The sequence below is a fragment of the Nocardioides flavescens genome, from assembly GCF_009823805.1.
In the GTDB taxonomy this organism is placed as follows: Bacteria; Actinomycetota; Actinomycetes; order Propionibacteriales; family Nocardioidaceae; genus Nocardioides; species Nocardioides flavescens.
In genome coordinates this window covers 227,710-284,304 of record NZ_WUEK01000005.1, presented here as the reverse complement: position 1 = coordinate 284,304, position 56,595 = coordinate 227,710, and the positions used below count along the sequence as shown (strand labels likewise).

Here is a 56,595-nt window from a genome sequence, read left to right as displayed (position 1 = left end):
GGTGGACGAGGTGCGGCTGGGGCTGCTGCGTGCGGCCGGCATGGACGTCGCGCTGCCGCTGGAGGCACTGCGCGAGGTCGTCCCCCACCCCGAGGAGCTGGCCGCACTGCCGGTGCGCGCCCCGGGTCTGCTGGGCGCGATGGCGCTGAGGAACGCCATACTGCCCGTCGTCGACCTGGGCACAGTCGCCCACGTCGAGGGCGCGGAGGCCGGCACGGGCCGCGTGGTCGTCGTCGTGGTCCACGAGGGACGGCTCGTCGGCGTCGTCGTCGACGAGGTGCGCGGGGTGGCGAGCGTGGAGCGCGACTCCCTCCAGTCCGTCGCGGCCGCGGGGGCCCCGCTGCTGTTCTCACACCTCGTCCAGGTCGGCGAGGACGCCGTGTGCGTGAGCGTCCTGGACCCCGCGGCCCTCACCGGCCTGCCGGGCGTGCCGAGCGTCGAGGAACGCCGTGCCGCGGTGTCCGCCGCCGACACCGCCGACGGCACCGGGCCAGGCGTCGAGGAGGGCCGGCCCTCGCTCACCGTCGTGCGCTGCGGCGGTCAGCTCCTGGCCCTGCCGATCGCCGAGGTCCGCACGACCGTGCCGCTGACGAGCGTGACCCCCTCGGTGCTGACGGGCGGCGCCTGCCTCGGCACGACGGTCCACGGCGGACGCGAGCTGGCGGTGCTCGACCCGATGACGCTGCTGGGCCTCGAGCCCCTGTCCTCCGACCTCGTGGCGGCCGGTGTCGTCGTGCCGGCAGGCGCCGGCGACGTCGTGCTCGCCGTCACCAGGCTCGAGCTGCTGCAGCACTCCCCCGGCCCCACGATGCCCGTCCCGCCGCAGGCGACCCGCCGCAGCGACCTCGTCGACGGCGTGCAGCAGCTCGGGGACGACACGTGCCTGGTCCTGCGGGCCGAGGGCCTGCGCGCCGACCCCGACGTGGCGGCGTACGCCGCGCTCGGGTGCGCGGTGGCCGAGGCGACGCACGAGTCCGTCGACGACGACGTCGCCGCCACGGGCCCCACCTGCCTGACCTACGCGGTCGGCGGGGTCCTCGTCGCGACGCCGCTCGACCAGGTCGTCGAGATCCTGCCGTCGCCCGCCGAGCTCACCCGCACCCACGTCGCCGACGTCAGCGGCCTCGTGGTCCACCGCGGCCAGACCGTGACCGTCGTCCCGCTCGGCCCGCTCCTCGGCCGCACCACGACCGAGCCGGGAGCCGGGTGCCTGCTGCTGGTCGAGGTCGACGGACGCCACGTCGGGTTCGCGGTCGACCGGCTCCAGGACATCCGGCCGCGCACCTGGGCGGACCCCGAGGCGCCGACCGGGCCGGACCGGGCCGCCCCGCGCCGCCTGCTCGAGACCTCGCCCCTCGTGCGGGTGGCCGGCGTCGACCGGCTCCTGCCCGAGCTCGACCTGCACCGGGTGGCGCGCGCCCTACTCGACGGCAGCACCGTCGAGGCGCCCGTGCTCGCGCTCGAGGAGGCCGTCGCATGAGCACGATCGCCGCGGAGCAGCTGCGACTGCGCAGCCACGACTACCGCGCTCCCAGCGCTGCCGACGTACGACGCCTCCTCGCGGCCACCGGCGACGAGGTCGACAGTCCGTGGCGGGCGGCCTGCGAGCAGCTGGAGCTCGACGACTCCCCCGACACCCTCACCCTCGCCGATCTCGAGCGGGTGGCGACCACCGTCGGGCGCGGCGGCGGTGTGGTGGGCCTGCTCGCCCGGTCGACCGCGATCCGGATCGCGACCTACCGCGAGCTGGCCGCGCGCGCAGAGCAGGCCGCCGCACCGCCGTGGGACTGGGCCCGGCGAGCCCTCGACGAGCTGCTCCGCACCCGAGTGCCCAGCCGACGGAGGCTGCAGGAGATCGCCGACCTCGACCCCTTCAGCCCCGAGATCCGGCCCGACCTCGACCAGGTCGCGGCCCGCGCCGCCCAGCGCACCGGCGCGGCGACCGGCGCGGTCAACATCCTCCTGGAGGGCGCGCAGGGCACGGTCGGACAGCACGGGATGCCACAGTGGATCCTGCGCGCGGGTGGCACACCGGCGGAGTGGAGCTTCTGCTCCACGATCCGGCGGACCCGGGAGCCGCACGTGGTCCCCGACGCCCACGCCGACGTCCTGCACCGGGTCAACCCCCTGGTCTTCCACGAGGGCACGGCGAGCTACGCGGGCGTGCCCCTGGTGACCCCGCGCGGCGAGGTCGTCGGGACCTGCTGCGTGGTCGACACTCAGGCGCGGGAGTTCACCGACGCCGACCTCGCCGCCCTCGCCGAGGAGGCCGCGACGGTCGTCGAGACGCTCGAGGAGCGCCGGTCCGCCCGGGCGCGACGGGGCGAGCTGTCGGGCTGAAGGCCGCCGCTGAGGTCAGTGGTCGAGCAGACTCAGCAGGTAGGTGCCGTAGCCGCTCTTGACCAGCGGCTCGGCGAGCTCGCGCAGGCGGGCGTCGTCGACGAAGCCCATCCGCCAGGCGACCTCCTCCGGGCAGCCGATCTTGAGGCCCTGGCGGTGCTCGATGGCCCGCACGTAGTTGCCGGCCTCGTTGAGGTCGTCGACCGTGCCGGTGTCGAGCCAGGCGGCCCCGCGGGGCAGCACCTCGACCTGGAGGCGCCCCTCCTCGAGGTAGATCCGGTTCAGGTCGGTGATCTCCAGCTCGCCGCGCGGCGAGGGCTTCAACGACGCGGCCTTCTCGACGACGTCGGGGGCGTAGAAGTAGAGGCCGGGCACCGCGAAGTCGCTCTTCGGCTCGGCCGGCTTCTCCTCGAGCGAGAGCGCCTTGCCGGACTCGTCGAACTCCACGACGCCGTACGCCGTGGGATCGGCCACGCGGTAGCCGAACACCGCAGCGCCGTCGAGGTCGTCGAAGCGGTTGAGCCGGGAGCCGAGGCCGGCGCCGTAGAAGATGTTGTCGCCCAGCACGAGGCCGACGTGGTCGTCGCCCACGTGGTCGGCGCCGATGACGAAGGCCTGGGCGAGGCCGTCGGGCGAGGGCTGCACGGCGTAGGAGATCGAGATGCCGAACTGCGAGCCGTCCCCCAGGAGGCGGCGGAACTGCTCGGCCTCGTGCGGGGTGGTGATGACCAGCACGTCCTGGATGCCGGCGAGCATCAGCGTGGTGAGCGGGTAGTAGATCATCGGCTTGTCGTAGACCGGCATGAGCTGCTTGCTCACCGCGAGGGTGATGGGGTGCAGCCGGGAGCCGGTGCCTCCGGCCAGGATGATTCCGCGCATGGCTCGCGACCCTAACGAGGATCACAGCGCCTGGAAAACCGGAGAGGCCGGCGAGATGGCCTAGGGTCGGGGCCCGTGGACCGCATTCTCGTGACCGGCGGCGCCGGCTTCATCGGCTCGAACTTCGTGCACCACGTGGTGCGCAACACCGAGGCCCGGGTGACCGTCCTCGACAAGCTGACCTACGCCGCCAGCGAGGCCTCGCTGGCCGAGCTCCCCTCCGACCGGGTCGAGCTCGTGGTCGGCGACATCGCCGACGCCGAGGTCGTCGACCGGCTCTTCGCCGACCACGACGCGGTGGTCCACTTCGCGGCCGAGTCGCACAACGACAACTCGCTGCACGACCCCTCGCCGTTCGTCCAGACCAACATCATCGGCACGTTCACGCTGCTCGAGGCGGCGCGCAAGCACGACACCCGTCTGCACCACGTCTCGACCGACGAGGTCTACGGCGACCTCGAGCTGGACGACCCGAAGCGGTTCACCGAGGACACGCCGTACAACCCCTCCTCGCCGTACTCCGCCTCCAAGGCCGGCTCCGACCACCTCGTCCGCGCCTGGGTGCGCAGCTTCGGGGTGCGGGCGACGATCTCGAACTGCTCCAACAACTACGGCCCGTGGCAGCACGTCGAGAAGTTCATCCCCCGGATGATCACCAACCTCATCGACGGCGTCCCGCCGAAGGTCTACGGCGACGGCCTCAACGTCCGCGACTGGATCCACGCCGACGACCACTCCTCGGCGGTCCTGGCGATCCTGCGCGACGGGCAGTACGGCGAGACCTACCTCATCGGCGCCGACGGCGAGCGCAACAACCTCCAGGTGGTGAAGGCCCTGCTCGCGGCGTTCGGGCGCAGCGAGGACGACATCGAGTTCGTCACCGACCGCGCCGGTCACGACCGCCGCTACGCCATCGAGTCCGGCAAGCTGCGCTCGCAGCTCGGCTGGTCGCCGCGCTTCGAGGACTTCGAGGCCGGTCTCGCCGACACCGTCGAGTGGTACCGCAGCCACGAGGAGTGGTGGCGCCCGGCCAAGCAGGCCACCGAGGCGTTCTACGCGTCCAAGGGCCAGTGACCCACCACCCGATGGTTGAGGAGGTCGCGCAGCGACCGTCTCGAAACCCCTCTCGCGAAGGCTGGAACTGACATGGCTGACCTCGCCGTCGAGACGACCGCGATTCCCGGGCTGCTCATCGTCCGGATGCCGGTCCACGAGGACGCCCGCGGCTGGTTCAAGGAGAACTGGCAGCGCGAGAAGATGACCGCGCTCGGCCTGCCCGACTTCGGCCCGGTCCAGCACAACATCTCCTACAACGCCCACCGCGGCGCGACCCGCGGCGTGCACACCGAGCCGTGGGACAAGTTCGTCTCCGTCGTCACCGGCCGAATCTTCGGCGCCTGGGTCGACATGCGCGAGGGCGACACCTTCGGCGCGACCGTGACGGTCGAGGCCGACCCGAGCGTGGCGGTCTTCGTGCCGCGCGGCGTCGGCAACTCCTACCAGGCGCTCGAGGACGGCACGACGTACTCCTACCTGGTCAACGACCACTGGCGCGCGGGCACGACCTACCCCGCGCTCAACCTCGCCGACCCGACGGTCGCCATCGCGTGGCCGATCCCGCTCGACGAGGCCGAGATCTCGGAGAAGGACAAGACGACGCCCTACCTCGACGACGTCGTGCCGATGGCCCCCCGCCGCACGCTCATCGTCGGCGCGCACGGCCAGCTGGGCCAGGCCCTGCAGGCGGAGTTCCCGGGCGCCGACCTGGTCGACCTCCGCGCCGGCGAGGGCGTCTCGGTCCTCGACGTCAGCGACGCAGCCCAGGTGGCCGCGTGGCCGTGGCGCGAGTACGACCTGGTGCTCAACGCCGCGGCCTACACCGCGGTCGACGCCGCGGAGACCGCCGACGGCCGTCGTACGGCCTGGGCGGCCAACGCCTCGGCCCCCGCGACGCTGGCCCGGCTCGCGGCCGAGCACCGGTTCACGCTGGTGCACTACTCCAGCGAGTACGTCTTCGACGGCACCCTCGACCCGCACACCGAGGACGAGCCGCTCTCGCCCCTCGGCGTCTACGCCCAGTCCAAGGCGGCCGGCGACATCGCCGTGGCCGCCGCGCCGCGCCACTTCGTGCTGCGCACCTCGTGGGTGATCGGCGAGGGCAAGAACTTCGTGCGCACGATGCAGCAGCTCGCCGCCAACGGTGTCAGCCCCACGGTCGTCGACGACCAGGTCGGCCGGCTCACCTTCACCGGGGAGCTCGCGCGGGCGACCCGTCACCTCCTCACCTCCGCCGCGGCGTACGGCACCTACAACGTGAGCAACGGCGGTGATCCGACGTCGTTCGCCGACGTGGCCAAGGCCGTCTTCGAGCTCTCGGGCCGCTCGGCCGACGACGTCTCGGCGACGACGACCGAGGAGTACTTCGCCGGCAAGGACCTCGCCCCGCGCCCGTTGCGCAGTGTCATGGACCTGTCGAAGATCCGGGCCACCGGCTTCGAGCCGGAGGACGCCCGCACCGCCCTCGAGCGGTACGTCGCTGCCTCGAGCTGAGGGGTCTCTCGGGTCGTGGTTTCGAGACGGCCGTAGCCGGCCTCCTCAACCACCGTTCGCGATGGTTGAGGAAGGCCGCTAGGCCTGTCTGGAACCACCATCGTCAGACGCTCAGGAACCAGCCCGGTCGTAGTCGTCCTCGAGGCGGACGATGTCGTCCTCACCGGTGTAGGCGCCGCGCTGGACCTCGATGATCACGAGGGTCTCGTCCTCGGCGTTGCAGATGCGGTGGGCCTGGCCGATCTCGATGTCGCAGGACTCGCCGGGGCCGAGCAGGACGGTCTCGCCGTCGATGACGCAGGTCGCCTTGCCGGAGACCACGAACCAGTGCTCGGCGCGGTGTTCGTGGGTCTGGTAGGACAGCCGCTGGTGAGGGGTCACCACGATCCGCTTGACCTTGAACCCGGGCGCCTCGTCGAGCACGTGCCACGAGCCCCAGGGGCGATCGTCAGACTCCAGAACCATTCCCGACCTTCCCCCGTGCGACGCTGTAGCGAGCACCCTACGGGAGCCGCGCGCGGAGGCGCCCCTCAGCGACGTGTGAGGTTGGCCAAAGCCGGACGCACGTCGGCGAGGTAGACGAAGGCCGCGATGGTGAAGGCGATCGACAGGAAGCCCAGCGGCGAGCCGAGCAGGTGCAAGGCGAGCCCGAGCCCGAGGATCGCGCACCACGCGACCTTGGTGAGCTTGCCCGCGGCCTCGTAGGAGGGGCCGGAGAACATCAGCGCGCTGACGAAGGCGAACAGCTTCACCGCGAGCAGCACGAAGAACACGACCGTCGAGATCGTGCCCTCGACCTGGAAGACGTTCACCGCGCCACCCTAGCGGGGCCGGACGCACGAGAGCCCCGCAACCCGGGGGCTGCGGGGCTCTCGACGGTGCGACGTACGGCGGATCAGCTGGCCGACGAGCCGGTGGTCGTCTTCTTCGCCGGGGCCTTCTTGGCGGCCGACTTCTTGGCCGGGGCCTTCTTGGCGGTCGCGGGGCGCGAGGTGGACTTCTTCGCGGGGGTCTTCTTCGCGGTGACGCGCTCGCCGGTGGTCTTGGAGACGTTGCCCGGGTCGACGTTCGACGAGGTCTCCTTGAGCAGGCGGTTGACGACGACCTCGCCGCGCTTCGCGAGCTCGGTGTAGGTGCCGGTCGCGGTCTCGACGTTCTCGGTCACGAACTTCTGGGCCTCGGCCTGGAGCTCGGCGACGCGCTTCTCGACGGCCTCGCGGCGGGCGCGGGCCTCCTTGGTGAGCTCCTCGACGCGAGAGGCGACGACACTGGTCGCCTGGTCGCGCAGGGCCTTGGGCTCGAAGTCGAAGTCCTTGACCGACTTCTGCACCGTGGAGAAGCGCTCCTGCGCCTCCTTCTGAGCGGTGGCGATGCGCTCCTCGAAGCGCTTCTGGGCGTCGTCGAGCGCGGTGCGCACGGCCTCGATCGCGAGGTCGACGGCGCCGACGCCGGCGTGGAGCCCGCGCTGCGCCTCGGCGCGCAGGTCGTTGATGTCGAAGGTGGTGCTGGCCATGGTGGCCTCCTCAGTGAGTGTTCTCGGTGGTGTCCGCGTCGGGAGTGTCGGCCGCGTCCGCGCCGTTGATGGCGACGAACGAGGTGTAGACGTCGAGCAGGGTCTGCTTCTGGCGCTCGCTCAGCTGGGTGTCGCCGAGGATCGCGAGCTCGACCGAGCCCCCGACCCCGTCGGTGGGGTGGACGATGCCGGCCCGCACGTACAGCGACTCCGCGGAGATCCGCATCGCCTTGGCGATCTGCTGGAGCACCTCGGCCGACGGCTTGCGCAGGCCGCGCTCGATCTGGCTCAGGTAGGGGTTGGAGATCCCTGCCTGCGTGGCCAGCTGTCGGAGCGACAACCGCGCGAGCAGCCGCTGCTCCTTCAGGTAGTCACCGAGCGCGTCGGCGGTCTTGCCGACCTGTTCCCCCACGCGCTCGCCGACGGTTCCCTTGGCCATGTCTCCATGGTGCTAGCTGCTGCTAGCACAAGCAAGCAGATTGGGCGTGGGTCCAGTCACACCGCGCGCACACCGCGCGCTGCCCAGGGTCAGAACGCTGCGCGTACCTCGCCGACGGGGTGCCCGCCGCCCATCAGGGGCGCACGTCCCGTCGCCTCGAGAGCGGCGACATCGACGCCCGGCAGTCGCGTGACGCCGGATCGGCGCAGCGCCTCCGCCATCACGACGGGGCGCGCGCGCACCCCGCCGTCGTCGATCTTGAGGGCGAAGGCCTGCCCGTCGGGCAGGGCGACGGCATAGCACGCCTCGGCCCCGGCCTTGCCGACCGCACCGGGGATCGCGGTCAGCAGCGCGAGCTCGTCGCGCGTCGTGCCGGAGACGTATGCCGGGTGCGCGCGCACGGCCTCGGCCACGCGCCGCTCGGGTCCGTCGGTGGCGACGGCGAGGGCGCGGAAGCCCCGCGCCAGGCCGGTGAGCGAGGTCGAGAGCAGCGGTGCGCCGCACCCGTCGACGGCGGTGACCGCGACGGGCTCGCCGGTCAGGTCGGCGAAGGTCGCGGCGATGCCCTGCTGGAGCGGGTGGTCCGCGGCCAGGTAGGTCGCGGTGTCCCACCCGTTGGTGGCGCAGGTGAGCAGCATCGCGGCGTGCTTGCCCGAGCAGTTCATCGCGATCGACGACGGTTCCTCACCTGCGCGCAGGGCGGCGGTGCGGGTCGCCTCGTCGAGCGGGAGGTCGGGCGGGGTCTGCAGGGTCGACTCGTCGAGGCCGGCGAGCCCGAGGATGCGGCGCACGCCGTCGAGGTGGAACGCCTCGCCGCTGTGGGAGGCGCTCGCGAGCGCCAGCAGCTCGGGCGGCAGGTCGAGACCCATCCGCACCATGGCGACCGCCTGCAGCGGCTTGTTGCAGGAGCGCGGGAGGACCGGTGAGGTCACGTCGCCGACCGACCACTCGACCACACCGTCGCGGTCCAGTGCGACCACCGAGCCGTGGTGGTGGCCCTCGACGAACCCGGAGCGGACGACCTCGGCGACGACGACAGGTGCAGGCACCCGAGGAAGGCTACGAGGTGCGCGAGGCGTGGCGCCGTTCGCCCTCGAGCTCGGCCACCGTGGGGGCACCGAACATCGGCAACCCCTGGCTGCGGCGCAGCAGCCCCCACACGATCGGGACGAGGACGAGCGTGGCCACGCCGACGCCCGCGATCAGCATGGGGTGCGTCTCGTCGGTCCCGAGCGGCGCCCAGCCCGCCTTGTCCAGCAGCGCGACACCCGACATGGTCAGCACCACCACGATGCCGCGGCGGATGTAGGACTGCGGCACGCGCGGGGCGATCTTGCTGCCGATGAGCGTGCCCGGCACGGAGCCGATCACGAGCGGGATGAGCAGGCTCCAGTCGATGCCGTTGAGCGCGATGTTGGAGATGGCCGCAGCGAGCACGAGGGGGACCGCCTGGACCAGGTCGGTGCCGACCAGCCGCACCGCGCTCAGGCCGGGGTAGAGCATGAGGAGCGCGACCATGATGACCGAGCCGCTGCCGACGCTGGTGACACCGACGAGCAGGCCGCCGAGGGCGCCCACCAGCAGGGTCGGCACGGGACGGATCGCCGGGTCGGCGTCACCCTCGCCGCGGCCGCTGCGGACGCGGCGGAGGTTGAGGTAGAGCCGCAGGGCGTACGTCGCCGCGGCGAGCAGGAGTGCGAAGCCGATCGCCATGAGCAGCACGAAGTGCAGCTGGTCCTCGTCGTCGGTCAGCCACGCCACCAGGTGCGGGCCGAGCAGCGCCATCGGGACCGAGCCGATGATCAGCCACTTGGCGAGCTGGAGGTTGGGCGAGCCCTCCCGGGCGTGCACGATCGCGCCGCCGGTCTTGTAGATGGCGGCCGCCGTGAGGTCGGCGGTCACGATGACCGCCGGGTTGCCGACGCCGAGGAAGATCAGGGCGGGGGTCATCAGTGCCCCGCCGCCCATCCCGGTGAGCCCGACGACGACGCCGACGACGAACCCCGCCACCAGGATCGACAGCGCGGTGGTGGTGAGCAGATCCATGGGCCGGGGCTCCTGTCACAACGGGTGCGTCAGGGCAGGCGGCACCGCACGCGGTGTCCAGGGCGGGCCGTCGCGCACCCTGCGACGGCACTCCCTCCGAGAGACCTTAAGGCGTCGCCGGTCAGCGCGGCGCGGCGTCCACCCGCAGGTCGAGGTAGCCCGCGTCGCGCAGGCCGTCGAGGACGTCGCCGAGTGCGTCGTCGATCGACCTGCCCGTCGTGTCGACGCGCACGTCGGCGTCCTCGGGCTCCTCGTACGGCGAGGAGATGCCGGTGAACTCCGGGATCTCGCCGCGCCGCGCCTTGGCGTAGAGGCCCTTGCGGTCTCGGCGCTCGCACTCCTCGGGCGGGGTCGCGACGTGGACGAGGAAGAACGCGCCGCCGGCGTCCTCCACCATCTCGCGCACCTGCCGCCGCGTCTCGTCGTACGGCGCGATCGGGCTGACGACCGCGACGCCGCCGTGGCGCGCGATCTCGGCGGCGACCCAGCCGATGCGGCGGATGTTGGTCTCGCGGTCCTCGCGGGAGAAGGTCAGCCCGGCCGAGAGGTTGCGCCGCACGACGTCGCCGTCGAGGCTGGTGACGGTCCGCTCGCCCTGCTCGAGCAGGAGGTCGACCAGCGCTCGGGCGAGGGTCGACTTGCCGCTCCCGGACAGACCGGTGAAGAAGATGACGAGCCCCTGCCCGGCGGGCTCCGGGCGGTCGCGGTCGACGACCGACTGCACGTCGGCCGGCAGCTCGTCGTCGTCGGACCCTTCCCGCAGGGCGTGGACCGGGTCGTCGCCGGCGTAGGCCTCGACGACGGCCTCGCCGAGCGCGTGGTCGGCCGCCGCGTCGCCGTGGGCGGCGAGCGGGACGGTGACGACGACCGCGTCAGTCAGCGCCGCGGCTGCGGCGCGGGTGGCCCGCACCAGGGCGACCGGCGAGAGCCAGGAGGTGCCCGTGCCGACGAAGGTCAGCAGCGTGACCGGTCCGAGACCGGCCAGCTCCTCGAGCTGGGCCCGCGTGAGCGGATCGCCGACCGGCACGACGGTACGGCCGGAGTGCTGCTCGCGGTAGGCCGTCGGCGTGAGCCGCAGCGAGCGGAACGGTCCGAACTGCGCGTGGGTCAGCGGCTCGACGGTGCCCTCGGGCCACGCGACCCGGGCGAGGGGCAGACCCTCGGGGTCGACGAGCTCGACCGCACCCGCCTCGCGGGCAGCCGCGTCGACGCCGTCCGGCAGGTGCAGCGCGAGGACACTGCCCGGCTCGTTGAAGGCGCGCACGTCGGGCAGCGCGCCGCTCGTCAGAAGCTCGAGGTCGTCGAGCTCGACCGGGGTGGGGCAGTGCTGGGGGGCGTTCGTCGACACGGGCTCATCGTGTCAGGCGCGCTCCGAGGATCAGGGGCGGCCCAGCGCGCGGTAGGTCCAGCCGGCGGCGCGCCAGGTGGCGGGGTCGAGGCAGTTGCGGCCGTCGACGATGCGCGGCGCGGCGACCTGGTCCGCGAGCGCGGTCGGGTCGAGTGCGACGTACTCAGGCCACTCGGTGAGCACGAGGATCACCTCGGCGCCGCGGACGGCGTCCTCGACGGTCTCGGCGTAGGCGAGGTCGGGCCACTTCTTGCGAGCGTTGTCGATGGCCTGCGGGTCGGTGACGGTGACCTGCGCCCCCTGCAGCTGCATCTGCGCGGCGACGCTCAGCGCCGGTGAGTCGCGGATGTCGTCGCTGTCGGGCTTGAACGCCGCACCGAGGACGGCGACCTTCCGGCTCACGATCGAGCCGCCGCACACCTCGCGGGCCAGGTCGACCATGCGGACCCGGCGGCGCATGTTGATCGCGTCGACCTCGCGCAGGAAGGTCAGCGCCTGGTCGACACCGAGCTCGCCCGCACGAGCCATGAAGGCCCGGATGTCCTTGGGCAGGCAGCCGCCGCCGAAGCCGACGCCGGCGTTGAGGAAGCGTCGCCCGATGCGGGCGTCGTGACCGATGGCGTCGGCGAGCATCGTGACGTCGGCGCCGGTGGCCTCGCACAGCTCGGCCATCGCGTTGATGAAGGAGATCTTCGTGGCGAGGAACGAATTGGCAGCGACCTTGACCAGCTGGGCGGTGGCCAGGTCGGTCTCGATCTTGGGCGTGCCCTCGGCCAGGGTCGCGGCGTACACCTCGTCGAGGACCGTCGCCGCCTCGGCACCGGCGTCGCCCGCGCGGAACCCGTAGACGAGGCGGTCGGGGTGGAGCGTGTCCTTGACGGCGAACCCCTCGCGCAGGAACTCCGGGTTCCAGATGAGCTGGGCCTCGGGCACCGACTCGGCGATGCGGTCCGCGATCTCCTCGGCGGTACCGACCGGCACGGTCGACTTGCCGACGACGACGTCGCCGGGCTTGAGCAGTCCGAGGACCGTGTCGGTCGCGGCGCGGACGTAGGCGAGGTCGGCGGCGTTCTCGCCGCGCTTCTGCGGCGTGCCGACGCAGATGAAGTGGACGGTGGCGTCGGCGGCACGGGAGGCGTCGGTGGTGAACTCGAGGCGCCCGCTCTCCAGGGCCTCGGTGAGCAGCTCGGGCAGCCCCGGCTCGTGGAACGGCGCCTTGCCGGCCGCCAGGGAGGCGATGTGGGCCTCGACGACATCGACGCCGACCACCTCGTGGCCGAGCTTCGCCATGCACGCGGCGTGCACCGCTCCGAGGTAGCCACAACCGAACACTGAGATCTTCACGCGGCGGAGTCTAGGTGCGATCCGCTCGATCGCGAGTCGCGCGGATGAACGGCGGATGACGAGCGCCACCGCTGGTCTGAATCTGCAGTTCGTCAGCCGAGTTTGGACAGCATTTCGACGGTCCCCAGCGCGGCGGATACGCTGTCGGCTGCTCTCGTGCTGCAGCCTGTCTGCAGCCCGCCCCCGCAGAAGAGGTCTCCCGCAGCACATGACCGAAACGCACGCCGACTACCGGCTGAGCCAGCTCGACCAGCTCGAGGCCGAGTCCATCCACATCTTCCGCGAGGTCGCGGCAGAGTTCGAGAAGCCCGTCCTGATGTTCTCGGGCGGCAAGGACTCCATCGTGATGATGCGCCTCGCCGAGAAGGCCTTCTACCCGGCGAAGATCCCGTTCCCGGTCCTGCAGGTCGACACGGGCTACGACTTCCCCGAGGTCCTCGCCTGCCGCGACAACTGGGTCGACCGCCTCGGCGTCCGCCTGATCGTGGCCAGCGTCGAGGAGGCGATCGCGAACGGCGTCGTCGTCGACGACGGCAAGACCTCGCGCAACCGCCTGCAGATCGGCACCCTGCTCAACGCCCTCGAGGACGGCGGCTTCACCGCCGCCTTCGGTGGCGGACGCCGCGACGAGGAGAAGGCCCGCGCCAAGGAGCGCGTCTACTCCCACCGCGACGAGTTCGGCCAGTGGGACCCGAAGAACCAGCGCCCCGAGCTCTGGAGCCTCTACAACGGCCGCCTCCACGAGGGCGAGCACATGCGGATCTTCCCGATCAGCAACTGGACCGAGCTCGACATCTGGGACTACATCGGTCGCGAGGGCATCGAGATCCCCTCCATCTACTTCTCCCACCAGCGCCGGGTGTTCCTGCGCGACGGGATGCTGCTCTCGGAGAGCGAGTTCAACCCCACCCGCGGCAACGAGACGGTCGAGGAGCGCACGGTGCGCTTCCGCACCGTCGGTGACCTCACGCTCACCGGCTGCGTGGAGTCCGAAGCCGACACCATCGAGAAGATCATCGACGAGATCGCCGTGGCCACGGTCACCGAACGCGGCGCGACCCGGGGAGATGACCGCTTCAGCGAAGCGGCCATGGAGGACCGGAAGAAGGAGGGCTACTTCTGATGTCCGACACCACTCCCGAGGACTACGCCGCCCAGGCTGCCGAGCAGGACGGGGCGACCACCGGTCTCGCCGGCCGCGAGGCCGACCTGCTCCGCTTCGCCACCGCCGGATCCGTCGACGACGGCAAGTCGACCCTCATCGGTCGGCTGCTGCTCGACTCCAAGTCGATCTTCGCCGACCAGCTCGAGGCGGTCGAGGCGACCAGCGTCTCCAAGGGCTACGACTACACCGACCTCGCGCTGTTGACCGACGGTCTGCGCTCCGAGCGCGAGCAGGGCATCACGATCGACGTGGCGTACCGCTACTTCGCGACGCCCAACCGCAAGTTCATCATCGCGGACACCCCGGGCCACGTGCAGTACACCCGCAACATGGTCACCGGCGCCTCCACCGCCGACCTCGGCCTGGTGCTGGTCGACGCTCGTCAGGGTCTCACCGAGCAGTCGCGCCGCCACGCAGTCATCCTCAGCCTGCTGCGGGTGCCGCACCTCGTGCTGGCCGTGAACAAGATGGACCTCGTCGACTTCGACCAGTCGGTCTACGAGAAGATCCACGCCGAGTTCACGCAGTTCGCGACCAAGCTCAACATCCCGGACCTCGAGGTCATCCCGATCTCGGCGCTCAACGGCGACAACGTCGTGACGCGTTCGGAGAAGATGAGCTGGTACAGCGGCCCGACGCTGATGCACCACCTCGAGCACGTCCATGTCGCCTCCGACCGTGACCTCATGGACGTGCGCTTACCGGTGCAGTACGTCGTGCGCCCCAAGTCCGACGAACACCACGACTACCGCGGCTACGCCGGCATGGTGGCCGGCGGCGTCCTCAAGCCCGGTGACGAGGTCGTCGTGCTCCCCTCGGGCATGACCAGCAAGATCGCCGGCATCGACCTCTTCGACCGCGAGGTCACCGAGGCGTTCCCGCCCATGTCGGTCACGGTGCGTCTCGAGGACGACGTCGACGTCTCGCGCGGCGACATGATCGCCCGGGTCAACAACGCACCGCAGCCCAGCCAGGACATCGACGCGATGGTCTGCTGGATGACCAACACCCCGCTGCGCCCGCGGCAGAAGCTGGCCATCAAGCACACCACCCGCACCGCGCGGGCCCTGGTCAAGGGCATCCAGTACCGCCTGGACGTCAACACGCTCCACCGCGACCAGGAGACCCAGGAGCTCGGCCTCAACGAGATCGGCCGCATCCAGCTGCGCACCACCCAGCCGCTGCTCTGCGACCCGTACTCGAAGAACCGCACCACCGGCTCGTTCATCCTCATCGACGAGGCCACCGGCGTCACCGTCGGCGCCGGGATGATCAACTCCGCCGGCTGAACCCGACACACTCAGAGCAGCCCCGCACCGTCTTGGTGCGGGGCTGCTGTCATCGATAGGCAAGTTCTGGAGCTCGAGGTGGTTGCGCCAGTCAACGTTCGATGAGACGGTCGAATGGTCTACGTCCACGGGGGAACGTGATGAACATCAATACTGTGCCCATCGGGGGGCGCAACCAGGGGCTCGATGTCATTCGTGGGATCGCGGTCGGGCTCGTCATGGTCCGACACGCGCTCGGCGACATGTTCAGCGCAGCGGGGATCGTCGGCGTCACCATATTCTTCGCGCTCAGCGGCTACCTGATCACAGGTTTGCTGATTCGCGACGTGGAGGATGTCGAGCGTCCTCGGTGGAAGCGCTTCTACGTCCACCGGTTCTTGAGGTTGGTCCCGGCGCTCGTCCTCCTGGTCCTGGTGTACGCCCTCGTCGAAGCGGCGTGGAACCCGCTCGGCCAGCGATCGGAGCTGCCGCTCACGGTGATCGTGGCCCTGACCTACACCTCCGACCTCAATCTCCCCGTGGAGATGGGCGCCCTCACGCACTTGTGGACGCTGGCCGTTGAGGAGCAGTTCTATCTCGTGTGGCCGGCTCTGATCTTCCTCGCCGTGCGGCGCCGGATCACGCCCGGCCGGCTGGCCGTCACCACCGCCGTCGTACTCACGACCGTGTGCTGGGTCTCGCTGATCGCCGTTGGGCGCCCCGAGGCGATCTACACGCTGCCCACCACCTGGGCGTCCAGCATGGCGGTCGGCGCGGCCGCCTACTGCTACCGCAGCCGGCTCGACGCGTTGCTGCGCACCGGACTACGACCCTGGGGTGCGGCCGTGGGCCTCGCCGCGCTCGTCGCGATGGCCCTCGCGCCGGTGGGCAAGGACTCGGCGCTCACCTACCTGCTCTACCCCACGCTCGTGTCCGTCTGCACCGTGCTGATGATCTGGGAAGCGCGGCGCTGGCCCACGGCTCCGAAGGTGGCCGTACCGCTACTGGGGCTCGGAACCATCTCCTACGCGGCGTACCTGTGGAACTGGCCTCTGGTCTCGTGGATCGGAGCCTCCTCCGGAATCCACGGGCGAGAGTTGCTAGTCGTCAGTGCCGTCGCAACGGTGCTAGTGGCAACGGTCAGCTGGTTCACGGTAGAAGCTCTCGGCAGGCACCTTCGGACTCGGTTCGACGCGTCGCAGTTCGCGACTGGACACGCTGACGACGTCTTCAGCAGCGAGGATGCGGCACCCGTTCGGGATCGTGCGCGCGAGACAGCTCTACGTTGAGCACATCCATGCCCATGAACCTCTGGTCGCGACGCAGCGTCCGCGGCCGGACCGCAATTCCCCTTCATCTCAGCCACGACCAACGGTTTCTGAGACCGCTAGGTTGAGTCGCGCCAGTCGTGGTTCGTGCCCCGCTCGATCAGCCCTCCGGACAGGCGCACCGCCTGAGCGGCACTGCCCATATGCGGCCCGATCTTCGGGAACTCCGGCTCGAACCGTTCGAGGGTCCGATTCGCCCTGTCATTGTCCGGGTGTGGAGCGGCAGTCCTCGAAACCCGGTCATCGGCTCCTGGCCGCATCCGTCCACGTCCACGTGCGCCCAATTTGTGTGTGAGAGGCGCAGGTCCTAGTCGGCTTCAACCACGCTTTCGGCCTCGACTGAGCCGCAGATCAACCGCACCGGAGCGACCCCTGGGCAGGTCCCGCTCCTGCAGTCCAACGGCACCCTTGCGTTCGGCATCATCTCGTCGGCTGGCGTGCCGACGCTCCTGCCATCCGGGGACGCAACCGGGGCCACCGACCTCGCCAACATCAACGCCGCCCTGAGCGGCGCGCTCCTGCGCCGAGTCGCGCTGACCAGCGATTACGTCGTGAACAACACGGTCCAGATGACGTCCCGCTCGCAGCTGTTCATGCGCGACGCCGAGATCCAGCTCGCGCCGTTCTTGAACTGCGTCCTCATCCGCAACGCCAACCAGGACGCCACCGGCGACGAGAGTACTTCAGCATCATCGGCTCCGGCCGGGCCCGCCTCCGCTCCGTCATCGGCGCAGTCATCACTACCGCTGCCGCGGCCGGCGCGACCTCCCTGGTGCTGAGCGAGCCCTCCCCGCCGTTTCGTACCGCGTCGGGGTCCACGCCACCAACGAGCCTGTCACGGTCACCGCCTGCACCCAGACCGCGCCATACACCGCCACCCTGGCCGCTCCCCTCGCGAGCGCCTACTCCGCTGGCAAGGGGATCTCTAACCAGATCCGAGCGGGCGGCGGCGCGGGCGACATCCGCACCGGCATGGGGCTCTTCTTCGTCAACGCCCGCAACTGCCTGATCCAGGGCGTTCAGATCGGCCCCACCGCAGCCTTCTCTGCGATCCAGCAGGCCTGCGTGAACATGACCTGGCGCGACATCCACCTCGCGCAGAACGACTGCCACACCAACCAGGACGGGATCGACGTCGGCCCAGGGTGCCGCAACATCGTGATCGACGGGATCACCGGCCACACCGGTGACGACCTGTGCTCGGTCTACGCGCAGAACACCAGTCCGCCGATCCACGCCTACGCAAGGCGCTGCCGAACGCTTCCGACCGCGACATCGTCGGGGTCTACCTCTCCAACGTCAACGTGAACATCGGCATCACGCCCATGCGTCTCCAAGCCGGCGACGGGTCGAAGCTCTCCGTGGTCCGAGCGAGCAACATCAACAATCAGGCTGGCAGCGCTTGGCCGATCATCGAGTTCGGAGCCACTGGCTACGTGACCGCGGCCCCCTCCGCTGGCGACCTCTCCGACGTCGTCCTCGACGGCTACACCGGCGATGCGAAGTACGTCTTCGCGGTCGATACCCCCGGCCTGAAGAGCATCGTCGGGCGCAACATCAAGATCGGTGACTGGGCCGCGCTCGTCGAGTTCATCAACGCCAACGGGGCCAAGCCGGCGGCGTCGATATCGTGCTCGAGAACGTCACCACCGACAACACAGTCAACGGCGGCACCCTCTGCTCGCTGCCCTCGGGGACCTTCGCGAGCATCACCTTCCGCAACGTCACGTTGCGACGGGCAGCCGCGTTCCTCAACAACACCGGAGCCGCCATCACCGGCATGCTGGTCGAGAACGTCAGGGCCATGGTCATGAGCGGCCCAGCTCTCCGGTCGACAACCTCGGAGACCGGTCAGGTGTCCGACGCACGCGTGGACCTGTTCTCGGCCGGCGTGCAGCACTACACCGGCGCCGCCAGCAAGCTCCGCTTCGGCGGCGACGTGCCCGAGGTCATCGCCGGCGACGTCAACCCGCTGCCGACCCGCGGCTCCGAGCACGTCGCCAAGAGCGTCGACCTCACCGGCGGCAGCGCCACCACCTCGGGCAAGTACATCGGGGATGGGACGGCGTGGAACCGGATCGTTGCTTTCGCGAACGCCTGAGCTGTTGTTCAGTCCATCGGCAGGTCACGCACGAAACGAGCCGGCGTCCCCATCACGAGCGTGTTGGGGGCGACGTCTCGGGTCACCACCGAACCGGCAGCGACGACGGCCCCGGCGCCGATCGTGACCCCTGGCATCACCATCGAACCAGCAGCGATCCAGGCACCGCGGCCAACGGTGATGGGCTTGCGGATCGTGTCCTGGGCTCGACGGTTGCGGTCGCCGATCTCGTGGGTGCCGGTGATGAGGCGCACGAACTGACCGATGGAGACGTTCTCCTCGAGATGCACCGCAGGGGTGACATTAACCCCCTCGTTGAGGAAGCAGGCGTCATCGATCTGCAGTGGGCCGACGAGCACGCAGCCACCGCCGACCCTGGTCCTCGCGCCGATCGCGACGCCGTGCCGCTCGAGACGCACGGTGTGGTGCAGACGTGCACTGGCGTCGACCTGATGGCCGCGGCGGCTGGGCCGACGAAGCCGTTGGCTGACCTCCTGGGTGAGCGACATGGGCAGAACCCTCTCACCCAACATGCCTCACCCATAGGTACCGAGCTGGACGGTTGGTGGCTAGAGCAGCGCCCGGTTACAGTGCCGCCCGTCAATCCAGACACGACGGGGGTCCTGCTGTGAGTTCGACCGATGCTGCACGCACGGGGCCCAGCCGGCCCAACTTCGAGTTCATCGACGGTCTACGTGCGCTCGCGGCGCTCTCGGTCGCCTTCTTCCACGCCTTCCTCTTCACCGGCCTCGCCGGCGAGACCACCGACGCCTTCGGCCCGCTCGCTCGAATCGTGCTCAACGGCAGCTTCGCGGTCGCGATCTTCATCGTCCTGTCCGGGTTCGTCCTCATGCTGCCGATCGCCCGTCGACCCGGCTACGAGCTCCGCGATGGACTGCGTGGTTTCGCCGTAAGGCGCGCACGCCGCATCCTGCCGCCGTATTACGCCTCCTTCCTGTTCTTCCTCGTCCTCATCCTCGCCGTGCCGTTCTTCCGCGACCCGGCCGGCACCCGCTGGGCGGGCAAGGTTCCGATCACCGTCGACGGGGTCCTCGCCCACCTGGTCATGGTCCACAACCTCGACGCGAGCTGGCACGACCAAGTCAACGGCCCCCTCTGGTCAGTCGCCACCGAAGTCCAGATATACGTCCTCATGCCGCTCGTCCTGATCCCGCTCTGGCGCCGCTTCGGCGGGATCCCCGTCATCGCCCTTGGCGTGTTCTTCGGGTGGGCACTGCACTTCATCGCCCCCCGCTTCGACGGCGCCCACTTCTGGTACATCGGGCTCTTCGCCGCCGGGATGCTCGCCGCCCAAGAGGTCACCCGCGGCCGCCGCGTGCCGCTTGCCGGACCGACCGCAGCGGTCGGCGCCGCGCTGATCGCGGTCGTCATGATCGCGTTCCAGTACCGGCTCCGGCCCAACGAGTGGCTCACCGAGGTCGGCGTCGGCCTGGTCTTCGCGCTCGGTCTCTTCGCTCTCGCGTCGGCGTCGGCCGAAGGCCGCAGCAACTGGGTCATCCGCGCCCTTGAGTCGCGTACCCTCGTCAAGATCGGGCTGTTCTCCTACAGCATCTACCTCTTCCACAGCCCCTTGATCGGCCTGAGCAACCTCGGCCTCATCCACATCGACATGCCTCTCGCGGTCCGCTTGGCTGTTATGTGGCTGGTCATCACTCCGGCCGCGGTCGCCCTGAGCTACATCCCGCACCTGTTGGTCGAGCGCCGGTTCATGACCGGGCACCAGAAGCAGGAGCTCAAGACGCCGGAGCCCAGCGCGGTCGTCTAGCGGCCGGCCTCCCGGCTCTGCGCTTTCGCCCGGTACCGATGCGCTGCTAGTCCGTTGACAGATCGCGAACGAGACGAGCGGGCGAACCGCCCACGAGCGCGTTGGGTGCGACGTCGCGGGTCACGACCGATCCGGCGAGGACGACCGCCCCCGCGCCGATCGTGACCCCCGGCATCACCATGACACCGGCCGCCAGCGCTGCGCCTCGGCCAACCGTGATGGGCTTGCGGATCGTGTCCTGGGCTCGACGGTTCGGATCGCCGATCTCGTGCGTGCCAGTGATGAGGCGCACGAACTGGCCGAGAGCGACGTTCTCGGCCAGTTGAACGTCCGGGCCGACGTAGACGCCTTCGTTGAGGAAGCAGGCGTCGCCGATTTTCAAGGGCCCGACGAGGACGCAGCCGCCTCCGATCCGGGCCCGCGCGCCGATTGCGACTCCCGCGCGCTCGAGACGCACCGTGGGGTGCAGACGAGCGCTGGGGTCCACCTGGTGGCCGCGGCGGCTGGGCTGACGCAGCCGGTGGCTCACTTTGCGCAGGAGCGACATGGCCGAACCGTAGGCGACCCCGCCGCTGTGATGGTCGCACCGGTCGAATCTGGACACCTGCGCGCGAACACACGGGTTCACTCGTTCCCGGGACGGCCACTCGGTTCGTCTCGACTGCCGGTCACGAGCCTTGAGCAGTGCGGCACGTCGCGGCTTCCCTTCGTGCACGACCTGGCGGATGATCTGCGGGTGCGTCTACGGGGGGTTGGAATGGTCGTGGCTGGAAGCGTCGTGGGACTCAGTGCTGTGGGGGGCGCGGTGGCCATTGCCTCGCCCTCCGACGAAGACACCGTCCAGGTCTGTGTGCGCAAGAGCGCCGTGGTGTCCGCGACCGCGCGGGGCAAGTGCCCCGCCGGCGCGAAGCGCGTCTCGATCACCCGCGGACCGGGCCCGGCTGGCCCGGCGGGTCCGGTCGGCGCCACGGGTCCCTCGGGTGTGGCAGGTCCAGCCGGTCCACCGGGACCGTCGGGTGCTGCGCCGGACGTCATCGACGGGGGCACACCGTGAGCGCCTCGAGGAGGAGCCTGCTCGCAGGCATCCTCGGCGCCCCTGCGGCAGTGGTCGTCGTGAGCGGCGCGCCGGCCGCAGCGGAGGCACCCACTCCCGAGGACGACACCATCGACGGGGGCACGCCGTGACGACCATCAAGCTCCGCCGCGGGACCACTGCTCAGTGGCAGGCGTCGAACCCGGTGCTGGCCGCGGGTGAGCCGGCGTTCGACATCACGACCGGCTTCATCAAGATGGGCGATGGCGAGACGGCCTGGGCCGACCTGCCGTCGTTCCTGCACGAGGACGCGGTAGCGGCCCTGATCGCCGACTCCACCACGCCGACGACCGTCCTTCGAACCGGCCGGAGTGCGCCGACGAGCGTCACCGCTCGCGCGCTGGGCCGGGCCATCAACACCGGCGACACGGCTGCACTCCAGACCACCCGCACCTCGCACACCTTCGTCGAGGACGCGGTCGGGCTGAGAGTCCTGGTCACCGGATGGGGCAACGGTGAGGGCGCACAGCCCGGTGACCTGACCGTGCGCGCCGCGCTGGAGTACGCCGGTGTCGTCACCCCGTTCACCTTCGACGGGCAGCAGGCCACGACGATTGCGCCGGGCTCGCACCGAGTCTCCGACCCGCTCGGGGTCTTCGTCACCGCCGGCTCGACGGGGTTCCTACGTGCAGAGCGGTCGGTCGCGGGTGGCGGGTCGGTGCTCTCGACCGCGGCGCTGAGGGCCTCGCTGGGAGAGGGGACGGCCACCTCTACCAGCGCGGTGTACGGCGCGGCCTCCGGCTTCTCCGTGGTCGCCGACGAGAACACCCCCGCCTGGGCCCCGCTCGCGATCTTGGCCGACGGGTCGGCCGGACGGTCCGTCGCCTTCTTCGGCGACAGTCTGAGCAACGCACAGCGCGACGCCGTCCCCGAGGACGGGGGCTACCTGCTCCGAGCTGTCTCTCCGGACGTCGGCGTCCTGCGCCTCAACGGTGGTGGCGGCACTGCCGGTGCCTTCATCGGCAACGGGTCAGGAGCGGACTCAGGGCGCCGGAGACTCGCGCTGGCGCGGCACGCGTCGTACGCGTGGGTGGAGTACGGCGCCAATGACCTGAACGGCGGAGCCTCGCTGACCACGATCCAGGCCAATCTCACCCGTCTGTGGACGGCGCTCAGCCTCCTGGGACTGCCGGTGTGGCAGTCGACCATCACGCCGTGGTCCTCCAGCTCTGACGGATGGACCACCGTGGAGGGACAGACGCCGTACTCGAAGCACCCGACACGGATCGCACTCAATGACTGGATCCGGACGAAGCCCGCCCCGCTCACAGGCTTCTTCGAGGTCGCGGACGTCGTCGAGTCGGAGCGGAACTCCGGGAAATGGGCGCTCACAGACGGTGCGCCCGCAGCGACCGACGGCATCCACCCCTCCGGCCCGACGTACGCCAAGATCGCTGCCGCGATCCGACCCGGCGTTCTGTCCGCCTTCGCATAGGCCGGTCTGAGCAGAGGCCCCCGCCTCGACCCGTGGCTTCGAGACAGGACTTCGTCCGTCGTCAGCCAACAGAGCGACGGCAGCCCCGCTCCTCTCGGTGCGGGGCTGCTGTATGTCGTACGACGGGAGGCGGCTCAGGAGAGCGCGACAGTCACCTCGGCGACGGAGCCGACCTGGGCGTGGACGGCGCGGTCGACGGGGTCGGCCTGGGGCGCGAGGGTGCGCAGGGTCCAGTCGCCCTCGCCGGCGAAGAACCGGAAGTGGCCGGTGGCCGAGGTCGGGACCTCGGCGGTGAACTCGCCGGTGCGGTCGAGCAGGCGCACGTAGGCGTTGCCGACCGGCTGGTCACCGCGCAGGACCTGGCCCTGGATCACGGCCTCCTTGGCCACGTTGACGCCGTCGAGCGAGAGACCACCCTTCACAGCTCCGCACATCTCAGGCCTCGCCCTTCTCGTCACCGAGGACGACCGGGACGCCGACGAGGGAGCCGTACTCGGTCCACGAGCCGTCGTAGTTCTTGACGTTGTCCTGGCCGAGGAGCTCCTTGAGCACGAACCAGGTGTGCGAGGAGCGCTCGCCGATGCGGCAGTAGGCGATGGTGTCCTTGTCCCAGTCGACGCCGGCGTCGGTGTAGATCTGGCGCAGCTCGTCGTCGGACTTGAAGGTGCCGTCGTCGTTCGCGGCCTTGCTCCACGGCACGTTGGCGGCGGTGGGGATGTGGCCGCCGCGCTGGGCCTGCTCCTGCGGGAGGTGGGCCGGGGCGAGCAGGCGGCCGGCGTACTCGTCGGGGCTGCGGACGTCGACGAGGTTCTGGGTGCCGATGGCAGCCACGGTCTCGTCGCGGAAGGCGCGGATCGAGTGGTCCTGCTCCTGCGCGGTGTACGACGTGGTCTCGCGCGAGGGGAGCTCGTCGGTCAGCTCGCGGGAGTCGAGCTCCCACTTCTTGCGGCCGCCGTCGAGGAGCTTGACGTCCTGGTGGCCGTAGAGCTTGAAGTACCAGTAGGCGTAGGCGGCGAACCAGTTGTTGTTGCCGCCGTAGAGCACGACGGTGTCGTCGTTCGACACGCCCTTGCTCGAGAGGAGCTCCTCGAACTGCTGCTTGTTGACGAAGTCGCGACGGACCTGGTCCTGCAGGTCGGTCGTCCAGTCGAGCTTGATGGCTCCCTTGATGTGGCCCTTGTCGTACGCCGAGGTGTCCTCGTCGACCTCGATCAGCACGATCTTCGGGTCGTCGAGGTGCTCCTCGACCCACTGGGCGGAGACGAGCGAGTTCTCGCGGGTCATCTGGTTCCTTCTCTCTTGTTCTTCTCGAAGTCTGTGGGGGTGGTGCCCGGGAGGGCGGTGGGTCAGGCCGTGGCGCGCTTGAGCAGGAGGTACACCTCGCAGCCGAGGCAGAAGGCGAAGACCGCGTTGAGCAGCGCCGCGACCAGCGCGAGGCCGACAGCGACCTGACCGAGCAGCGTGACGCCGGTCGCGAAGCCGACGAGCGCGACCACCGTGAACGCCAGCCCGACCGTCTGCGCGAACCGCGGCGGCGCCGGGTCCTCGAGCTCGCTCGGCGGAGCGAGGCGCGGGCGCACCAGGGTGCGGAACAGCCACGCGTGCGGTGTGCGCTGGACGCCGCGGGTGGCCCCGATCGCGAAGAAGACCGCTTGGACCGCCACGAGGACCGTCGCGGCGGCCGCGGGCAGCACCAGAGCGACGGCGAGGACGGCGGCGGTGAGCGCAGCAGTGAACTGCGGTCCGCGCGGGTCGATGCCCGTGCGCTGCGCGGTGGGACTGCTGGACGTTGCGGTCACGGCGATGGCTCCTCGGGGTCGGACGGTCGGCTCGGGCGCGTCACCCGGGCGGGACCTGCCCGGGATGCGTCAGGAGCGGCGACAGAGCGACGAGCGCACGCGGCAGTGGTCCACTGCGCGGCGGCGGGTCAGCATGGTTGAGGCCATGGTGACGACAGTACGGGCGGCGCCCTCGTCGAGCATCCCGACGTCCCAGGATGCGGACAGGCGTCTCACTCAGCGGACACGGCGGACTCGAGCGACGCCATCACGGCCTGCTTCGAGGGGGCGCCGGCCGCCCGGGTGACCTCCCGACCCGTGCCGTCGAGCACGAGGGTGGTCGGGGTCCGCACCACGCCGAGGGCCCGGACCAGCTCGAGGTGGTGCTCGGCGTCGATCTCGACGTGCCGCACGCCCGGGACGACCTCGGCCACCTCGGACAGCACCCGTCGCGTCGCCCGGCAGGGCGCGCAGAACGCCGAGGAGAACTGCAGCAGCGTCGCCCGCTCGCCGCGCTGCTCGTCGTACGCCGTGCCGTCGAGGACCGAGACAGGCACCGACACCGGCTCAGCCGCTGGCGTCTCGACTCGACGCGTCCGGAACCGTCCGTCGGAGACGGCGCGGAACGCCCCGAAGCCCAGCGCCAGCACAACGGCGGCGATCAGTACGACGAGTCCGGTGGTCACGATCACGGCAACGGCGTGGGGCGGCGGGGCATTCCTGACCGGGTCGGGCGCCCGTGGGATCGTCGGTGGATGTCGGTGTCGGGGTCGGGGTCGCGGAGGGTCCTGCTGGGGCTCCTCGTCGCCTATGCGCTCGCGCTGGCGGTGGCGCTCCTCGCCCCGTCGTCAGGCACGCAGTCGGACCTCGCGCGTGAGGCGGCCACGCTGGCGATCCGCGCCGGGCTGGACCCGGTGCAGGTCACCCAGGCCCGGGCGGAGTTCGTCTGCAACGCCCTCATCCTCGTGCCGGTCTCCGGGCTCGGCGCCCTCATCTGGCCGCGCAGCACCTGGCGCGACTGGACCGCCGCGGCGTTCGCGCTGGCCTGTGCGGTCGAGGTGCTCCAGGGGCTGCTGCTGCCGGGTCGCCACCCCTCGGCCGTGGACGTCGTGGCCAACACCCTCGGCGGGCTGGCGGGCGCGCTCGCCGGGACCGTGGTGCGCGCCGCCGTGCGCGGGCCTGCACGTCCCTCGCCGGGCCGGCACCGGGGCGCGGGTCAGCCGCCGGCGAAGGGCGGCAGGAACTCCACCGACGTGCCGGGCTCCACGACCACCTGATTGGGATCGCGCGAGCCGACGGGCTGCTCTCCGAGCAGGGTCGAGCACGCCTGCAGCACCTCGGCGAGCCGGGTGCCGGGGTGCAAGTCGACCGCACGGCGGCGCACCTCGGCGAGCGTCAACGGCCCCGAAACCGGGAGGTCATCTGCGGCCGTCCCGGCGGCCGCTTTCGCGGCGGCCCAGTAACGGACGCGGATGATGTTCGTCTCAAGCACCGGTTGGAACCTTCCAATGTGTACGCCGGGTTACCTATTGTGGGCTGCTCCGCCGGAGCTCAGCGTTGCGCCTCGGTCTCATCCATCCTGTGGGAGGACCCGATGAGCACTCTGCTGCTGCTGACCAACGCACTCCAGCCCTCCGCCGAGGTACTGCCCGGCCTCGCGCTCCTCGGCCACCAGGTGCGCATCCTCCCCGCCGAGGGCAGCGCCCTGCTCGAGGCGCCGGACTCCGACCTGCTGCTGGTCGACGGCCGCCAGGACCTCGCGCATGCCCGCGACCTGTGCCGCCTGATCCGCACCACCGGCTCGGACGTGCCGGTGCTCCTCGTCGTGACCGAGGGCGGCCTCGCCGTCGTGACCCACGACTGGGGCATGGACGACGTCGTCCTGCACACCTGCGGCCCGGCCGAGCTCGAGGCCCGCATCAAGCTCTCGATCGGCCGGCTGACCGCTCAGCGCGAGGCCGCCGACCCCGAGGCGCACGTGATCCGCTCCGGCGAGGTCGTGGTCGACGACGCGACGTACACCGCGAAGGTCGGCGGTCGTCACCTCGACCTGACCTTCAAGGAGTTCGAGCTGCTGAAGTTCCTGGCCCAGCACCCCGGCCGGGTGTTCTCGCGCCAGCAGCTGCTGCAGGAGGTCTGGGGCTACGACTACTTCGGCGGCACCCGCACCGTCGACGTCCACGTGCGCCGTCTGCGCGCCAAGCTCGGCCCCGACAACGAGACGCTCATCGGCACCGTCCGCAACGTCGGCTACCGCTTCGTCGTCCCCTCCAAGGAGAAGGACACCGCCGCCGACGTCGCCCGCAACGACGCCCTCGGAGCGCAGGAGTCGGTCGACGCCTGACCTCCCGGTCGGTAGCACCTCGATGTTTCCGGCAGGTCTCGTCCCCAGCAGGCGAGAGGAACGCCGCGGGGTGGGGCCCACTGTCGGTGCGCGCGACTAGCGTGCGAGCACCGCGGGTGGAGGGACCGCCCGCTGCGCCTGCTCGAGGAGCCGCACCGTGCACCGTCTCACCGTCCGAGGCCTGACCGCCCCGCTCGCCGCCGGAGCACTCCTGGCCTCCGCCCTCGTCGCAGGCGGGGCGCCCGCGCAGGGTGCCGACGCGGTCGCCGGAGCACTGACGTCGGGCGACACGCTCTTCCCGAACCAGGGCAACGGCGGTTACGACGTCGCCGACTACGACCTCCGCTTCGCCTGGACCCCTGGCGCAACCCTCGCGGCGTCGACCATCAACGCCACCACGACGATCACCGCGCGCACGACGGGCGCTCCGCTGTCGTCGTTCGGCCTCGACTTCGAGGGGTCCGGCCTGACGGTCCGATCGGTCACAGTCGACGGAGTCGCGGCCGCGTTCCGCCGCACGGACGGCACTCCCACCGTGGCGCCCACGCCGCCCGAGGCCCACAAGCTGATCGTCACGCCGACGTCACCGGTCTCCGGGTCGTTCACCACCGTGGTGACGTACGCCGGGGTCCCCAGCACCCACGTCGACCAGGACGGCTCCTGGGAAGGATGGGTGCCGACCGACGACGGCATGATCTTCATGGGCCAGCCGATCGGGTCGATGGCCGGGTTCCCCCACAACAACACCCCCGCCGACAAGGCGACGTACACGATCTCCCTCGACGTCCCGAGCGCGATCACCGGCACGGACGGGGTCACGGGCAGCGCGGCCGCCGTGTCCAACGGCACCCTGGAGTCCCGCACCCCGAGCCCGGACGGCAGCCGGACCACCTGGGTGTGGGAGCAGGCGCAGCCGATGGCCTCCGAGCTCGCGCTCGTCACCATCGGGCGCTACGACGTCCACCAGTCGACGATCACTCTCGCGAGCGGACGACGCATCCCGGAGTGGTCGTTCATCGACTCCGCACTGCCGTCGACGGAGAGGCAGGCCTTCACCACTCGCCGCGTCGACCTCGGTCCGATCACCCGCCGGCTGGAATCGCTCTACGGCGCCTACCCGTTCGACAGCACCGGCATCGTCGTCGACACCGTCCCCTCCGGCATCAACTACGCCCTCGAGACCCAGGGCCGCTCCTTCTTCCCCAGCGTCGACGAGGTGCTCGACAGCACCCTGGTCCACGAGCTGACGCATCAGTGGTACGGCGACGCGGTCAGCCCGAAGGTCTGGAACGACATCTGGATCAACGAGGGGATGGCGAGCTGGGGGCCGACCTGGGAGTCGTCGGTCCTCGCGGCAGCCTCGCCCTCCCCGGCCGCCGTCGAGGACCGCTGGTTCAGGAGCTGGAACGGCACGACCGCCGACGACCCGAACTGGTCGGTCGCGCCGTCCGGGATGACGGACACCCGTGACCTCTACGGCTACCAGACCTACACGCGCGGGGGTCAGTTCTGGGAGGCGCTGCGCACGGCGATCGGCGACACCGACTACTTCGCGGTGGTGCGCGGATGGCAGAGCCAGCGCAGCGGCAGCAACGGCGGCGCTCGCGACCTCGAGGCGCTGGCCGAGCAGATCTCCGGGCGCGAGCTCACCCCGTTCTTCCAGGACTGGATCTGGGAGGCGGACAAGCCGGCGTGGCCCGGCAAGGCCGAGGTCTCCCTCTCGGTCGACCGGAGCGGCGAGGTGGCAACCGGCTCGACCCTGACCTACACGCTGCGCGCCACCAGCTCGGGCAAGGTCCCGATCGCCGGAGCAGTGGTGACGCTGGATCTCGCCGACGTGCTCGACGACGCCACCCTTGGCGCGCTCCCCGCCGGCCTCACTGCATCCGGCACGACCCTCACCTGGGCGGTGCCGACGACTCCCTCCACAGCCGGCGCGAACGTCACCACGGTCGCGGTGCCCGTGACCGTGCGGGCCGACAGCGGCAGCGCCCGGCTCGTGGCCCGGGCCAGCACGACCAGCGTCGGCACGACGTGCACCTCGTGCACCGCGTCGGCGACAGTGCCAGCGCAGGTCTTCGCCGGCGCGGCGGTCACCACGAAGGGCCGGCCCGTGGTGGGTCGCAAGCTCAGGGCGAAGGTCACTGGCGTCCCCGACGGCACCACGGTGACGTACCGATGGCTGGTGAAGGGCAAGGTCGTGCGCGGCCAGAAGAAGGCCACGCTGCGTCTGAAGCGCTCGATGCGCGGCGAGAAGGTCCGCGTCGTCGTCACCCTGAGCCGACCCGGCTACGTCACGACGACGATCGAGAGCGGGAAGACGAAGCGGGTGCGCTGACCCACCGGGGCGGGACCTAGCCTGGGTCGCATGCTGACCCCGGTCCCGCCCGAGTCGTCCTGGCGCTCCGTGGTCGACGGCGTACGCCGCGCGTGCGTCGCCGCCGGGGAGCCGGACCCGCTCGACGAGGCGGCGCAGCTGCGGCTGACCCACCACGGCCTCGACGGCTCGACGCTGTGGCTGACCGACGAAGCGGGGTTCGCACTCGCCCACGACGGCGCGGTCGACCTGGCCGTAGCGCCGGACGAGCGGCGCAGCGGCCACGGCACGGCGCTCGCCGAGGCGGCGTTCGCGGGCAGCGGGCCCGTCACGGCGTGGTCACACGGCGACCACCCGGCGGCGGCGCGACTGGCCGAGCGTCACGGGCTGGCCCGCGTGCGTGAGCTGTGGGTGATGCGCCGCCCGACCTCGCTACCGCTGCCCGAACTGCAGGTGCCCGAGGGCGTGACGGTGCGGGGCTACCGATCCGAGGACGAGGCCGAGGTGCTGCGCGTCAACGCGGCGGCGTTCGCCCACCACCCCGAGCAAGGCTCGATGGACGCCGACGACCTCGCCGCCCGGATGGGCGAGCCGTGGTGGGACCCGGCCGGCCTGCTGGTGGCCGACGACGGCGACGGGCTGCGCGGGTTCCACTGGACCAAGCAGCACGACGCCTCGCTGGGCGAGGTCTACGTCGTCGGCATCGACCCGGCGGCCCAGGGCCAGGGGCTCGGCAAGGTCCTCACCCTCGCGGGACTGCACCACCTCGCCGGGCTCGGCGTCGACGAGGTGCTCCTCTACGTCGAGTCCGACAACACGCCCGCCGTGCGGGTCTACTCCGGGCTCGGGTTCGAGCACGCGGCGAGCGACACGCACGTGCAGTACCGCCGCGACTGACCCCGGGTCAGGAGCGGACCCCGGCCGGGTCGAGGGACGTGTCCCGACCCGGGCCGCCGATGAGGTCGTCACGACCCCGGCGACCGCGCAGGACGTCGTCACCCCGCCCGCCGGCGACCGCGTCAGCCCCGGCCCCGGCCGACAGGACGTCGTCACCGGCCCCGCCGCGGATGACGTCGCTGCCGGGACCACCGGCCAGCACGTCGTCCCCGGTCCCGCCGCGGAGCGTGTCGGCGCCCCCGAGCCCGCAGACCAGGTCGTCGCCACCGCGACCCAGGACCCGGTCGACACCCGAGGTGCCCACGACGACGTCGTCACCCGGCGTCCCGACCGTCACCCGTCCCGGCTCGGCGACGAGGGTCGCGACCCGGCCCTGGCACCGGGGCGGGGTCGCGGGCTCCGGCTCGACGGTGCCGTCGGGGGCGGGCGTGCGCGGCTCGGGGCCGGGCGGTGTCGGTGATCGTGGGATCCCGTCCACGGTCAGCGTCGAGGTGCCGACCGTCTGCTGCATCCCGGTGACCCCGGTGAACCACCGTCCGTCGAGGGCGTAGTCGCCGGTCACGGAAGCCCGCACCGGGACCGAGACCACGCAGTTCGAGAGCGCGGCGGTCGAGCCGCCCGACAGCAGCACCCGAGTGGCGCCGTTCGCGGCGGTGAGGGTGCCGCCGCAGCCGGACGAGACCGCACCGGCCACGCTGAGCCCGGGCGGCAGCCGCAGGGTCCAGCCCAGGCCGGACGCCGCGGTCAGGAGGGTGTTGGTCACCTGGACGTCGAGCGTGGCCAGCCCCGACGTCGTCGAGGCCCGGTCGAACGCCGCGCTCAGGTTGGCGTCCTGGGCGGTCGCGAACTGCTGGAGCGAGGCGGTCCGGGTGCCCGGCGCGGAGCCCAGCGACCACTGCACCATCAGCCCGGAGTCGTGGGTCGCGTCCTGGTCGTCGACCGCGAACCCGATGTCCCTGCCCGCGAAGACGTCGGGGTACGGCACGTGCCACTGCTGGGAGCTCACGCCGTCGAAGGGCTGCGAGCCCGGCACCTCCCGGAAGCCGACGAGACCGTGCGACTGTGTGTTGAGCGTGACCACCGAGCGCACCGGGCTGGTCAGCATCACACCGAGTCCGTAGTCGGACCCGCCGGGCTCGGTGTTGCCACCCAGGTAGAACCTCACCGGCGCCGTGTTGCCGTCGGGGATGGTGAAGACGTAGCTGTCGGTCACGAAGTCGTTCGGATAGGTGTAGGTGACCGTCCGGTCGACGGTGTAGTCGAGGCCCCCGACGGTCGCGACGTAGCGCACCCGGGCCGAGGCGTCGCCCGTCGCGGTGTTGTTGTTGGGCGTGCCCGCCGGCGTGGACACCGCACTGCCCGTGATGCCGACCGCGGTCACCGAGGCCCAGTCCAGGCCGGACTGCGCCGGTCCGGCCTGGCCGTAGAGGCTCCCACCGATGTTCAGCATCGGCCCGCCGGCCTCGCAGCAGTACTGCGAGTGGTTGCGGTACCAGAGGTCGTCCTGGCCGGCACTGCCGTAGACCCGGTTGATCGTGAACCGGACGCCGTCCGAGCCGTCCGGGCGTACGCCCCCGCCGGGGTTGAGGACGATCTCCGGGGCGCCCATCTGGCCGTAGCCGGCGTCCGCGCGGGACACGATCGTGACCGACAGGGCGAGGGCGGACACGACGGCGAGGGTCGCCGCGAAGAGGTGGGTGCGCACAGGGGCCTCCCGGCAGGCTCCGGGGGAGGTCGGAGCGGGGACCCCCAGGCTAGGAAGACCTCAGCACCGTCGTCCGACGAAGCAGAGCGGCCGCCCCGCCCGTCCAGACGTCGCCTCAGGACCGGGCGCCGCCCGCCGATGGGGACAGCGACGACGACACGTCAGTGCGTCAGGCAGAGCCTGTCGGGCTCAGCGCAGCGGGCGCACGTGCAGCCCGACCTCAGGGTCGACCACGACCTCCTGGGCGGCGGGCATGCCGTCGGCCGAGAGCGTGGCGGCGAGGTCGACGTTGCGCTTGACGAGCCCGAGCGCGATGGGCCCGAGCTCGTGGTGGCGGGCCGAGGAGCCGACGAAGCCGACCTGCCTGTCGCCGTTGAGCAGCGGCGCGCCCTGGGCGGGCAGACGGTTCTCGGTGCCGTCGAGGTGCAGCAGCACGAGACGGCGGGGCGGGCGACCGAGCGTGTGCACGCGTGCGACCGTCTCCTGGCCGCGGTAGCAGCCCTTGTCCATGTGCACCGCGGAGCCGACCCAGCCGACCTCGTTGGGGATGCTGCGGGCGTCGGTGTCGATGCCGGGGCGCGGCTCACCGCGGGCGATGCGCAGCGCCTCGAAGGCCCAGGTGCCGGCGGCGGGCCCCGCGGCCTCGGCGTACGCCGCGAGCTGGGCGCGCGGCACCACCTCGTAGCCGTCGTACGCCGCCCCCCGGGCCGGGCGCCAGGCCACGGCGAGCTCGGCGGTGACGTCGGTGAGCTCGACGCGCATCATGAACTTCATCCGCTCGAGCCAGGCGACCAGCGGGGCGGCCGCGCCGGGCTCGGTGTGGAAGGTGAACGCCGTGCCGTCGTCGGAGCCGATGAAGGCGTGCTCGACGTGGCCCTGCGGGTCGAGGACGAGCCCGGGCAGCACCGCGCCGGGGGTCGGGGCGAGCAGGTGCTGGGTGGTCAGCGAGTGCAGCCAGGTGAGGCGGTCGGGGCCCTCGACGCGCACGACGTCGCGGTGCGACAGGTCGACGAACCCCTCCCCCTCCTCGAGCGCGCGCTGCTCGCGGTTGAACGAGCCGTAGTGGGCCGCGACGGGTGCGTCGACGCCGTCACCGGCGACGGCTCCGGGGAGGTCGAGGAGCGGGGAGGTCACGAGGTGGGGTTCCCATCGGAGGCGGGGGCGGGGTCGCAGGAGGTGCAGCGACCGAAGACGGTCAGGTGGCCGACGTCGGCCTCGAACGCGTGCTGGGTGCGCAGCGTCTCGAGCAGCGGTGCGAGCACGTCGGGGTCAACGGAGACGACCTGGTGACAATTCCGGCAGACCAGGTGGAAGTGCTCGTGGTCACGCACGGAGTGGTAGGTCGGCGACCGGTCGGAGAGGTGGGCGTGGCGCACCAGCCCGAGCTCCTCGAGCACCTCGAGGTTGCGGTAGACGGTGGAGGCGTTGAGGGCCGAGGAGTGCTTGCGCACCTCGGCGAGCACCTCGTCGGGGGTCGCGTGGCCCAGCGTGTCGACGGCGTCGAGGATGAGCTCGCGCTGGGGCGTGAGGCGGTAGCCCCGCTCCCGCAGGAGGGTGCGCCAGTCCACGGCCATGTTGCGTCCCCTCCCCTGTCGACTCAGGCCCGCTGCAGCCGGGCCCAGGTGTGGGGCTGCAGCGGCTGGCCCATGGCCGCCATGTCGAAGGCGTAGAGCAGGTCGCCCTCGACGTTGCCGTAGAGGCGGTGCCCGGCGGCGTAGTCCTTGGCGCTCTCGGTGCGCACGACGGCGTCGGTCTGCAGCTCGAGCTTGCCGTCGCCGGCCTCGCCGTACCAGATCTCGACGAAGCCGGTGCTGTGCGTGAGCAGCAGCTCGATGCGCCCCTCGGGACGGCAGCGCACGAACCCGGTCTCAAGAGCCGCCTCGCGGACCGGCTCGCCGGCCTCGTCGACGATCCAGGAGCGGGAGAAGTAGTGCAGGAACGGCCGGCCGTCGTGGGTGAAGATCAGCTCCTGGCCGAACTGGTAGGGCTCGATCGTCGGGTAGTCGCCGTGACCGTTGCCGCGCCAGGTGCCGAGCATCCAGGCGACCGGCCCGCAGTCGGGGTGGAGGTTGTCGGGGAGGTGGAACGGCACCCGCCCACCTTAGTCGGGCGCGCGCGCCGGGACGACGCCGTCAGGGCAGCTCGAGCAGCACCGTGAACGGACCGTCGTTGACCGAGGCCACCTGCATGTCGGCACCGAAGACACCGCGCTCGACGCGGGCGCCGAGGCCGGCGAGCGCCGCGCAGAACGCGTCGTACAGCGGCTCGCTGACCTCGCCGGGCGCGGCGGCCTGCCAGGTCGGGCGCCGGCCCTTGCGGGCGTCGCCGTACAGAGTGAACTGGCTGACGACGAGCACCGGCGCCGCGACGTCGGAGGCCGAGCGCTCCTCGCGCAGGATGCGCAGCCCCCAGACCTTGGCCGCGAGCCGGTCGACGTCGGCGGCGGTGTCGGCGTGGGTCACGCCGAGGTAGACCAGCAGGCCCGGCTGGTCGAGCTCCCCGACCACCTCTACCCCGACGCTCACCGACGCCGACAGGACCCGCTGCACCACCGCTCGCACAGGTGGCACGATGCCCGACATGCCCGCGTCACCGCACCCTCTGCTGATCACGGTCGCGCCCACCGGCGCCGAGACCGCCAAGGCCGACTGCCCCCAGCTGCCCACCACCCTCGAGGAGCTCGTCGACACCGCCGTCGCCTGCGAGGCGGCCGGCGCGGCGATGATCCACGTCCACATCCGCGACGACGAGCACCGGCCGAGCCTCGACGCGGGCCGGCTCCGCGCGACGGTCGAGGCCCTGCACGAGCGCACCGACCTGGTCGTCCAGCTCTCGACCGGCGGCTCGGTGCACGACCCGCTCGAGCTGCGGATGGCCGTCCTCGACGCCCAGCCCGACGCGTGCAGCCTGACCATGGGCACCACCAACTTCGGCGACGACGTCTTCTCCAACCCGTGGCCCTTCATCGCCGAGCTCTACCAGCTCAGCCAGGAGCGGCAGGTCGTGCCGGAGTTCGAGCTCTTCGACCTCGGCCACGTCGCCTCGCTGCAGCGGCTCATCGACCGCTTCGGCCTGCCGTACGGCGGCCGCGTGCACGTCGACTTCGTCATGGGCGTGCCGGGCGGGATGCCCGGGACGGCCGCCGCCCTCGTCGCCGGCGTCGCGGCGCTCCCACGGGAGGTCACCTCGTGGTCGGCGACCGGCATCGGCCGCACGACGCTGCCGGTGATGCTCGCGTCGCTGTCGATGGGCGGGCACCTGCGCGTCGGCATGGAGGACGTGCTGACGATGGCGCGCGGTGTGCCGGTCGAGAGCAACGCCCAGCTCGTCGAGCGTGCCGTCGAGGCCGGGCGCCTCGCGCAGCGCGCGCCGATGACGACGGGCGAGGCGCGCGAGCTGCTCGGCATGACGGCCGCCGGCTGATGCGCTCCCTCGTCGTCAAGGTCACCTCCGGTGGCGACAGCACCGCCGAGGCGGAGCGGTGCAACCAGGGGTTCACCGTCGCCGCGGCCGCCGTGGCGGCGGGCGCCGAGGTGTCCCTGTGGCTGACCGGCGAGGCCGCGTGGTTCGGGGTGGCGGGGAGAGCGGAGGCGTTCTCGCTGCCGCTCGCCACCCCCCTGGCCGACCTGCGCGACACGGTGCTGGCCGACGGGCGAGTGACGGTCTGCTCCCAGTGCGCCGCGCGACGGGGCATCGAGGCGGACGACGTGCTCGGCGGGGTGCGCATCGCGGGGGCCGCCGTCTTCGCCGAGGAGGCGCTGCGGGACGGCGCTCAGGCGTTGGTCTACTGAGGGGCTCCGCATCTACGATTCACCCCGATGAGCGAGCCGCCCGAGCCGGACCCCGCGCCCGGGGCGACGGGTCGGCTGCTCGACCGGGCCCGGGCCGGCAACGACTCCGTCGAGGCCCGCCTGGCCGAGCACGCCCGGGCCGCCGAGCGCTCCGCCCAGCTGCGCCGCGCGGCCGAGGAGGCCGCCGCGCTGCAGGCCACCGAGCGGCTCGCGGCCGAGGAGGCCGCCGAGCGCGCCGCCCGGGCGCGGAGCGAGGCCGACGAGGCCGCCGCCGCCCACGCCGAGGCCGCCCGGGTCGCCCACGCGGCCCGCGAGAGCGCCGAGCGCGCCGCGGCCGAGGTCGCCGAGGCGCGTCGCGAGGCCGAGGAGGCGGCCGCCGAGCACGCCCGCCAGCGCGTCCTCGCCGAGGCGGCGGCGACCGAGCAGGCCCGGCTCGCCGGCGAGGCCCACGCCGGACGCACCGAGGCCGAGCAGGGGCGGGAGGCGGCCGAGCAGCTCGCCCGGGAGCACGCCGACCAGGCGGCGCTGTCGGCGCAGGCCCACGCGGCCGCGGCGGAGCAGGCCGAGGCCGCAGCGCGGGCGCGGGCCGAGGCCGACGAGGCCGCGGGGGTCCACGCGGAGGCGGCCCGGGTCGCCCACGCCGCCCGCGAGGAAGCCGAGCGGGCCGCCGCGGACGCGGCCACGGCACGCGCCGAGGCGGAGCGGAGCGCCGTGGGCCACGTCCGGGCGCGGGCCTCGGCCGAGGCGTCCGCCGCCGAGGCCGGCCGGACCGCCGAGGCGGCCCAGGCCGAGCGGGTCGAGGCCGAGCGGGCCCGCACCGCGGCCGAGGAGCTCGCCCGTCAGCTCACCGAGCGTGCATCCCGGGCCACTGCCGCCCGGGCCGCGGCCGAGGAGCTCGCCCACCACGCCGCCGAGGCCCAGGCCGAGGCCCAACAGCTCGCCGCCGACCGCGCCCGCGACGCCGAGACTGCGCTCGCCGCTCGGGCCGAGGCCGAGCGGGCGGCCGCGGTGCAGGCCGAGGCACGGACGGCGGCCGAGGGCAGGCTCGGCGAGCACGCCACGGCGCGCGCAGAGGCAGAGGAGTCCGCCGCCGCCGCGACGACGGCTGCGGTCGAGGCGGCCAGGGGGCGCGTCGAGGCCGAGGAGGCCGCCCGCGGCCATGCCACCCGCGCCGAGGAGGCCGAGCGGCTCCGGGCCCAGGCCGAAGAGGCAGCATCCACCGCTGCCGCCGAGCGGGCCACGGCGGAGCAGCGAGCCACGGAGCACGCTGGTGCCGCTCGCGACGCCCACCGGGCCCGCGAGGTCGCGGAGGCCGCCGCCCGCGAGGCCGCGCAGCGGTCCGCAGAGTCGGCCGAGGCGCTCGCCGTCCACGTCGCGGCCCGTGAGGTCGCCGAGCGCGCAACGGCCGAGCACGCCGACGCGGCGGCCGCCGCGCTCGCCGACCGGGCGGAGTCGGAGCGGGCGGCGACCGAGCACGCCGCGACCGCGTCCGCAGCCGAGCAGCGGCGTTCCGAGGCGGCCGAGGCGGCGGCCGGGGCCACCGCGGCCCACGCCGAGGCCGCCCGTAGTGCTGCCGAGCACGCGGCCACCGCCCGCGAGGCGCACGAGGCGCGTGCGCTGGCCGAGACCGCCGCCGGTGAGGCGGCCGAGCGGTCCGCGGAGGCCGCGAGCTCGCTCGCCGAGGCCCTCGCCGCCCGCGAGGCCGCCGAGCGCGACGCGACCGAGCACGCCCGTGCGGCCGGCGAGGCCACCGCCGCCCGCGCCGAAGCCGAGGAGGCTGCGGGCCGCCACGCCGGCGAGGCCGCCGACGCCGCCCGCGCCCGCACCGAGGCCGAACAGGCCGCGGCCACCGCCGCGACGACGTACGCCGAGACCGCCCGCGCCGCCGACGAGCACGCCACCGCCGCCCGCGAGGCCCACCAGGCCCGGGAGACCGCCGAGACCGCCGCCCGCGAGGCGGCCGAGCGGTCCGCGGAGGCCGCGAGCTCGCTCGCCGAGGCCCTCGCCGCCCGCGAGGCCGCCGAGCGCGACGCGACCGAGCACGCACGTGCGGCCAGCGAGGCCACCTCCGTCCGCGCCGAAGCCGAGGAGGCTGCGGGCCGCCGCGCCGCCGAGGCCGCCGACGCCGCCCGCGCCCGCACCGAGGCCGAACAGGCCGCGGCCACCGCCGCGACGACGTACGCCGAGACCGCCCGCGCCGCCGACCAGCACGCCACCGCCGCCCGCGGGGCCCATCAGGCCCGGGAGACCGCCGAGACCGCCGCCCGCGAGGCGGCCGAGCGGTCCGCCGAGGCCGCGAACTCCCTCGCCGAGGCCCTCGCCGCCCGCGAGGCCGCCGAGCGCGACGCGACCGAGCACGCCCGTGCCGCCGGCGACGCGGCGAGTGCGCGGTCGGAGGCGGAGCGTTCGGCGCGCGAGCTCGCGGAGAGCGCCACGCTGGCGGCCCGGGCCCGCGCCGAGGCGGAGCGCGCCGCGACCGCCGCCCTCGAGGCCCAGGCCGAGGCGGCCCGGGTCGCGACCGAGCAGGCGGGAGCCGCGCGCGAGGCCCACGAGGCTCGTGTCGTCGCCGAGGCCGCCGCGGCCCTCACCGCCGCGAGCCACGCGCAGGCCACCGCCTCGCTCGCCGAGCACCTCGCACGCCGCGAGGACGCCGAGCGGGCCGCGACCGAGCACGGTGCGGCGGCGGCCACGGCCGCCGCGGAGGCGAGCGCGGCACATGAGGCTCGCTCCGCGGCCGAGCAGAGCGCGGCCGAGGCGGCGAGCGCGCGGGACGAGGCCGAGCGGTCCGCCACGGAGCAGGCCGAGGCGGCACGGGCCGCCCACGACGCCCGCGTCGCCGCCGAGGAGTCGGCGACGGTGGCGGCCGAGGCGCTCGAAGCTGCCGAGCGTGAGCTCGCGACGCACCTCGCGCGGCGCACCGAGGCCGAGGAGGCCGCCACCGTCCACGCCCGGGTGGCGGCCGACGCCGCGAGCGCCCGAGCCGAGGCCGAGAGCGCGGCGAGCGGGCACGCGGCCCGAGCCGGCGAGGCTCTCGCGGCCCGCGCCCTGGCCGACGACGCCGCCACTGCCGCGGCCACCGCCCGCACCGAGGCCGAGCAGTCCGCGGCCCGTCACGCCGACGCCGCGCGCGAGGCCCACGAGACCCGCACAGTCGCCGAGCGCACCGCCGCCGAGCTCGCCGACGGGCTCCGTGAGGCGCGTGAGGCGGCGACCGAGGCGGCGCGGTCCCGGCGTACGGCGGAGGAGGCGGCGGCCGAGCAGGCCGCGCGGGCCGAGCAGGCCGACCGTGCCCGGCAGGCCTCCGACGAGGCCGCGCGGATCCACGCCGAGCAGGCCCGGGAGACGGCGGCGGCCCGTACGGCGGCGGAGCGGACCGCCAAGGCCCAGGTCGAGGCGGCCGAGGCGGCCCACCTGGCCCGCGCCCTCGCCGAGCAGGACGCCGCGCACCAGGCTGCGGAGGCCGAGCAGGCCCACCTGGCCCGTCGGGCGGCCGAGGACCGGGCGGCGGAGCGCGCCCAGGAGCTGGAGGCGCTGCGCGCCTGGGCCGCGCAGGAGGCGCTGGAAGCCGCGGAGGCCCGAGACCGCGCGGAGTCGGCGGCCGAGCTGCAGGCCGAGCTGCGGACCGCGGCGGACCGGGCGGCGACCGAGCACGCCGAGGCCCGCCGCGCCGCCGACGAGGCGGCCCAGCACCACGCCGAGCAGGCCGCCGAGGCCCACCGCGCCCGCAGCGAGGCCGAGGCGGCCGCCACGACGGCGGTCACCGAGGCCGACCAGCGCGCCCGAGCCGCACTCACCCGCGCCGAGGCCCGGGCCCGGCAGTCCCACGAGCTCGCCGACCGGCTGGGGGCGCAGGCGCGCGCTGCCGAGCAGTCGGCGCGCGACTCGGCGGACACGGCGGCCGCAGCCGCCCGGGCCGAGACCGAGGCCCACGGGCGGGCACAGCAGCGGGCCGCCGAGGCCGAGACCGCCCACACGGCCCGGGCCGAGGCCGAGAGCGCGGCCGCCGGGCACGCCGAGGCCACCGCCGCCGCGCGTGACGCGGCCACCGCAGCGGTCGAGGCCGCCGCCCGCGCACGGGACGAGGCCCTCGCCGCCGCCGAGGCCCACACCGCCCGCCAGCGGGCCGAGCGCGCCGCCGCCGAGGCCGCGGCCGAGCGCGAGCGCGCGGAGACCTCCGCCGCCCAGCACGCCGACGCCGCCGGCGCGGCCGGGGCCGCCGCCGAGGCCGCACGCGCGGCCGCCGAGCAGGCGGGCGCGCAGGCCGAGGCCGCCGCCCGGGCGCACGCCGACCGCGAGGCCGCGGAGCAGGCGGCCCGCGAGGCCGCCACGGCCCGCGCCGAGGCCGAGGCCGCTGCCACCGAGCAGGCCCGAGTGGCGGGCGAGGCCCACGAGCGGCGTACGACGGCCGAGGCGGCAGCCGAGCAGTCCGCCGTGGCCGCGGCCAAGGCCCAGGACGCGGCGGCGCGAGCGGCCGAGCAGGCCGCCCTCGCCGAGCAGGCCCACGCCGCGCGTGCGGTCGCCGAGCAGACCGCCGCCGAGCAGGCGTGGCTCGCCCGCACCGCCCACGAGGGCCGCGCGACAGCCGACGACATCGCCCAGTCGGCCCAGACGAAGCGGATCGTGGCGGAGGAGTTCGCCGCCGCGTCGGCCGAGCTCGCCCACGAGGCACACGAGGCCCGCCGCGAGGCGGAGGCGGCGGCCGCGCAGGCGCTGGCCGCCCGCGCCGAGGCCGACGAGGCCGCCGCACGCCAGGCCCGCGCCGCCGCTGAGGCGCAGGCCGCCGCCGCCGAGGCCCGCGACGCCGCGAGCGGCGCGACCGCCGGAGCCACTGCGGCCGACGACGCCCTGGGCCGTCTCCGGGCCGTGGCCGACGAGGCGCGCGGAGCCGCCGAGAGCGCGAGCGGCGCTGCGAGCACGGCCGCCGAGCAGGCGGACTCGGCCGCCCGGGCCGCCACTGCCGCTGTCGCCGCCACGGCCGCCGCCGGCACCGCGACCGCCCGCGCCGCCCAGGAGAGCGCGGCGGCCCGGGCCGCCGTCCTGCAGGCCACCGCGGCCACCGCCGAGGCGCGCGCCGCCGCCCGGGCCGCCACTGCCGAGGCCGCCGAGGCCCACGCCGCGCGCCTCGCCGCCGAACAGGCCGCGGCCGAGCAGGCCTGGCTCGCCCGCACCGCCCACGAGAGCCGGGCGCTCGCCGAGGACATCGCCCAGTCCGCCCAGACCAAGCGGGCCGCCGCCGACGAAGCCGTCGCGGCGCAGGCCGAGCGCGCCGCCGAGGCGCTCGCGGCCCGCACGGTGGCCGAGCAGGCCGCTGCCGCGGCAGCCGAGGACCGGCGTAGGGCGGAGAAGGAGGCGGCCGCCCAGGCCACCGCCACCCGCGAAGCGCTCGACGCCGCGACGTCGGCGACCGCCGCCGCCGACGAGGCACGAGCCGGAGCCGAGGCCGCCACCCGTGCGACCGCGGAGCAGAGCGTCGTCGCCGAGGCCGCACGGGCCGCGGCCGAACAGGCCACGACAGCAGCAGCCGAGGCCGCCGTGCAGGCCGCGGCCGCAGCCTCGGCGCACGGAGCGCGCACCGCCGCCGAGCGCGCCGCCGAGTCGGCGGCGTCGGGCCGCGCCGGTGCCGAGGAGGCGGCCCGGGCCCAGGTCGCGCTGGCGGCGCAGGCCGCGGCGGCCGAGCAAGCCGCCCACAGCGCAGCCGCCCGTCAGGCCGACGAGGCGAGAGCGGCCCACGAGGCCCGCACCGAGGCCGAGCGGACGCTCGCCACCCACGCCGACGCCGCGACGCAGGCCCGGCAGGCGGCCACCGACGCGCACGACGCCGCCCGCGCGGCGACCGAGGAGGCCCGGGCCGCCGCACAGGCCCACGGAGCGCGGACCGCCGCCGAGCAGGCCGCCGCCCGCGCCACCCGCGAGCGCCACGACGCCGAGCAGTCGGCCGCCCGCCACGCCACCGCCACCGCCGAGGCCCAGGCCGCGGCCGCCGCGCTCGCCGACGCCGCCGACCAGGCCCGCGCCGCCTACGAGGCCCGCGCGCAGGCCGAGGCCGAGGCCGCACGACTGGCCGAGGCGGCCACGGCCTCCCACGCGGCGCGGCTCGAGGCCGAACAGGCCGCCGTCGCCGCCCAGCAGGCCCGGCTCGAGGCCGAGCAGGCCGCCCTGCGCGAGTCCGAGCGCGCCACCCGAGCCGGTCGCGAACGAGCCGCCGCGGAGTGGCGCACCGCCGAGGCGCTCGCCAACCTCCAGGTCGCGGCCGAGGAGCACGAGGAGAGCCTCCGCGCCGCCACCGAGGCCCGCGTCGAGGCCGAGCGCACCGTCGCCCGCCTCACCGAGGAGCTCGCCGAGGCCAGGCGGCTCCTCGCCGACCGTCAGGGATAGTCCGCGACGTTCCGCACCCGCCGTACGACGGACGGGAGGTCGCGGACTGTTGCTCAGGCGCCGCGCTTGGCGAGCGCCTGGGCGAGCCGCTGACCGAGGGCCTGGTGGGTGGCGTACGTCGGGTGGTCGTAGTCGGAGCAGAGGAGGCCGTCCTGGCCGTAGACCCACCTCTGCATGTTGACGAAGGGCACGCCTCGCTTGCGGGCGAGGCTGCGCAGGGTGCGCTTGATCGGCTCGCTCTGCGAGAGCTGCCCGTAGGTCTGCATCGGCCCGACGAGCACCACGAGCGCCCCCGGGAAGTCGCGGGCGGCGATCCGCAGGATCTTGCCGGCGTTGCGGCGGATCGTGGCCGTGGGCTGGCCGTAGTCGTTGGAGCCGCCCTCGATGACGACCAGGCTCGGCGCACGCCCCGGCACGTCGAAGGCACCCTGCGCGATCTGCTCGAGGTAGGCCGGGATGCCGTACTCCGGGTTGGCCGTGACGAACCCGGTGCCACCGGCCCCGCGGATGACGGTGCGGTAGCCGAGCTGGGCGCCGGCGACCGCGGCCATGTCCTGGCTCGCGTCGGGGCTGCAGCCGCCGCCGACGAAGTAGGAGTCGCCGAAGAACAGCGCGGTGCGCCGCGCCCTCGAGTCGGGCGCGGATGAGGGCACCGTCGACTCCGAGGAGGACGAGGGGGCCGCGCTCGAAGCCGCCGGGGAGGGGTCGGATGCGGCGGGGCCTCCCGCGTCGGTGGCGCCACAGCCCGAGACGACGAGGAGGGCGGCCACGACGGGAGCGATCAGGCGCCTCACGCTGAGACTGTAGCCCGGGGGTCCGCGACGGCCCCGGCGAACGCCGAGGCGAGGTCGTCGCCGATCCGGGCGATGGCGGCGGGCGCGGAGACGCCCACGCCGTCCATGTTGAGGAACCCGTGGATGAGGCCCTCGAAGCGCGTGAGCCGCACCGGCACCCCGGCCTCACGCAGCTGCGCGGCGTAGGTCTCGCCCTCGTCGCGCAGCGGGTCGTAGCCCGCGGTGACGACCATCGCGGGCGCCAGGCCGTCGGGCAGCTCGGCCGCGACCAGCGCGAGCCGGGGGTCGCTGTGGTGACCCGGGCCGTAGCGCTCGGTCGCGACGTCGATGAACTCGGTGGTGAGGAAGAACCCCTCGCCGAACAGCTCCGCGCTGCGGGTCGGGTGCTCCGGGTCGGTCATCGGGTAGACGAGCAGCTGCACGGCGCACGGCCACTGCGCGCGGGCCGCCTCGTGCGCGACGTACGCCGCCAGGTTGCCGCCGGCGGAGTCGCCGCCGACGCCGATGTCGGCAGCGCCGAGGTCGTCGCGGTGCTCGACGGCCCAGCGGTACGCCGCGAGCGCGTCGTCGTGGGCGACCGGGAAGGGGTGCTCGGGCGCGAGGCGGTAGTCGACCGCGAGCACCCGCACCCCGGCCCGCTCGGCGACCAGGCGGCAGAAGCCGTCGTGGCTCTCGAGGTCGCCGCAGAAGAACCCACCCCCGTGGATCCACACGAGCAGCGGGCCCGGAGCGCCGGCTGAGCGCGGGACGTAGAGCCGTGCCGGGACGCCCCCGGCGTCGAGGTCGCGCACCGACCCGATGGGGTGCTCGCCGGTCGTGGCGCCGACGATGCGCCGCAGTGCCGCGCGGCCCCGCTCAGGTGTCCCCTGGTGCGGACCGGGCATCCGGGCGAGCCGCTGCAGCCGCAGGGCGAGCTGGACGTCGAGGGCGAGCCGCTGGCCGTCGCGGACGACGGGCGGCCCGGCGAGCCGGCGCTGCACCGCCGGCGGGAGGTCGAGGAGGCGGGTCACGGTGAGTCGCTCGGTGCGGGCCCAGGCGTGCCCGAGAAGGCTGCGCATCGCGTGCATGCCTCAGGACCGTAGCCGGGTAGGACACGTCCGTGCGCCGTGTCCTTGCTCTCACCTGCCTGCTGCTGCTGCCGGTGATGGCGGCGCTCGCTCCCGCCTCGGCTCGGGCCGCCTCGACGCCCGACCCGTACGTCGCGGCCGCGGTGGACACGTGGCGCGGCGGCGACCCGGTCTTCGTCAGCGCCGAGAGCGGGGCGGTGTCGCCCGACGACGCCGCCGATCTGCGGGCCCGGATCGTCGGCTGGCGCGACGACGTCTTCGTCGCTGTCCTCCCGGCCCTCGCGCTGCGGCAGAGCGCGACCGACGACGACGTCGACGAGGCCTCCGCCCTCCTCGACCAGCTCTACGCCGGCCTCGGGCGCGACGACGCCCTGCTCGTCGTCGCCTTCAGCGGGGCCGGCACCTACGCCGCGGGCTACGGCGACGCTCCCGGTGCCGACGATCTCGGCCGGATCGTGGCCGAGGAGCTCGACGCGCACACGCTCGGCCAGGTCGACCAGGTGCTCGAGGGCACCCTCGACCGGCTCGGGGCGCCCGCGCCGGACGACGGCGTGTCCGCGTGGTGGGTCGCCGCCGCAGTGCTCGCGGGTGCCGCGCTGGCGACGGCGGCGACCCTCGGTGTCGTGCGCTGGCGCCGGGGTCGACCGCGCACCAGGCCGAGCGGCGAGACGTGGGCCGGCGCGGCGGCGTACCGCCCCTCGTTCACCGTGTACGGCGACCAGTCCGACACCGTCGAGCACCGTGCTGCGCTCGCCCGCGAGGACGTCACCCGGCTCGGCGAGGAGCTCGACGCCGCCGACCCGCCCCTGGACGACCCGACCGTGGCCGCACACGTGCAGGCGGCGCTCGACGCCTACGCCGACGCCTCGCGCCGCGTCGACGGGCTCAGCGTCGGGCTCAGCACCGACGACGAACTCCGGGCACTCGGCGAGGTGACGGAGTTCGCCCGCTGGCAGCTCGCCTGCGCCCGGGCCGCACTCACCGGCGCGACACCGCCCGCCCGCCGGGTGCCGTGCTTCGTCGACGCGGCGCACGGCGTCTCGGTGGCCGACGTGTCGTGGGCACCGCCCGGGGGCACGCTGCGCCCCGTGCCCGTCTGCCGCGCCTGCTTCGACCGCATCACCGGAGGTGCCGCGTGACCGCCCGTCTCGCCCGACTGGGCCTCGCCGCCCTCCTGCTCGGCATCGTCGCCCTCGGCCTCGTCATCGCCCCTGCCGGGGCGCGCCCGACCGGCACCACCGGCGGCTACGGCACCGGCACCGCCGACGCCTACCTCGATCAGGTCGCCGCGGAGCTCGCCCGGCCCGGGCTCTGGGTCGACCCGTCGCTGGTCGGCGCCGGGCTCGATGCGGACGATGTCACCGAGCTCGACGCCCTCGCGGCCCGGACGCCGGGACCGGTGCGGGTCGCGGTGATCCCGGCGGACGCCGTACGCCGCGACGGGTTCGGCGACGACCCCTCCTCGTCGTACGCCCCGCTCGCCTACGCCGACGACGAGCTGGTCGGCCAGCTCTACGACCGCGTGGGTGTCGACGGCACCTACGCCCTGCTCGTGGTAGCGCCGTCCGCCGAGCAGGGCCGCTCCTTCGGCGCCTTCCAGTACGCCGAGGAGCGGCCGTTCTACGACGTACAGGGGGCCGTCGACGACGCCGTCGACTGCTGCGCGCCCGACTACGACCGGATGCTGCGGGCGTTCCTGGACGAGGCCGGTGACGAGGAGGTCGACGGCCGCGCGGTGCTCGGCTGGACCGCGCTCGGGGCGGTGGTGCTCGGAGGCGGCGGCTACGGGCTGTCGAAGATCGTGACCGGACGTCGCCGCCGCCGTGAGGGCGCCCGGGTCGCCGACGCCCTGCGGCCCTCCCTCGACGAGGAGGTCGTCGAGCTCTCGCGGCGCGTCGCCGCGCTGCCGCCCGCACCGCCCGCTCCGCCGCAGCCGACCACCCCCGGACTGACGGACCCCGGCTACGGCGTACCCGGCCGCACCCGCCGGGTCCTCGACCTCGTCGAGGAGGCGCGCCACCGCCTCGACGCGAGCGAGGGCGACGCTCGGATGGACACGGCGAGCGAGGTCGAGGACGTCGTGCGCCGCCTCGCCGACGCCCGCTACGAGCTGGTCGCGATCGACGCGCTCCGCCGCGGCGAGCCGGTGCCCGAGCCCACCGCACCCTGCTTCTTCGACCCGCGCCACGGCCCCTCCACGACCGAGCGCACCTTCGCGCCCGAGGGCGGGTCCGACCGGCCCGTCCCGGTCTGCGCGCGCTGCGCCGAGTCCCTCGACGCGGGCCAACGACCGGCCGCCCGCGAGCTGACCGTCGACGGCACGGCGCGGCCCTACTGGGACTGGGACCTGTTCAGCCGGCCCTACGTCAACGGCTACTGGCAGCGGCACGCCTTCAGCGTCGAGCGCGTGCAGCAGACGCGGTACGGCGCGCCCGCGCGCTCGTGGGGCACGAGCCGCACGTTCTCGTGGAGCTCGGGCACCGGCTGGAGCTCGGGCGGTGGGTCGGGGCGGCGCAGCGGGGCGGGGAGCTCCGGTCGGCGTCGGTCCTTCGGCGGGGGTCGTTCCCGGCGCTCGAGCCGCCGTTCGGGCCGCAGCCGCCGGTTCTGAGACCGGCCCGTCAGGTCACCGTCCGTTCACCCGCCGGTGGAAGACTTCGGACCATGAGCCTCGACAGCGCTGAGACCGACCTGAGCCGCGCCGGCGTGCCCGAGGAGACCTTCGACGTCGAGCCGCCGTACACCCCCAGCGAGGAGGCCGTCGCCGGCCTGGAGAAGTACGAGGACCGCTTCCTCGACCGCGAGCTCTCGTGGCTGCGGCTCAACCAGCGCGTCCTCGAGCTGGCCGAGGACCGCGAGCTCCCGCTGCTCGAGCGGGTGCGCTTCGCGGCGATCTTCGTCAGCAACCTCGACGAGTTCTTCATGGTCCGCGTCGCCGGCCTCAAGCGCCGCATCGCCGCGGGGCTCGCGGTGCGCGCGGCGTCCGGGCTGATGCCGCGCGAGGTGCTCGAGGGCATCTGGACCTTCTCCCGTGAGCTGAGCGAGCGCCACGCGCGGGTCTTCAGCGACGAGCTCGTGCCGGGACTCTCCGACGCCGGCATCCAGCTCGTGCGGTGGAGCGACCTCGACCGCGAGGAGCAGAAGGCCTGCAAGAAGCTGTTCAAGGAGCGGATCTTCCCGGTTCTCACCCCGCTCGCGGTCGACCCCGCGCACCCGTTCCCCTACATCTCGGGGCTCTCGCTCAACCTCGCGGTCACGATCCGCAACCCCAAGACCGGCAAGGAGCACTTCGCCCGGGTCAAGGTCCCGCCGATCTTCGACCGCTTCGTGCCGCTGGGCAACCAGCGGTTCGTGCCGCTCGAGGACGTCATCGGCGAGCACCTCAAGCGGCTCTTCCCCGGCATGGACGTGCTCGAGGTCCACACCTTCCGCGTCACCCGCAACGAGGACCTCGAGGTCGAGGAGGACGACGCCGAGAACCTCCTGGCCGCGCTCGAGAAGGAGCTGCTGCGCCGCAAGTTCGGTCCGCCGGTGCGTCTCGAGGTCGAGGACTCGATCTCCGACTCGGTCCTCGAGCTGCTCGTCTCCGAGCTCGGCGTGCGCCAGGAGGAGGTCGTGCGCCTCCCCGGCCCGCTCGACCTGCGCGGGCTGCACGGCATCGCCGACCAGGCCCGCGAGGAGCTGAAGTACCCCGCCTTCGTGCCGACGACCCACCCGCTGCTGGCCGAGGTCGAGTCCGCCGCGCCCGTCGACGTCTTCAAGGCGACCCGGCGCCACGACGTGCTGCTGCACCACCCCTACGACTCGTTCGCGACGTCGGTGCAGCGCTTCATCGAGCAGGCCGCCGCCGACCCGCACGTGCTCGCGATCAAGCAGACGCTCTACCGCACCTCCGGCGACAGCCCGATCATCGACGCCCTCATCGACGCCGCCGAGGCCGGCAAGCAGGTGCTGGTGCTCGTCGAGATCAAGGCCCGCTTCGACGAGGAGGCCAACATCCGCTGGGCGCGCAAGCTCGAGCAGGCCGGCTGCCACGTCGTCTACGGCCTCGTCGGGCTCAAGACCCACTGCAAGCTGGCGCTGGTCGTGCGCGACGAGCCCGAGGGCATCCGCCGCTACACCCACATCGGCACCGGCAACTACAACTCCAAGACCGCGCGGATGTACGAGGACCTCGGCCTGCTCACCACCGACGAGGGCATCGGCGAGGACGTCGCCCACCTGTTCAACAACCTCTCCGGCTGGTCGCGCAACGCCTCCTACGAGCAGCTGCTCGTCGCGCCCGACTCGGTGCGCTCGGGGCTCCTCGAGCGCATCCACCGGGAGGTCGACCACCACCGCGCCGGGCGCCCCGCCCGGATCCGGCTCAAGATGAACTCGCTGGTCGACGAGGCCGTCATCGACGCGCTCTACCTCGCCTCGCAGGAGGGCGTGCCCGTCCAGCTGCTCACGCGGGCGATCTGCGCCCTGCGGCCCGGCGTACCCGGGCTGTCGGAGAACATCGAGGTGCGCTCGATCCTCGGCCGCTTCCTCGAGCACAGCCGGGTCAACTGGTTCGACAACGGCGGCGACCCGGAGGTCTGGATCGGCTCGGCCGACATGATGCACCGCAACCTCGACCGTCGCGTCGAGGTGCTCGTGCGGCTGCCCGAGCCCGAGCTCGTCACCGAGGTCGGCGACATGCTCGACCTCGCGTTCTGGCACGACACCGCCGCGTGGGAGCTGCAGAGCGACGGCGAGTGGGTGCAGAACGGCGGCGAGGTGCAGTACCAGGAGACGCTGATCGAGCGGCACCGCAAGCGGCGTACGGGGGCCTGACCGGGTCTGCGGGCCTCCTACCTCGCCCCGGTCCGGTACGACGGACCGGGGTCGAGACTTGCGCTCCCGCCCGCGGCACCCCCTACCCTGTTCGACGGTCCGCAACCGGTTCCGAGCCGGACTTCGCCGTACGCCCAGGAGTATCAGTGGCTTTCCGCTTCCGCCCGGTCGACACGGCCTTCTACGACCTCTTCACCGAGTCGGCCGACCACCTCGTCGTGGGGGCGGCGCTGCTCGCCGAGATGCTGGGCGAGAGCGCCGACCACGCCGACGTCGCCCAGCGCATGCGCGACGCCGAGCACCAGGCCGACGAGACGACCCACGCGCTGTTCCGCCGGGTCAACTCGACGTTCGTGACGCCGTTCGACCGCGAGGACATCTACCGCCTCGGCTCCGGGCTCGACGACGTGATGGACATGATGGACGAGGTCGTCGACCTGATCCTGCTCTACGAGGTGCGCACCCTGCCGCCGGACCTGTCGCAGCAGGTCGAGGTGCTCCAGCGCTGCGCCGAGCTGACCTCGGCCGCGATGCCCAAGCTGCAGTCGCCGCAGAGCCTCGAGGAGTACTGGATCGAGATCAACCGGCTCGAGAACGCCGGCGACAAGAACCACCGCCGCATCCTCGCCTCGCTCTTCTCGGGTCAGTACAAGACGATCGAGGTGCTGAAGCTCAAGGACATCGTGGAGGCGCTCGAGGGTGCCATCGACGCCTTCGAGAGCGTCGCCAACACGATCGAGCAGATCGCCGTCAAGGAGAGCTGAACCGCTCGTGGAAATCGCGATCGTCGTCGCGGTCGTCGTCGTGGCCCTGGCCTTCGACTACACCAACGGCTTCCACGACGCCGCCAACGCCATCGCCACCTCGGTGTCGACGCGGGCGCTCACGCCGCGCATCGCGCTGATCATGGCGGCCGTCATGAACTTCATCGGCGCTCTCCTCGGCCAGGAGGTCGCCAAGACGGTCCAGGGCGTCATCACCATCGACGGGGTCTCGGCCAACCACGGGCTCGTGATCGTGCTCGCGGGGCTGCTCGGCGCCATCACCTGGAACCTCATCACCTGGTACTACGGCCTGCCGTCCTCCTCCTCGCACGCCCTCATCGGCGGGCTCGTCGGCGCCGGCCTCGCCGGCGGCGTCACCATCGAGTGGAGCACCATCGTCGAGAAGGTCGTCATCCCGATGGTCGCCTCGCCGATCGTCGGCTTCTCGCTCGCCTTCGCCGTGATGCTCTCGATCATGTGGATCTTCCGGCGCCGCAACCCGCACAAGGTCTTCCGCGGCTTCCGGGTCGCGCAGACGTTCTCGGCTGCCGCGCTGGCGCTGGGCCACGGTCTGCAGGACGCTCAGAAGACGATGGGCGTGATCTTCCTGGCCGTCACGACCGCGGGCTACTACTCTGCCGACGACGAGAGCCTCCCCCTGTGGATCGTGCTCGCCGCCGCCACCGCCATCTCGCTCGGCACCTACTCCGGCGGCTGGCGGATCATGCGCACCCTCGGGCGCCGCATCATCCACCTCGACCCCGCCCGCGGCTTCTCCGCCGAGGCCGCCGGCGCGGCCGTCCTCTACACGACGGCCTTCGTCTTCCACGCCCCGATCTCGACCACCCACACCATCACCTCGGCGATCATGGGCGCCGGCGCCACCAAGCGCTTCTCCGCCGTCCGCTGGGGCGTCGCCCGCTCCATCGTCACCGCCTGGGTCCTCACCTTCCCCATGGCCGGTCTCGCCGCCGCGGTCGTCTACTTCGTCTGCCGGTTCATCTTCCAGCTGCCGTGAGCCGGGCGGGGGCGATAGTCCGCGACGTTCCACACCGCCCGCTGGAGGTAGTCCGCGACGTTCCTGACACCGGGTCTGGTTGAGAACGTCGCGCACTATCCCGTACGGGGCGCACCTCGACGCAGCCAGATCTCGCGCTGCCCCGCCGGCAGCGCCCGCCTCTGAGCGACGGTGAACGTCGGCTTCCACCACGGCGGCAGCTCCATGGTGAACAGCCGGTCACTCTCCACAGCCAGAGCCGACTCGCGGTACGCCGCTCGGATCCGAGCGTGGTAACTGCCTCGGTCGCGGAGGTCAGCTGCGGTCATGATCACCGTGCGGAGCCCGACGCCTTCGAAGGCCTCATCTCGCGCGACGTCGTCGGCACTCCGCCCCGAGGTCCCGTGGACCTCACCGTCGTACTGACCCACGACCCGCGCGAACGGATCGATCAGGTCGGGAGTGCCGACGTGGCGCCCGTCCAGGTCGAACACCGGACGGTTCGTGAGCGGACGCCGACCAGCCACGAGGGTCCAGTCGATCCGCATCTCGGTCTCCATCGGCGACCAGGCGTTCTCGTCCGCGAGGTCGGGGGCCCGACGGCACTGGTCGATGCCGGTGTAGCTGGGATGCATGCTCGCCCACTCGCGCACCTCCTCGACGGTCACCAGGTCGTCGAAGTAGGCCATCTCGAGGACGCGGAGGGCGGCGTCCTGATGGGGCGCGTACCGCATCGCGAAGCAGACGGAACGCACGGCTGTGGTCACCTCCAGCCCGTCGAGCACCTCGACCTCACGCGGGTCCCACCGCTCGCGGCACAGGTGGAACGCCGGTTGCTCCCGCACCAGCTGACGAGGCGCCGCCACGGGGACGGGCAACTCCTCACCGCCGGGCGAGGTCCCCTGAAACCAGCGAGCGCCACGCCAAGCCAGAGATCCCCAGCCGGTCACGGCCGCACGGAAGGGCATGATCACACCGACCTCGGCCACGCGCTGAACTGCGCTCAGCACGGTGTCGTCGGGCACGTACAAGCCCCGGGTCGTACGTCGCCAGGCGCCGGACCGCGCCTGCCGGGCTGTCGGACCAGTGACCCCGGTCGGATCGACTCGCACGGGGAGCACCACGCCGTGCTCCGCGCCGAGCCTTCGGTCCACCTCCACGAGGCCAGGCTGCCCCTGATCGACGCTCTCCCGCGGCCGTCATCCACAGGCTCCGAGCGACGCGCTAGTCCGCGACGTTCCGTCCCGTCATCAACGTCGCGGACTATCGGTCCAGAGCGGTACAGAACGTCGCGGACTATCGTCCCCCGCGAGAGACTCAGCCGAAGCGGCCCGAGATGTAGGCCTCGGTGGCCTCGTTGTCGGGGTTGCTGAACATCTTCTTGGTGGCGTTCATCTCGACGAGCTGGCCGGGCTGGCCGGCGGCCTTGAGGTTGAAGAAGCCGGTGTCGTCGGAGACGCGGGCGGCCTGCTGCATGTTGTGGGTGACGATGACGATCGTGAACTCGGACTTCAGCTCGTGGATCAGGTCCTCGATCGCGGAGGTCGAGATCGGGTCGAGGGCCGAGCAGGGCTCGTCCATGAGCAGCACCTGCGGCTCGACGGCGATCGCGCGGGCGATGCAGAGCCGCTGCTGCTGACCGCCCGAGAGCCCCATGCCGGGCTTGTTGAGGCGGTCCTTGACCTCGTTCCACAGGTTGGCGCCGCGCAGCGACTTCTCGACGATGGCGTCCTGCTCGGCCTTCTTCATCCGCTTGGAGTTGAGGCGGTTGCCGGCGAGGACGTTGTCGTAGATCGACATCGTCGGGAACGGGTTGGGCCGCTGGAAGACCATGCCGATCTGGCGGCGTACGGCGACCGGGTCGATCGAGGGGTCGTAGAGCGACTGGCCGTCGACCATGATCTTGCCCTCGACGCGCGCACCGGGGATGACCTCGTGCATGCGGTTGAGGGAGCGGAGCACGGTGGACTTGCCACAGCCCGAGGGGCCGATGAAGGCGGTGACCGAGCGCGCCTTGATCGTCATGTTGACGCCCTGCACGGCGAGGAAGTCGCCGTAGTAGATGTCGAGGTCGGAGACGTCGATGCTCTTGGCCATGGTGTCTATCAGCCCTTCTTGACTGCGAAGATGCGGCCGACGAGGCGCGCGATCAGGTTGAGCGCCATCACGATGACGATGAGGACGAGCGCGGCACCCCAGGCCCGCTCGATGCCGGGGGCCTCGGCGCCGGGCGGGGCGTCGAACGGCACGGTGCCCGGCTGGGTGACGGAGTAGTAGATGTAGACCGGAAGCGTCGTCATCCGCTCGCTGAACGGGTTGAGGTTCACCGAGTCGGTCTTGCCGGCGATGACCAGCAGCGGTGCGGTCTCGCCGATCACGCGGGCCACGGCGAGCATCACGCCGGTGATGATGCCGCCGAGCGAGGTCGGCAGGACGACCTTGGTGATCGTGCGCCACTTCGGCACGCCCAGGGCGTACGACGCCTCGCGCAGGTCGTCGGGGACCAGGCGCAGCATCTCCTCGGTCGAGCGGACCACGACCGGGATCATCAGCAGCGACAGCGCGACCGAGCCGCCGAACCCGAACCGGATCTGCGGGCCGAAGATCAACACGAAGAGCGCGAGGGCGAAGAGGCCGGCCACGATCGAGGGGATGCCGGTCATCACGTCGACCAGGAAGGTGATCCAGCGCGCCAGGCGCGTGCCCTTGCCGTACTCCACCAGGTAGATCGCGCAGAACAGCCCGATCGGCACCGAGATCAGCGCGGCGATGCCGGTGATGATCAGCGTGCCCATGATGGCGTGGTAGATGCCGCCCTGGTCGTCGCCGACGACGTTGCGCATGTCGTAGGTCAGGAACGCCGCGTTGATCGCGGGCAGCCCCTTGCTCAGGACGGTCCAGATCAGCCACAGCAGCGGGATGGCGGCGCCGGCGAAGGCCACCCAGATGAGCGAGGTGGTGAGCCGGTCGACGGCACCGCGCGAGCCCTCGACCGAGACCGACCACAGCGGCAGGGCCACGACGAAGAGCAGCGCGGCGAGGAAGGCGAAGGCGACGATGCCCCAGCCGAGCAGCATGGCCAGCAGGCCGGCGGCACAGACCGCGAGCAGCCCGACCAGCGCGGGCGCCCACTGCGGGAGCCGCGGACCGGTCAGCGGGAGCGAGGCGTGGGTCGGCGTGACCTCGGTGGTGGTCATCGGCTGAACTTCCGCTCGGAGCGGGCGACGACGGCACGGGCTGCGAAGTTCACCGCGAAGGTGAAGGCGAACAGCACCAGGCCGGTGGCGATCAGCACGCTCAGCTTGGCCGGGGTGGCCTCGGCGAAGCTGGAGGCGATGTTGGAGGCGATCGTCGCGGGGTTGGTGTTGGAGATCATGTTGAGGGTCACGACCGGGCTCGCGGAGAGCACCAGGGCGACGGCCATCGTCTCGCCCAGCGCGCGACCGAGGCCGAGCATCACGGCGGAGACGATGCCGGAGCGGGCGTAGGGGAACACCGCGTAGCGGATCATCTCCCAGCGCGTCGCGCCGAGGGCGAGCGCGGCCTCCTCGTGCAGGCGGGGCGTCTGGGCGAAGATCTCGCGCGAGATGGCGGTGATGATCGGCAGGATCATGATCGCGAGGACGACGCCGGCGGTCAGCACGGTCTTGCCGGTGACCGAGGCGGGGCCGGCGAAGAACGGGATGAAGCCGAGGTGCTCGCCGAGCCAGGCCTGCACCGACACCAGCTGCGGGGCCAGGGCCCGAGCGCCCCAGAGACCGAAGACGACGGACGGTACGGCGGCCAGCAGGTCCACGACGTAGGCGACCGGGGCCGCGAGCACCCGCGGAGCGTAGTGGGAGATGAACAGCGCGATGCCCAGCGCGAACGGGACCGCGATGACCAGCGCGATCAGCGCGGCGAAGACGGTGCCGAACAGCAGCCGGCCGACGTACGGCAGGAAGCTGCTCAGCGGGGCGTAGGTCTCGGCCGGCTGGTTGACGCCGGGGATGCCCTCGACGGCGAGGAAGATGAAGACGGCCGCCAGCGCGGCCAGGATCACCAGGCCCGCGCTCTTGGCCAGGCCGGCGAAGATCCGGTCGCCGCGCTGGGACGGCGGCGAGACCTCCGGCTCGGTCTCGTGGGTGGTCGTCACGGTGCTCCTGCTCGGGTCCTGCTGCGATCGGGACAGGGATCGGGATGAGGTGGTGCTCCCGCGCCGCGGCGAGCCGGCCGGTGCGGCCGGCTCGCCGTGGTCACGAGTCGTGCTGGTGGTGCGGTGGCTCAGGTGGTGCGGTGGATCAGGTGCTGCTGGGTCAGCTGATCTTCTCGATGATCGCCGACGCCTCGCTGGACAGCTCGCTGTCGAGAGGAGCGGAGCCGGCCTGGTCGGCGGAGGCCTGCTGGCCCTCCTCGGAGACGACGTAGCTCAGGTAGCCCTTGACCAGCGCGGCCTGGTCGGCGTCGTCGTAGGTCGGGCAGGCGACGAGGTAGGACAGCAGGATGAGCGGGTAGGCGCCCGACTCGGTGGTGGTGCGGTCGACCTCGACGGCCATGTCGTTCTCGCTGCGACCCTCGGCACGCGGGGAGATCGCGACGACCTTGGCGGCGGCGTCGGCGGACGGCTCGACGTACTCCTCGCCGACCTTGAGCGAGACGATGCCGAGGCCACCGGCCTGCGACTCGTCGGCGTAGCCGATGGTGCCCTCGCCGGCCTTGACCGCGGCCACGAGGCCGGAGGTGCCCTCAGCGGCCTCGCCGCCCTGGATCGGCCACACGCCGTCGGGGTCGTAGCTCCAGGCGCCGTCGGCGGCCTGGGAGAGGTAGTCGGTGAAGTTGTCGGTCGTGCCCGAGTCGTCCGAGCGGTGCACCGGCGTGATCGAGGTGTCGGGCAGGTCGGCGTCGGGGTTCTGGTCGGCGATCGCCGGGTCGTTCCAGGTGGTGATCTTGCCGTCGAAGATCTGCGCGATCGTCGAGGCGTCGAGCTGCAGGCCCTCCACGTCGGGGAGGTTGTAGACGACCGCGATCGGGCTGACGTAGGCCGGGACCTCGATGACGTCGCCGCCGCAGCGCTCGGTCGCGGGGCCGACCTCCTCGTCGGCGTCGAGGGCCGAGTCGGTGCCGGCGAACGCGAAGGCGCCGCTGATGAAGTTCTCGCGACCCGTGCCGGAGCCGACCGGGTCGTAGTTGACGGTGGCGCCCTCGTTGGCCGACTGGAACCCGGCGCGCCACGCGCCCTGGGCCGACTCCTGCGACGACGCGCCGCCGCCGTTGAGGGTGCCGCTGAGGCTCCCGCCGTCGGTGCTGCCGGCGCTCTCGCTCGAGTCGCCGGAGGCGTTGTCGCTGCCGCCGTCGTTGGCGGCGCCGCAGGCGGACAGGGCCAGGGCGAGCACAGCGACGCCCGGGACGAGCGCCTGACGAATGGACGTGACCTTCACAAAAGACTCCTGGGTGTGTGCGGCACTTACCCGGCGAAGGTAGGGAGCGGAGGTGACCGGACCCGGGGTGGTCGGTGAACGAGGCGTGAACGACAGATGCCCGTCTGAAGGACTCTGCGCGAGCGCGCGGCGTACGCCGGGTGAACGGCGGCGCAGCGGGCTCGTCGGAGTCGGGTCAGCGCACGCGGTGGCGCTCGACGGCGCGCACCTCGCCGCCGCGCAGGTGCACGACCACCATCTCACCCGGGGCCAGCGCGGGATCGTCGAGACCGAGGGCCTCGAAGACCCACGGCAGCACCGGGCGGTGGCTGCACAGGGCCACCGCACCCGCCGAGGCCGGTCGCGCCGCCGCGTCGTCGACGACCTCGCGCACGAGGGTGCGCACACGCCTGCGGCCGGCGTCCTCCTCGCTGAGCACGGCGACGCGCTGCTCCTCGACGGCGCGACCGGGGGCCGCCCCGGCGGCGACGTACGGCGCGACCGTCTCGCAGCAGCGGGTGCTGGTCGAGGTCACCACGCGCGTGACGTCGTACGCCGCGAGCACGGGCACGAGCCGTTCCGCCTGGGCGCGTCCGGTGGCGAGGAGCGGGCGCTCGCGGTCGTCGTGGCGCCACGCCTTGCGCGAGCGGGCCTGGCTGTGGCGCACGACGACCAGGGCGCGGGTCTTGCGACGCCGGTCGATCGCGGTGTCGAGCAGCTCGGCGTCGCGGGGGTGGGTGAGCAGCCGGCGGGCCTTGTCGGCCGGCACCCAGGCGACCTCGTCGACCTCGACGTTGGGCTCGTAGGCCGCCACGTCACCGCTGACCGCACGGCCGATCCAGTAGTGCGCGACCTTGTCGCCGTCGCGCACGCGGTAGCGCTGGCTCGGCAGCGGCAGCCCGAGCCGGATGCGCACCCCG

54 protein-coding genes (2 of these 54 cut by a window edge) are annotated in these 56,595 nt (G+C 72.9%); 25 read left to right on the top strand and 29 right to left on the bottom strand.

Annotated elements, in window-relative coordinates:
• A protein-coding gene (locus GRQ65_RS10190; RefSeq protein ID WP_160877817.1) for a chemotaxis protein CheW crosses the window boundary here: on the top strand, window positions 1-1,480 show its 3' portion. Its footprint begins 8 nt before the window's first position; the window shows 1,480 of its 1,488 coding nt (coding positions 9-1,488); the start codon falls outside the window, past its left edge; it ends in the stop codon at window positions 1,478-1,480.
• Entirely contained in the window at window positions 1,477-2,340 is an 864-nt protein-coding gene (locus tag GRQ65_RS10185; protein WP_160877816.1) for a GAF domain-containing protein, read from the top strand. The genes GRQ65_RS10190 and GRQ65_RS10185 overlap by 4 nt, the downstream gene beginning before the upstream one ends.
• A 15-nt stretch (window positions 2,341-2,355) precedes the next feature.
• On the opposite strand, the gene rfbA is transcribed toward GRQ65_RS10185, so the two are convergent.
• Entirely contained in the window at window positions 2,356-3,219 is an 864-nt protein-coding gene (gene rfbA, locus GRQ65_RS10180) for a glucose-1-phosphate thymidylyltransferase RfbA (protein WP_160877815.1), read from the bottom strand.
• A gap of 75 nt (window positions 3,220-3,294) precedes the next feature.
• Here rfbA and rfbB point away from each other — a divergent pair, with 75 nt between their 5' ends.
• Together rfbB and GRQ65_RS10170 are read left to right on the top strand one after the other, a co-directional pair.
• Entirely contained in the window at window positions 3,295-4,293 is a 999-nt protein-coding gene (gene rfbB, locus GRQ65_RS10175; RefSeq protein ID WP_160877814.1) for a dTDP-glucose 4,6-dehydratase, read from the top strand.
• A 72-nt stretch (window positions 4,294-4,365) separates the two neighbouring features.
• Window positions 4,366-5,769 (top strand): sugar nucleotide-binding protein, encoded by a 1,404-nt coding sequence (locus tag GRQ65_RS10170; protein WP_160877813.1) that lies wholly within the window; start codon window positions 4,366-4,368, stop codon window positions 5,767-5,769.
• Window positions 5,770-5,880: 111 nt separating this feature from the next.
• Here GRQ65_RS10170 and GRQ65_RS10165 read toward each other — a convergent pair whose 3' ends face one another.
• The 8 genes from GRQ65_RS10165 to GRQ65_RS10130 all read right to left on the bottom strand — a co-directional run bounded on the left by GRQ65_RS10165 (window position 5,881) and on the right by GRQ65_RS10130 (window position 12,459).
• A complete protein-coding gene (locus GRQ65_RS10165) occupies window positions 5,881-6,234 on the bottom strand; it encodes a phosphomannose isomerase type II C-terminal cupin domain (RefSeq protein ID WP_160877812.1) in 354 nt (117 codons plus the stop codon).
• Window positions 6,235-6,299: 65 nt separating this feature from the next.
• Window positions 6,300-6,581 (bottom strand): DUF2516 family protein, encoded by a 282-nt coding sequence (locus tag GRQ65_RS10160; protein ID WP_160877811.1) that lies wholly within the window; start codon window positions 6,579-6,581, stop codon window positions 6,300-6,302.
• Window positions 6,582-6,664: 83 nt separating this feature from the next.
• Window positions 6,665-7,282 carry a hypothetical protein gene (locus GRQ65_RS23380; protein ID WP_202387954.1) on the bottom strand — a complete coding sequence of 206 codons (618 nt, stop codon included), beginning with the start codon at window positions 7,280-7,282 and terminating at the stop codon, window positions 6,665-6,667.
• A gap of 10 nt (window positions 7,283-7,292) precedes the next feature.
• A complete protein-coding gene (locus GRQ65_RS10150) occupies window positions 7,293-7,721 on the bottom strand; it encodes a helix-turn-helix domain-containing protein (RefSeq protein ID WP_160877809.1) in 429 nt (142 codons plus the stop codon).
• 89 nt (window positions 7,722-7,810) lie between these two features.
• A complete protein-coding gene (locus tag GRQ65_RS10145; RefSeq protein WP_160877807.1) occupies window positions 7,811-8,770 on the bottom strand; it encodes an asparaginase in 960 nt (319 codons plus the stop codon).
• Window positions 8,771-8,780: 10 nt separating this feature from the next.
• The gene (locus GRQ65_RS10140; RefSeq protein WP_160877805.1) at window positions 8,781-9,767 is read right to left on the bottom strand and encodes a sulfite exporter TauE/SafE family protein; all 987 of its coding nucleotides are present in this window, start codon (window positions 9,765-9,767) and stop codon (window positions 8,781-8,783) included.
• A 121-nt stretch (window positions 9,768-9,888) separates the two neighbouring features.
• Window positions 9,889-11,115 carry an adenylyl-sulfate kinase gene (gene cysC / locus GRQ65_RS23980; protein ID WP_160877803.1) on the bottom strand — a complete coding sequence of 409 codons (1,227 nt, stop codon included), beginning with the start codon at window positions 11,113-11,115 and terminating at the stop codon, window positions 9,889-9,891.
• Window positions 11,116-11,145: 30 nt separating this feature from the next.
• Window positions 11,146-12,459 carry a nucleotide sugar dehydrogenase gene (locus tag GRQ65_RS10130; RefSeq protein WP_160877801.1) on the bottom strand — a complete coding sequence of 438 codons (1,314 nt, stop codon included), beginning with the start codon at window positions 12,457-12,459 and terminating at the stop codon, window positions 11,146-11,148.
• A gap of 208 nt (window positions 12,460-12,667) precedes the next feature.
• Here GRQ65_RS10130 and cysD point away from each other — a divergent pair, with 208 nt between their 5' ends.
• From cysD to GRQ65_RS10100, 6 genes are all read left to right on the top strand, one after another.
• Complete coding sequence (gene cysD, locus GRQ65_RS10125) at window positions 12,668-13,582, top strand: sulfate adenylyltransferase subunit CysD (protein ID WP_160877799.1); 915 nt, start codon at window positions 12,668-12,670, stop codon at window positions 13,580-13,582.
• The gene (cysN, locus tag GRQ65_RS10120; RefSeq protein ID WP_160877797.1) at window positions 13,582-14,913 is read left to right on the top strand and encodes a sulfate adenylyltransferase subunit CysN; all 1,332 of its coding nucleotides are present in this window, start codon (window positions 13,582-13,584) and stop codon (window positions 14,911-14,913) included. Before cysD ends, cysN begins: the two co-directional genes overlap by 1 nt.
• Before the next feature lie 140 nt (window positions 14,914-15,053).
• Window positions 15,054-16,181 carry an acyltransferase family protein gene (locus tag GRQ65_RS10115; RefSeq protein ID WP_237448088.1) on the top strand — a complete coding sequence of 376 codons (1,128 nt, stop codon included), beginning with the start codon at window positions 15,054-15,056 and terminating at the stop codon, window positions 16,179-16,181.
• A 476-nt stretch (window positions 16,182-16,657) separates the two neighbouring features.
• Window positions 16,658-16,999, top strand: a complete 342-nt coding sequence (locus tag GRQ65_RS10110) for a hypothetical protein (protein ID WP_160877793.1) — start codon at window positions 16,658-16,660, stop codon at window positions 16,997-16,999.
• Between the two features lie 193 nt (window positions 17,000-17,192).
• Complete coding sequence (locus GRQ65_RS10105; RefSeq protein ID WP_160877791.1) at window positions 17,193-17,528, top strand: glycosyl hydrolase family 28 protein; 336 nt, start codon at window positions 17,193-17,195, stop codon at window positions 17,526-17,528.
• 322 nt (window positions 17,529-17,850) lie between these two features.
• Entirely contained in the window at window positions 17,851-18,321 is a 471-nt protein-coding gene (locus tag GRQ65_RS10100; RefSeq protein WP_160877789.1) for a hypothetical protein, read from the top strand.
• Window positions 18,322-18,329: 8 nt separating this feature from the next.
• Here GRQ65_RS10100 and GRQ65_RS10095 read toward each other — a convergent pair whose 3' ends face one another.
• Window positions 18,330-18,830, bottom strand: coding sequence for an acyltransferase (locus GRQ65_RS10095; RefSeq protein ID WP_160877787.1), 501 nt, complete (start codon window positions 18,828-18,830; stop codon window positions 18,330-18,332).
• 119 nt (window positions 18,831-18,949) lie between these two features.
• Between GRQ65_RS10095 and GRQ65_RS10090 the strand changes: the two genes are divergently transcribed.
• Complete coding sequence (locus GRQ65_RS10090) at window positions 18,950-20,107, top strand: acyltransferase family protein (RefSeq protein ID WP_160877785.1); 1,158 nt, start codon at window positions 18,950-18,952, stop codon at window positions 20,105-20,107.
• A gap of 46 nt (window positions 20,108-20,153) precedes the next feature.
• Here the strand turns inward: GRQ65_RS10090 and GRQ65_RS10085 are convergent, their stop codons facing one another.
• Window positions 20,154-20,654, bottom strand: a complete 501-nt coding sequence (locus GRQ65_RS10085; protein ID WP_160877783.1) for an acyltransferase — start codon at window positions 20,652-20,654, stop codon at window positions 20,154-20,156.
• Window positions 20,655-21,157: 503 nt separating this feature from the next.
• On the opposite strand from GRQ65_RS10085, the gene GRQ65_RS23975 reads away from it, so the two are divergent.
• Both GRQ65_RS23975 and GRQ65_RS10080 read left to right on the top strand, forming a co-directional pair.
• Window positions 21,158-21,292 (top strand): hypothetical protein, encoded by a 135-nt coding sequence (locus GRQ65_RS23975; protein ID WP_337191614.1) that lies wholly within the window; start codon window positions 21,158-21,160, stop codon window positions 21,290-21,292.
• Entirely contained in the window at window positions 21,289-22,635 is a 1,347-nt protein-coding gene (locus tag GRQ65_RS10080; protein ID WP_160877781.1) for a hyaluronate lyase N-terminal domain-containing protein, read from the top strand. The genes GRQ65_RS23975 and GRQ65_RS10080 overlap by 4 nt, the downstream gene beginning before the upstream one ends.
• A gap of 134 nt (window positions 22,636-22,769) precedes the next feature.
• Here the strand turns inward: GRQ65_RS10080 and GRQ65_RS10075 are convergent, their stop codons facing one another.
• From GRQ65_RS10075 to GRQ65_RS10060, 4 genes are all read right to left on the bottom strand, one after another.
• Window positions 22,770-23,069 (bottom strand): DUF1416 domain-containing protein, encoded by a 300-nt coding sequence (locus GRQ65_RS10075; protein WP_160877779.1) that lies wholly within the window; start codon window positions 23,067-23,069, stop codon window positions 22,770-22,772.
• Between the two features lies 1 nt (window position 23,070).
• On the bottom strand, window positions 23,071-23,919 hold the full coding sequence (locus GRQ65_RS10070; RefSeq protein WP_160877777.1) for a sulfurtransferase: 849 nt from the start codon (window positions 23,917-23,919) through the stop codon (window positions 23,071-23,073).
• Window positions 23,920-23,981: 62 nt separating this feature from the next.
• A complete protein-coding gene (locus GRQ65_RS10065; RefSeq protein ID WP_160877775.1) occupies window positions 23,982-24,434 on the bottom strand; it encodes a DUF4395 family protein in 453 nt (150 codons plus the stop codon).
• A gap of 212 nt (window positions 24,435-24,646) precedes the next feature.
• On the bottom strand, window positions 24,647-25,105 hold the full coding sequence (locus GRQ65_RS10060) for a TlpA family protein disulfide reductase (RefSeq protein WP_337191613.1): 459 nt from the start codon (window positions 25,103-25,105) through the stop codon (window positions 24,647-24,649).
• A 63-nt stretch (window positions 25,106-25,168) separates the two neighbouring features.
• Between GRQ65_RS10060 and GRQ65_RS10055 the strand changes: the two genes are divergently transcribed.
• Window positions 25,169-25,690 carry a VanZ family protein gene (locus tag GRQ65_RS10055; RefSeq protein WP_160877773.1) on the top strand — a complete coding sequence of 174 codons (522 nt, stop codon included), beginning with the start codon at window positions 25,169-25,171 and terminating at the stop codon, window positions 25,688-25,690.
• On the opposite strand, the gene GRQ65_RS10050 is transcribed toward GRQ65_RS10055, so the two are convergent.
• The gene (locus GRQ65_RS10050) at window positions 25,630-25,905 is read right to left on the bottom strand and encodes a ubiquitin family protein (protein WP_237448032.1); all 276 of its coding nucleotides are present in this window, start codon (window positions 25,903-25,905) and stop codon (window positions 25,630-25,632) included. The two genes, GRQ65_RS10055 and GRQ65_RS10050, sit on opposite strands and share 61 nt — an antisense overlap.
• Before the next feature lie 102 nt (window positions 25,906-26,007).
• Between GRQ65_RS10050 and GRQ65_RS10045 the strand changes: the two genes are divergently transcribed.
• The 3 genes from GRQ65_RS10045 to mshD all read left to right on the top strand — a co-directional run bounded on the left by GRQ65_RS10045 (window position 26,008) and on the right by mshD (window position 29,971).
• Complete coding sequence (locus GRQ65_RS10045; RefSeq protein ID WP_160877771.1) at window positions 26,008-26,757, top strand: winged helix-turn-helix transcriptional regulator; 750 nt, start codon at window positions 26,008-26,010, stop codon at window positions 26,755-26,757.
• A 157-nt stretch (window positions 26,758-26,914) separates the two neighbouring features.
• Window positions 26,915-29,095, top strand: coding sequence for a M1 family aminopeptidase (locus tag GRQ65_RS10040; RefSeq protein ID WP_160877769.1), 2,181 nt, complete (start codon window positions 26,915-26,917; stop codon window positions 29,093-29,095).
• Between the two features lie 30 nt (window positions 29,096-29,125).
• The gene (mshD, locus tag GRQ65_RS10035) at window positions 29,126-29,971 is read left to right on the top strand and encodes a mycothiol synthase (RefSeq protein ID WP_160877767.1); all 846 of its coding nucleotides are present in this window, start codon (window positions 29,126-29,128) and stop codon (window positions 29,969-29,971) included.
• Between the two features lie 7 nt (window positions 29,972-29,978).
• On the opposite strand, the gene GRQ65_RS23970 is transcribed toward mshD, so the two are convergent.
• From GRQ65_RS23970 to dtd, 5 genes are all read right to left on the bottom strand, one after another.
• Window positions 29,979-31,676, bottom strand: coding sequence for a DUF7933 domain-containing protein (locus GRQ65_RS23970; RefSeq protein WP_160877765.1), 1,698 nt, complete (start codon window positions 31,674-31,676; stop codon window positions 29,979-29,981).
• 189 nt (window positions 31,677-31,865) lie between these two features.
• Window positions 31,866-32,810: a CAF17-like 4Fe-4S cluster assembly/insertion protein YgfZ gene (gene ygfZ / locus GRQ65_RS10025; protein WP_160877763.1), complete on the bottom strand. Its 945-nt coding sequence runs from the start codon at window positions 32,808-32,810 to the stop codon at window positions 31,866-31,868.
• Window positions 32,807-33,250, bottom strand: a complete 444-nt coding sequence (locus GRQ65_RS10020) for a Fur family transcriptional regulator (protein ID WP_160877761.1) — start codon at window positions 33,248-33,250, stop codon at window positions 32,807-32,809. The genes ygfZ and GRQ65_RS10020 overlap by 4 nt, the downstream gene beginning before the upstream one ends.
• A gap of 23 nt (window positions 33,251-33,273) precedes the next feature.
• A complete protein-coding gene (locus tag GRQ65_RS10015) occupies window positions 33,274-33,768 on the bottom strand; it encodes a heme-binding beta-barrel domain-containing protein (RefSeq protein WP_160877759.1) in 495 nt (164 codons plus the stop codon).
• 40 nt (window positions 33,769-33,808) lie between these two features.
• The gene (gene dtd / locus GRQ65_RS10010) at window positions 33,809-34,237 is read right to left on the bottom strand and encodes a D-aminoacyl-tRNA deacylase (protein WP_160877757.1); all 429 of its coding nucleotides are present in this window, start codon (window positions 34,235-34,237) and stop codon (window positions 33,809-33,811) included.
• A 19-nt stretch (window positions 34,238-34,256) separates the two neighbouring features.
• Between dtd and GRQ65_RS10005 the strand changes: the two genes are divergently transcribed.
• From GRQ65_RS10005 to GRQ65_RS09995, 3 genes are read left to right on the top strand one after another with little or no spacing between them, the layout of a single operon-like run.
• On the top strand, window positions 34,257-35,099 hold the full coding sequence (locus GRQ65_RS10005; protein WP_160877755.1) for a beta-keto acid cleavage family enzyme: 843 nt from the start codon (window positions 34,257-34,259) through the stop codon (window positions 35,097-35,099).
• Window positions 35,099-35,467, top strand: coding sequence for a DsrE family protein (locus tag GRQ65_RS10000; RefSeq protein WP_202387872.1), 369 nt, complete (start codon window positions 35,099-35,101; stop codon window positions 35,465-35,467). Before GRQ65_RS10005 ends, GRQ65_RS10000 begins: the two co-directional genes overlap by 1 nt.
• A gap of 27 nt (window positions 35,468-35,494) precedes the next feature.
• Window positions 35,495-41,842, top strand: coding sequence for a hypothetical protein (locus GRQ65_RS09995; RefSeq protein WP_160877753.1), 6,348 nt, complete (start codon window positions 35,495-35,497; stop codon window positions 41,840-41,842).
• Between the two features lie 53 nt (window positions 41,843-41,895).
• On the opposite strand, the gene GRQ65_RS09990 is transcribed toward GRQ65_RS09995, so the two are convergent.
• Complete coding sequence (locus GRQ65_RS09990) at window positions 41,896-42,636, bottom strand: GDSL-type esterase/lipase family protein (RefSeq protein WP_160877751.1); 741 nt, start codon at window positions 42,634-42,636, stop codon at window positions 41,896-41,898.
• Window positions 42,633-43,703: an alpha/beta hydrolase gene (locus tag GRQ65_RS09985; RefSeq protein WP_237448031.1), complete on the bottom strand. Its 1,071-nt coding sequence runs from the start codon at window positions 43,701-43,703 to the stop codon at window positions 42,633-42,635. The genes GRQ65_RS09990 and GRQ65_RS09985 overlap by 4 nt, the downstream gene beginning before the upstream one ends.
• Window positions 43,704-43,735: 32 nt before the next feature.
• Here GRQ65_RS09985 and GRQ65_RS09980 point away from each other — a divergent pair, with 32 nt between their 5' ends.
• From GRQ65_RS09980 to GRQ65_RS09960, 5 genes are all read left to right on the top strand, one after another.
• Window positions 43,736-44,842 (top strand): hypothetical protein, encoded by a 1,107-nt coding sequence (locus GRQ65_RS09980; RefSeq protein ID WP_160877749.1) that lies wholly within the window; start codon window positions 43,736-43,738, stop codon window positions 44,840-44,842.
• Window positions 44,839-46,311: a hypothetical protein gene (locus GRQ65_RS09975; protein WP_160877747.1), complete on the top strand. Its 1,473-nt coding sequence runs from the start codon at window positions 44,839-44,841 to the stop codon at window positions 46,309-46,311. Before GRQ65_RS09980 ends, GRQ65_RS09975 begins: the two co-directional genes overlap by 4 nt.
• A gap of 53 nt (window positions 46,312-46,364) precedes the next feature.
• Window positions 46,365-48,518, top strand: coding sequence for an RNA degradosome polyphosphate kinase (locus GRQ65_RS09970; RefSeq protein WP_160877745.1), 2,154 nt, complete (start codon window positions 46,365-46,367; stop codon window positions 48,516-48,518).
• A 146-nt stretch (window positions 48,519-48,664) separates the two neighbouring features.
• The gene (locus GRQ65_RS09965; RefSeq protein ID WP_160877743.1) at window positions 48,665-49,282 is read left to right on the top strand and encodes a DUF47 family protein; all 618 of its coding nucleotides are present in this window, start codon (window positions 48,665-48,667) and stop codon (window positions 49,280-49,282) included.
• Window positions 49,283-49,289: 7 nt separating this feature from the next.
• Window positions 49,290-50,300, top strand: coding sequence for an inorganic phosphate transporter (locus tag GRQ65_RS09960; RefSeq protein WP_160877741.1), 1,011 nt, complete (start codon window positions 49,290-49,292; stop codon window positions 50,298-50,300).
• Between the two features lie 95 nt (window positions 50,301-50,395).
• Here GRQ65_RS09960 and GRQ65_RS09955 read toward each other — a convergent pair whose 3' ends face one another.
• From GRQ65_RS09955 to GRQ65_RS09930, 6 genes are all read right to left on the bottom strand, one after another.
• A complete protein-coding gene (locus GRQ65_RS09955) occupies window positions 50,396-51,145 on the bottom strand; it encodes a hypothetical protein (RefSeq protein ID WP_160877739.1) in 750 nt (249 codons plus the stop codon).
• A gap of 451 nt (window positions 51,146-51,596) precedes the next feature.
• The gene (pstB, locus tag GRQ65_RS09950) at window positions 51,597-52,376 is read right to left on the bottom strand and encodes a phosphate ABC transporter ATP-binding protein PstB (RefSeq protein WP_160877737.1); all 780 of its coding nucleotides are present in this window, start codon (window positions 52,374-52,376) and stop codon (window positions 51,597-51,599) included.
• Window positions 52,377-52,384: 8 nt separating this feature from the next.
• Window positions 52,385-53,476 (bottom strand): phosphate ABC transporter permease PstA, encoded by a 1,092-nt coding sequence (gene pstA / locus GRQ65_RS09945; protein ID WP_160877735.1) that lies wholly within the window; start codon window positions 53,474-53,476, stop codon window positions 52,385-52,387.
• Window positions 53,473-54,414 (bottom strand): phosphate ABC transporter permease subunit PstC, encoded by a 942-nt coding sequence (gene pstC / locus GRQ65_RS09940; protein ID WP_160877733.1) that lies wholly within the window; start codon window positions 54,412-54,414, stop codon window positions 53,473-53,475. Before pstC ends, pstA begins: the two co-directional genes overlap by 4 nt.
• Window positions 54,415-54,574: 160 nt before the next feature.
• Window positions 54,575-55,696, bottom strand: coding sequence for a phosphate ABC transporter substrate-binding protein PstS (gene pstS / locus GRQ65_RS09935; RefSeq protein WP_160877731.1), 1,122 nt, complete (start codon window positions 55,694-55,696; stop codon window positions 54,575-54,577).
• A 175-nt stretch (window positions 55,697-55,871) separates the two neighbouring features.
• On the bottom strand, window positions 55,872-56,595 hold the 3' portion of the coding sequence (locus GRQ65_RS09930) for an NUDIX hydrolase (RefSeq protein ID WP_160877729.1). The gene runs 176 nt beyond the window's last position; only the last 724 of its 900 coding nucleotides appear in the window; its start codon lies off the right edge, out of view; the stop codon is at window positions 55,872-55,874.

What these genes read in the sequence shown, in the direction of transcription:
- GRQ65_RS10170 (WP_160877813.1), top strand. Translation starts at nt 4,366, where the DNA reads ATGGCTGACCTCGCCGTCGAGACGACCGCGATTCCCGGGCTGCTCATC.
- GRQ65_RS10020 (WP_160877761.1), bottom strand. Translation starts at nt 33,250, where the DNA reads ATGGCCGTGGACTGGCGCACCCTCCTGCGGGAGCGGGGCTACCGCCTC.
- GRQ65_RS10055 (WP_160877773.1), top strand. Translation starts at nt 25,169, where the DNA reads ATGTCGGTGTCGGGGTCGGGGTCGCGGAGGGTCCTGCTGGGGCTCCTC.
- GRQ65_RS09970 (WP_160877745.1), top strand. Translation starts at nt 46,365, where the DNA reads ATGAGCCTCGACAGCGCTGAGACCGACCTGAGCCGCGCCGGCGTGCCC.
- GRQ65_RS10150 (WP_160877809.1), bottom strand. Translation starts at nt 7,721, where the DNA reads ATGGCCAAGGGAACCGTCGGCGAGCGCGTGGGGGAACAGGTCGGCAAG.
- GRQ65_RS10140 (WP_160877805.1), bottom strand. Translation starts at nt 9,767, where the DNA reads ATGGATCTGCTCACCACCACCGCGCTGTCGATCCTGGTGGCGGGGTTC.
- GRQ65_RS23380 (WP_202387954.1), bottom strand. Translation starts at nt 7,282, where the DNA reads ATGGCCAGCACCACCTTCGACATCAACGACCTGCGCGCCGAGGCGCAG.
- GRQ65_RS09995 (WP_160877753.1), top strand. Translation starts at nt 35,495, where the DNA reads ATGAGCGAGCCGCCCGAGCCGGACCCCGCGCCCGGGGCGACGGGTCGG.
- GRQ65_RS09985 (WP_237448031.1), bottom strand. Translation starts at nt 43,703, where the DNA reads ATGCACGCGATGCGCAGCCTTCTCGGGCACGCCTGGGCCCGCACCGAG.
- GRQ65_RS10095 (WP_160877787.1), bottom strand. Translation starts at nt 18,830, where the DNA reads ATGTCGCTCACCCAGGAGGTCAGCCAACGGCTTCGTCGGCCCAGCCGC.
- cysD (WP_160877799.1), top strand. Translation starts at nt 12,668, where the DNA reads ATGACCGAAACGCACGCCGACTACCGGCTGAGCCAGCTCGACCAGCTC.
- GRQ65_RS10105 (WP_160877791.1), top strand. Translation starts at nt 17,193, where the DNA reads ATGGGGCTCTTCTTCGTCAACGCCCGCAACTGCCTGATCCAGGGCGTT.
- GRQ65_RS10075 (WP_160877779.1), bottom strand. Translation starts at nt 23,069, where the DNA reads ATGTGCGGAGCTGTGAAGGGTGGTCTCTCGCTCGACGGCGTCAACGTG.
- GRQ65_RS10165 (WP_160877812.1), bottom strand. Translation starts at nt 6,234, where the DNA reads ATGGTTCTGGAGTCTGACGATCGCCCCTGGGGCTCGTGGCACGTGCTC.
- mshD (WP_160877767.1), top strand. Translation starts at nt 29,126, where the DNA reads ATGCTGACCCCGGTCCCGCCCGAGTCGTCCTGGCGCTCCGTGGTCGAC.
- GRQ65_RS10185 (WP_160877816.1), top strand. Translation starts at nt 1,477, where the DNA reads ATGAGCACGATCGCCGCGGAGCAGCTGCGACTGCGCAGCCACGACTAC.
- GRQ65_RS10085 (WP_160877783.1), bottom strand. Translation starts at nt 20,654, where the DNA reads ATGTCGCTCCTGCGCAAAGTGAGCCACCGGCTGCGTCAGCCCAGCCGC.
- GRQ65_RS10115 (WP_237448088.1), top strand. Translation starts at nt 15,054, where the DNA reads ATGAACATCAATACTGTGCCCATCGGGGGGCGCAACCAGGGGCTCGAT.
- pstB (WP_160877737.1), bottom strand. Translation starts at nt 52,376, where the DNA reads ATGGCCAAGAGCATCGACGTCTCCGACCTCGACATCTACTACGGCGAC.
- pstA (WP_160877735.1), bottom strand. Translation starts at nt 53,476, where the DNA reads ATGACCACCACCGAGGTCACGCCGACCCACGCCTCGCTCCCGCTGACC.
- rfbA (WP_160877815.1), bottom strand. Translation starts at nt 3,219, where the DNA reads ATGCGCGGAATCATCCTGGCCGGAGGCACCGGCTCCCGGCTGCACCCC.
- cysN (WP_160877797.1), top strand. Translation starts at nt 13,582, where the DNA reads ATGTCCGACACCACTCCCGAGGACTACGCCGCCCAGGCTGCCGAGCAG.
- GRQ65_RS10000 (WP_202387872.1), top strand. Translation starts at nt 35,099, where the DNA reads ATGCGCTCCCTCGTCGTCAAGGTCACCTCCGGTGGCGACAGCACCGCC.
- GRQ65_RS10070 (WP_160877777.1), bottom strand. Translation starts at nt 23,919, where the DNA reads ATGACCCGCGAGAACTCGCTCGTCTCCGCCCAGTGGGTCGAGGAGCAC.
- GRQ65_RS10045 (WP_160877771.1), top strand. Translation starts at nt 26,008, where the DNA reads ATGAGCACTCTGCTGCTGCTGACCAACGCACTCCAGCCCTCCGCCGAG.
- GRQ65_RS10005 (WP_160877755.1), top strand. Translation starts at nt 34,257, where the DNA reads ATGCCCGCGTCACCGCACCCTCTGCTGATCACGGTCGCGCCCACCGGC.